The sequence below is a fragment of the Povalibacter sp. genome (assembly GCF_036735925.1).
Lineage (GTDB): Bacteria > Pseudomonadota > Gammaproteobacteria > Steroidobacterales > Steroidobacteraceae > Steroidobacter.
The window spans coordinates 1-44,498 of sequence record NZ_DAINNK010000026.1; the positions used below are offsets into that span (position 1 = coordinate 1).

General features: G+C 64.5%; 35 protein-coding genes and 1 riboswitch. Of the genes, 10 read left to right on the forward strand and 25 right to left on the reverse strand.

The annotated features are described in order from the left end of the window. Nucleotides 1-76: 76 nt before the first annotated feature. Together V7D81_RS10055 and V7D81_RS10060 are read right to left on the reverse strand one after the other, a co-directional pair. Nucleotides 77-3,319: an efflux RND transporter permease subunit gene (locus tag V7D81_RS10055; protein WP_324316234.1), complete on the reverse strand. Its 3,243-nt coding sequence runs from the start codon at nt 3,317-3,319 to the stop codon at nt 77-79. Between the two features lie 97 nt (nt 3,320-3,416). Continuing rightward, nucleotides 3,417-4,742 carry an efflux RND transporter periplasmic adaptor subunit gene (locus tag V7D81_RS10060; RefSeq protein ID WP_324316237.1) on the reverse strand — a complete coding sequence of 442 codons (1,326 nt, stop codon included), beginning with the start codon at nt 4,740-4,742 and terminating at the stop codon, nt 3,417-3,419. A gap of 337 nt (nt 4,743-5,079) precedes the next feature. Continuing rightward, a riboswitch (yybP-ykoY riboswitch) is annotated at nt 5,080-5,208 on the forward strand. A 90-nt stretch (nt 5,209-5,298) separates the two neighbouring features. Here V7D81_RS10060 and V7D81_RS10065 point away from each other — a divergent pair. Further along, entirely contained in the window at nt 5,299-5,865 is a 567-nt protein-coding gene (locus tag V7D81_RS10065) for a TMEM165/GDT1 family protein (RefSeq protein ID WP_324316239.1), read from the forward strand. A 124-nt stretch (nt 5,866-5,989) separates the two neighbouring features. Here the strand turns inward: V7D81_RS10065 and V7D81_RS10070 are convergent, their stop codons facing one another. Next, entirely contained in the window at nt 5,990-7,570 is a 1,581-nt protein-coding gene (locus V7D81_RS10070; protein ID WP_324316241.1) for a DUF2235 domain-containing protein, read from the reverse strand. A 77-nt stretch (nt 7,571-7,647) separates the two neighbouring features. Next, a complete protein-coding gene (locus V7D81_RS10075; RefSeq protein ID WP_324316242.1) occupies nt 7,648-7,986 on the reverse strand; it encodes a lipid-A-disaccharide synthase N-terminal domain-containing protein in 339 nt (112 codons plus the stop codon). Between the two features lie 107 nt (nt 7,987-8,093). Here V7D81_RS10075 and V7D81_RS10080 point away from each other — a divergent pair, with 107 nt between their 5' ends. Next, nucleotides 8,094-9,512, forward strand: a complete 1,419-nt coding sequence (locus V7D81_RS10080) for an amino acid permease (RefSeq protein ID WP_324316243.1) — start codon at nt 8,094-8,096, stop codon at nt 9,510-9,512. Between the two features lie 82 nt (nt 9,513-9,594). On the opposite strand, the gene V7D81_RS10085 is transcribed toward V7D81_RS10080, so the two are convergent. Both V7D81_RS10085 and V7D81_RS10090 read right to left on the reverse strand, forming a co-directional pair. Then, complete coding sequence (locus tag V7D81_RS10085) at nt 9,595-9,990, reverse strand: hypothetical protein (protein ID WP_324316244.1); 396 nt, start codon at nt 9,988-9,990, stop codon at nt 9,595-9,597. 37 nt (nt 9,991-10,027) lie between these two features. Continuing rightward, on the reverse strand, nt 10,028-11,314 hold the full coding sequence (locus V7D81_RS10090) for an MFS transporter (protein WP_324316245.1): 1,287 nt from the start codon (nt 11,312-11,314) through the stop codon (nt 10,028-10,030). A gap of 229 nt (nt 11,315-11,543) precedes the next feature. Here V7D81_RS10090 and V7D81_RS10095 point away from each other — a divergent pair, with 229 nt between their 5' ends. From V7D81_RS10095 to V7D81_RS10110, 4 genes are all read left to right on the forward strand, one after another. After that, nucleotides 11,544-12,599 carry a LacI family DNA-binding transcriptional regulator gene (locus V7D81_RS10095; protein ID WP_324316246.1) on the forward strand — a complete coding sequence of 352 codons (1,056 nt, stop codon included), beginning with the start codon at nt 11,544-11,546 and terminating at the stop codon, nt 12,597-12,599. 136 nt (nt 12,600-12,735) lie between these two features. Beyond that, a complete protein-coding gene (locus V7D81_RS10100; RefSeq protein WP_324316247.1) occupies nt 12,736-12,966 on the forward strand; it encodes a PspC domain-containing protein in 231 nt (76 codons plus the stop codon). A gap of 145 nt (nt 12,967-13,111) precedes the next feature. Next, nucleotides 13,112-13,816 carry a YceI family protein gene (locus V7D81_RS10105; protein ID WP_324316249.1) on the forward strand — a complete coding sequence of 235 codons (705 nt, stop codon included), beginning with the start codon at nt 13,112-13,114 and terminating at the stop codon, nt 13,814-13,816. Between the two features lie 26 nt (nt 13,817-13,842). Continuing rightward, nucleotides 13,843-14,571 carry a glutathione S-transferase family protein gene (locus tag V7D81_RS10110; RefSeq protein ID WP_324316250.1) on the forward strand — a complete coding sequence of 243 codons (729 nt, stop codon included), beginning with the start codon at nt 13,843-13,845 and terminating at the stop codon, nt 14,569-14,571. Between the two features lie 195 nt (nt 14,572-14,766). Here the strand turns inward: V7D81_RS10110 and V7D81_RS10115 are convergent, their stop codons facing one another. The 5 genes from V7D81_RS10115 to V7D81_RS10135 all read right to left on the reverse strand — a co-directional run bounded on the left by V7D81_RS10115 (nt 14,767) and on the right by V7D81_RS10135 (nt 21,505). Then, nucleotides 14,767-15,201 carry a GFA family protein gene (locus V7D81_RS10115; protein WP_324316253.1) on the reverse strand — a complete coding sequence of 145 codons (435 nt, stop codon included), beginning with the start codon at nt 15,199-15,201 and terminating at the stop codon, nt 14,767-14,769. Nucleotides 15,202-15,282: 81 nt separating this feature from the next. Next, nucleotides 15,283-15,690, reverse strand: a complete 408-nt coding sequence (locus tag V7D81_RS10120; RefSeq protein WP_324316255.1) for a GFA family protein — start codon at nt 15,688-15,690, stop codon at nt 15,283-15,285. 171 nt (nt 15,691-15,861) lie between these two features. Beyond that, nucleotides 15,862-18,927, reverse strand: a complete 3,066-nt coding sequence (locus V7D81_RS10125) for an efflux RND transporter permease subunit (protein WP_324316257.1) — start codon at nt 18,925-18,927, stop codon at nt 15,862-15,864. Nucleotides 18,928-18,942: 15 nt separating this feature from the next. Then, a complete protein-coding gene (locus V7D81_RS10130) occupies nt 18,943-20,073 on the reverse strand; it encodes an efflux RND transporter periplasmic adaptor subunit (protein WP_324316258.1) in 1,131 nt (376 codons plus the stop codon). Nucleotides 20,074-20,287: 214 nt separating this feature from the next. Then, nucleotides 20,288-21,505 carry an HD-GYP domain-containing protein gene (locus tag V7D81_RS10135; RefSeq protein ID WP_324316260.1) on the reverse strand — a complete coding sequence of 406 codons (1,218 nt, stop codon included), beginning with the start codon at nt 21,503-21,505 and terminating at the stop codon, nt 20,288-20,290. 427 nt (nt 21,506-21,932) lie between these two features. On the opposite strand from V7D81_RS10135, the gene V7D81_RS10140 reads away from it, so the two are divergent. Further along, nucleotides 21,933-22,316 (forward strand): hypothetical protein, encoded by a 384-nt coding sequence (locus V7D81_RS10140; RefSeq protein ID WP_324316261.1) that lies wholly within the window; start codon nt 21,933-21,935, stop codon nt 22,314-22,316. A 389-nt stretch (nt 22,317-22,705) separates the two neighbouring features. Continuing rightward, nucleotides 22,706-23,992, forward strand: coding sequence for a serine/threonine-protein kinase (locus V7D81_RS10145; RefSeq protein WP_324316263.1), 1,287 nt, complete (start codon nt 22,706-22,708; stop codon nt 23,990-23,992). Between the two features lie 216 nt (nt 23,993-24,208). Here V7D81_RS10145 and V7D81_RS10150 read toward each other — a convergent pair whose 3' ends face one another. The 12 genes from V7D81_RS10150 to V7D81_RS10200 form a co-directional block, all read right to left on the reverse strand. Continuing rightward, nucleotides 24,209-26,494, reverse strand: coding sequence for a TonB-dependent receptor (locus V7D81_RS10150; RefSeq protein WP_324316265.1), 2,286 nt, complete (start codon nt 26,492-26,494; stop codon nt 24,209-24,211). An 83-nt stretch (nt 26,495-26,577) separates the two neighbouring features. Beyond that, a complete protein-coding gene (locus V7D81_RS10155) occupies nt 26,578-27,009 on the reverse strand; it encodes a hypothetical protein (RefSeq protein ID WP_324316267.1) in 432 nt (143 codons plus the stop codon). Between the two features lie 111 nt (nt 27,010-27,120). Then, the gene (locus V7D81_RS10160; protein ID WP_324316269.1) at nt 27,121-27,813 is read right to left on the reverse strand and encodes a response regulator transcription factor; all 693 of its coding nucleotides are present in this window, start codon (nt 27,811-27,813) and stop codon (nt 27,121-27,123) included. A 40-nt stretch (nt 27,814-27,853) separates the two neighbouring features. After that, nucleotides 27,854-30,523 (reverse strand): sensor histidine kinase KdpD, encoded by a 2,670-nt coding sequence (locus V7D81_RS10165; RefSeq protein WP_324316270.1) that lies wholly within the window; start codon nt 30,521-30,523, stop codon nt 27,854-27,856. 16 nt (nt 30,524-30,539) lie between these two features. After that, nucleotides 30,540-31,127, reverse strand: a complete 588-nt coding sequence (gene kdpC / locus V7D81_RS10170; RefSeq protein ID WP_324316272.1) for a potassium-transporting ATPase subunit KdpC — start codon at nt 31,125-31,127, stop codon at nt 30,540-30,542. 28 nt (nt 31,128-31,155) lie between these two features. Further along, nucleotides 31,156-33,213 (reverse strand): potassium-transporting ATPase subunit KdpB, encoded by a 2,058-nt coding sequence (gene kdpB, locus V7D81_RS10175; RefSeq protein WP_324316274.1) that lies wholly within the window; start codon nt 33,211-33,213, stop codon nt 31,156-31,158. Nucleotides 33,214-33,229: 16 nt separating this feature from the next. Next, nucleotides 33,230-34,963, reverse strand: a complete 1,734-nt coding sequence (gene kdpA / locus V7D81_RS10180; protein WP_349257644.1) for a potassium-transporting ATPase subunit KdpA — start codon at nt 34,961-34,963, stop codon at nt 33,230-33,232. 19 nt (nt 34,964-34,982) lie between these two features. Further along, the gene (locus tag V7D81_RS23240; protein WP_442958344.1) at nt 34,983-35,069 is read right to left on the reverse strand and encodes a potassium-transporting ATPase subunit F; all 87 of its coding nucleotides are present in this window, start codon (nt 35,067-35,069) and stop codon (nt 34,983-34,985) included. Nucleotides 35,070-35,301: 232 nt separating this feature from the next. Next, nucleotides 35,302-35,628 (reverse strand): type II toxin-antitoxin system RelE/ParE family toxin, encoded by a 327-nt coding sequence (locus V7D81_RS10185; RefSeq protein WP_324316277.1) that lies wholly within the window; start codon nt 35,626-35,628, stop codon nt 35,302-35,304. Further along, nucleotides 35,616-35,873, reverse strand: a complete 258-nt coding sequence (locus V7D81_RS10190) for a type II toxin-antitoxin system Phd/YefM family antitoxin (protein ID WP_324316278.1) — start codon at nt 35,871-35,873, stop codon at nt 35,616-35,618. Before V7D81_RS10190 ends, V7D81_RS10185 begins: the two co-directional genes overlap by 13 nt. 39 nt (nt 35,874-35,912) lie before the next feature. Then, on the reverse strand, nt 35,913-37,178 hold the full coding sequence (locus V7D81_RS10195) for a dicarboxylate/amino acid:cation symporter (RefSeq protein WP_324316279.1): 1,266 nt from the start codon (nt 37,176-37,178) through the stop codon (nt 35,913-35,915). A gap of 34 nt (nt 37,179-37,212) precedes the next feature. After that, complete coding sequence (locus V7D81_RS10200) at nt 37,213-37,995, reverse strand: undecaprenyl-diphosphate phosphatase (RefSeq protein ID WP_324316281.1); 783 nt, start codon at nt 37,993-37,995, stop codon at nt 37,213-37,215. Nucleotides 37,996-38,123: 128 nt separating this feature from the next. On the opposite strand from V7D81_RS10200, the gene V7D81_RS10205 reads away from it, so the two are divergent. After that, nucleotides 38,124-39,947 carry a DUF885 domain-containing protein gene (locus V7D81_RS10205; RefSeq protein ID WP_324316283.1) on the forward strand — a complete coding sequence of 608 codons (1,824 nt, stop codon included), beginning with the start codon at nt 38,124-38,126 and terminating at the stop codon, nt 39,945-39,947. A gap of 49 nt (nt 39,948-39,996) precedes the next feature. Here V7D81_RS10205 and V7D81_RS10210 read toward each other — a convergent pair whose 3' ends face one another. Further along, complete coding sequence (locus tag V7D81_RS10210) at nt 39,997-41,964, reverse strand: hypothetical protein (RefSeq protein WP_324316285.1); 1,968 nt, start codon at nt 41,962-41,964, stop codon at nt 39,997-39,999. A gap of 390 nt (nt 41,965-42,354) precedes the next feature. Here V7D81_RS10210 and V7D81_RS10215 point away from each other — a divergent pair, with 390 nt between their 5' ends. Beyond that, nucleotides 42,355-43,770, forward strand: coding sequence for a C13 family peptidase (locus V7D81_RS10215; protein ID WP_324316286.1), 1,416 nt, complete (start codon nt 42,355-42,357; stop codon nt 43,768-43,770). A gap of 311 nt (nt 43,771-44,081) precedes the next feature. On the opposite strand, the gene V7D81_RS10220 is transcribed toward V7D81_RS10215, so the two are convergent. Next, the coding region (locus V7D81_RS10220) for a hypothetical protein (protein WP_324316287.1) at nt 44,082-44,498 on the reverse strand (417 nt) is incomplete at its 5' end.

Consider the following 44,498-nt stretch of genomic DNA (forward strand, 5'->3'; position numbering starts at 1 on the left):
CCTGTGGGGCCGGCTTCAGCCGGCCTTTGAGGAGTCAGGCTGAAGCCTGACCTACAGTCAGAGGCTGAGCCTGCTCTTAGTCGCGTACCGGTACGACCGGCGGGTGATCCGTACCGAACTCCGGCTGCGGTGCTTCCGCAGCCTGCGGCGCTTCGCCGTGGAACCACTTCGTCGCGCGACGCGTGAAGCCGTAGATATAGGAATACAGCACCGGCACGATCAGCAGCGTCAGCAGCGATGAAGTGATCACGCCGCCGATCACGGCGCGGCCCATCGGCGCGAGGATCTCGCCGCCCTCGCCCACGCCGACAGCCATCGGCAGCATGCCGAAGATCATCGCCGCCGTGGTCATGAGGATCGGACGCAGGCGCACCTGGCCGGCTTCGAAGATCGCCTCGCGCAGCGGCTTGCCTTCGCGCAGCGCCTGGTTGGTGAAGTCCACCAGCAGGATGGCGTTCTTGGTGACCAGGCCCATCAGCATGATGAAACCGATGATGGAGAAGATGTTCAGCGTCGTACCCGTCAGCAGCAGCGCCAGCAGCACGCCGATCAGCGACAGCGGCAGCGACATCATGATCGCGACCGGCTGCAGGAAGCTGCCGAACTGCGAGGCCAGCACGAAGTAGATGAACAGCACGGCGAGCGCGAGCGCGGCGCCAGCGGCCGCGAGCATTTCGTTCATTTCCTGCTGATTGCCGCCGATGTCGAAACGATAGCCCTGCGGCAGCCGGGTCTCGGCCACGATCTTTTCCGCATCCCGGCCCACGTCGCCGGAGGCGCGGCCTTCCGCGTTCGCATACACCGAGATGCGACGCTGCAGGTTCAGACGTTTGATCTGCTGCGGGCTGCCGGTCTCGACGAACTCGGCCACCTGGCGCAGCGGCACCAGGATCGGCGTGCCGTTCGCATCGACGCGCGTGCTGCTGACATACAGATCGCCGAGATCGGACTTGATCTCGCGGCGCTCCTTGGGCAGCTGCACGATGACGTCGTAGTCCTGGCCGTCGGGCCCGAGCCAGGTGCTGATCTGGTCGCCCGCGATCAGCGGGCGCAGCGCATTGCCGATGCGTGCGGTGGTCATCCCCAGATCGCTGGCGAGTTCGTTGTTGATGCGCACGGCGATGGTCGGATTGGTGCCCTTCTCGCTGCTTTCGAGATCGGCGATGCCCGGAATCTTCGCCAGCTTCGCCATCAGTTCCTCGGACAGCTGCGTGAGCTTGCCGGTGTCCGGTCCGAGGATGGAAATGAAAACGGGCTGGTTGTTGCCCTGGATCTTGGTCTCCAGACCCGCCATGTGCGACAGGCGTTCGCGCACGATCCTTTCGATGTCCTTCTGCGACGGGCGCGGGCCGTCCTTCAGATCGGTGAGGCGCAGCATGATGCGCGCGTAGTTCTTGCCTTCGTCGGTGCCGACCTGCGTCACCACGTGTCTGACGCCCTCGATCTTCAACAGCACGTCTTCGACGTCGCGGATCTTCGCATCCGTGTACTGCAGGCTCGATCCGAGCGGCGTGTTCACGCGCATCGACACCATGCCGTTGTCGGTCTCCGGCATCATCTCGCTGCCCACCCTCGGCAGGATCAGGAAACTGCCGAAGAACGTGACGGCGGCCAGCAGCAGCATCAGCGCGCGCGGGCTGACGCTGGCCCAGCGCGGCAACTTCTCGTCCGCGCCACGCGACCGGCGCGCAAGCTGCGCGAGACCGGGAATGCCGTAGCGACGAGCGCCCAGCGCCCAACGCAGCATGCGGTCGTAGATGTGATGGGCGCGATCGACGCCGACCTCGATGCGATCCATGAACCGCGCCAGCCACGGCATGCGGCGGAAACGGCCCTCCTTCGGGTCCGGCCAGTACGCCGACAGCATCGGATCGAGCGTGAAGCTGACGAACAGCGACACCAGCACCGCGACCGCGACCGTCAGTCCGAACTGCAGGAAGAAGCGGCCCATGAGGCCGCTCATGAACGCCACAGGGATGAACACCGCCAGGATCGCGAACGTCGTCGCCATCACCGCGAGCCCGATTTCGCTGGTCGCCTCGAACGCGGCCTTGCGGTGATCCTTGCCCATGTCGGCATGACGCACGATGTTCTCGCGCACCACGATGGCGTCGTCGATCAAGAGGCCGATGCACAGCGACAGCGCCATCAGGGTCAGGAAGTTGAGCGTGAAGCCCAGCGCATGCATCGCGATGAAGGTCGCGATGACGGAGATCGGCAGCGTCAGACCGGTGATGATGGTCGAACGCCAGGAGTGCAGGAACAGGAACACGATCAGCACCGTCAGGAAGGCGCCTTCCAGGATCGTGCTCTTGACGCGATCCAGCGAGCCCTTGATGAATTCGGCGTTGGACCACAGCGTTTCGACCTTCACGTCTTCGGGCAGCCGGCTGCGCAGGTCGGCAATGGCTTCGTTGAGCCCTTCGCCCGCCTCGACGATGTTGGCCTGCTGCACCTTGTAGATGTACAGCGAGACGGCGCGCTTGCCGTCGACGCGCGAGATGGACATTTCCTCGGCTTCGCCGTCGACGACGTTCGCCACCTGGTGCAGGTACACCGGCGCGCCGCCCTGGTTGGCGACGATGATGCGCTCGAAGCCGGCCGGATCCTTGATCTTGCCTTCGACGCGCACGAGCTGTTCCTGCTGGCCGTTCGCGATGGCGCCGGCCGGCAGATCCTGATTCGCCGCCTGGATGGCGGTGATGACCTGGTCGACGCCGACGCGATAGCTCTGCAGCTGCTCCGGCTTCAGGAACACCTGCACCTGGCGCTCCACCGAACCGCCGACGCCGATGTTGCCGACGCCGTAGGAATTCTGCAGACGCTTGACCACCTGCTGTTCGACGAGCGTCGACACCTCGCGCAGGCTGCGCGTCGTCGAATAGACGACGATGCTGGCAATCGGCTGGACGGAGCTGTCGTTGGTGGCGCGACCGATCGTGGGGTCGCGCACTTCACGCGGCATGCCGGCGCGGACCTGCGCCACCTTGTCGCGCACTTCCTGCGTCGACTCGGCGATGTCGATGTCGAGCCGGAAGTCGACCTGCAGCAACGCCATGCCTTCACGCGCCGTGGCGTAGATGTTCTTCACGCCATTGATCGAATTGACGACGTTCTCGATCGGCTTGATGACGTCATTCTCGATCGCTTCCGGCGAGGCGCCGGGGTAGGAAACCGTGATGTAGACCTGCGGAATCGAGACATCCGGCATCTGCTCCACCGGCAGCAGCCGGTAGGAGAACAGGCCCAGCACCACGATCGCGAGCATGACCATGGTCGCGAAGACGGGCTGTGTGATGCTGACGCGTGTGATCCACATGATTGAAACTGCTCAAGAGTCCTTCGTCCTCGACGGATTCAGGACGAACGGAGAGAACTGACGAACGAGGACCGACGGAACGGAACGGGAAGCCCGATCAGCCGGCTTCCGCGGTGATCTTTTCCGCATCACCGCGCACGACCGCGTGCGAACCCGGCTTGGCCTCGCCGATGTCGGCCACGATCACGCGCTCGCCGGCGGTGAGTCCTTCGCGCACCTCGACGAAATCCTGACCCTTCACGCGCTGACCGAGGGTGACCGGCTTGCGCACGATCTTGCCGTCTTCGAGCGTATACACGAACGACGCGCCGGCTTCGTCGCGCGCCGCCATCTGCGGAATCGACAGCACGGGCTGCGTCGCGTCGATCGCCAGCTGTCCCTGCGCGAACATGCCGCCCTTCAACGAACGATCGGCATTCGGCACCGCGATGTAGATGGTGATGGCGCGCGAGCCTTCCACCGTCGTCGGATTGATGCGCTGCACTTCGCCCGTGAACTCGCGCTCGCCGAAACCGCCGACCTTGAAGCGCGCAGTCTGGCCAGCGTGCACCGAGGGAATTTCCGCAGCCGGCACCGCGGCTTCGAGCAGCATCTGGCGCAGATCCACCACGGTGACGATCGAGGAATCCTGCGAGACCTTCTCGCCCGGCTGCACCAGCCGCTTCGCGATGGTGCCGGTGAAGGGCGCGCGAATGACGGAATCTTCGAGACTGATCTTGACCATGCGCGCCTGCGCCTCGGCCAGCCGCAGGCTGGCAACGTTCGCCGCATAGGCGCTCTCGGTCTGCTCGTACGTGTTCTGGGAAATGTATTTCTGTTCGAGCAGCGTGCGGTTCTTGTCGCGATTGAGCGTGGCGAGATCGAGATCGGCACGCGCCTTGTCGACGGCGGCCAGTTCGCGGTCGTACTGGGCCTGCAGATTGCGCGTATCGATGCGGGCGATGATGTCGCCTTCGCGCACGTCCTGACCTTCGCGCACGGTAACCTGTTCGACTTCGCCGCTGACCTTCGATTTCACCGTCGCCTGCACGACGGGCGACATGGAACCCGACAGCGGCAGGAAACGCGCCAGCACCCGCTCCCGGACTGCCGATACGTCGACCTGGGCGAGTTCGAGCGGCGTCGCATTTGCGACTGCGGCAGGATCGGCTGCCGGTGCCGCAGGAGCGCGCGTGAGCATCCATGTCGCGACTGCCGCCGCGAGTGCGAGGGCCGCGATCACCCATACGCGCATCGACTTCCTGCCTGTGTCCCGCACGCCGCCATCGTAGCCGACGTCGGCGGTCACGGATTCATCCAGCGGCTGCACGGGAGCGAGCCGGGAGACCGTGGCCAGGTGGCTCGATTCGTTGTGTACATTTGCCGAATTATCGGTTTCGGACACGCTGTCCACCGCGGATTGCTGCCGTGCATGACTTTTCACTGCGATTCCTCTCTGCGATCCGGCATCGCGGCCATCGGCGCGCCGCATCGGATTCTTGGCTCAGTCCACGAGGCGCCTGACGCTGTCGCAGGCTCCTTCCCAATGCACCCTTTGACGCTCGGCTTCGTCGAAAGGTTACAGCGGTGGTCAGCGATTTCCCGATGATCGCCGCCGTCCCGGTGCCACAACACCGGCACCGTGCCGATAGTTACAGCCGATTCGTGACGGGGTTTTGCCGGCCACCGGATCAGACAATATCGCCGCTGAAGGTTCCGGCGACGTTGCGCCAGTTCATGGTGTGGCTGATTGACCGACGCGCGGGCGCTGCCTAAGCTGCGCGCCCTTCGTTGGGGAGTAGCTGCCGCGACCGGCTTTGTCAGGTTCGCGGAGAGCGCGTCAACACACTTGGCTGCCATGCGGCCATGGCGCGTTCGGCTCGACCGCAAGGTCCGGGCAGGGCGAGACCGATGATGCAGTGTCCCGTCAACCAGCAAGCCTGGGGTCGAGCGGGGAGGCTGCGTCATGGGCTCAATCGCCGCTCGACCCGGTACACGACATGCTCGAAGCCCTCCTCGTCCCCACCGGCGTCGTCGCGCTGGCGGAAATCGGCGACAAGACCCAGTTGCTCGCATTGGTGCTCGCGGCCCGCTATCGCAAGCCGCTGCCGATCATTGCCGGCATTTTCATTGCAACCTTGCTGAACCATGCGCTCGCCGGTGCGGTGGGCGCACTGGCGGCCGCGGCGCTCGGCCCGGACATCCTGCGCTGGGTGCTCGGCCTGTCGTTCATCGTCATGGGCATCTGGACCCTGATTCCCGACAAGATCGACGACGCGCAGGAAACGGCGCCGCCGCGCTTCGGCGTGTTCGCTGCCACGGTGATTGCCTTCTTCCTGCTGGAAATGGGCGACAAGACCCAGATCGCGACCGTCGCACTCGCTGCGCGGTACGACGCGCTGGCACTGGTCGTGATCGGCACCACGCTCGGCATGATGCTCGCCAACGTGCCGGTCGTCCTGCTGGGACAGCTCGCCGGAAAATCGCTGCCGCTGCGGCCGATTCACATCACGACGGCGGCCATCTTCGTGGTGATGGGGGTCGTGGTGTTGATGCGGGGAGTGTGATCGCTCCCCTATCTTCTTCCTCTTCCTGTGGGGCCGGCTTCAGCCGGCCTCTTTTTCTATAAGGAGTCAGGCTGAAGCCTGACCTACAGACAGAGGGCGGACGCCAGCGCACGACGCGATCGCGTCACTGCTTCGCTTCGGCGCTGCGCGCCCGCGCCTTCTTCAACGCATCGCGCAGTTTCTGCTGGTGAACGAACCAGAAGCCCGCGAACGCGCGGCTCATGCCGCGCGTGGACCACGACGACAGCAGCCACGCAATCGTGAGCCCCGCGACGAGGACGCCCGCCAGCAGCAGCGACTTCGATCCATGCCAGAACAGCACGCGCAGCGTGTCGAACGGACTGGTAACCAGTTCGAACAGCAGGAGCCCGAGGCTCGTCACGAAGGCGCGGACCGAGGTCGTCGCCTGCGGCGTGGCGGAAGCGGCGAGCAGCAGCACCGCGACGATCGTCAGGACGAAGATCCGGTACGACAGCCGGCCGACATTGAGCCGCGTCGCGACCGTCGCGAGCAGCGATGATGCCTCCGGATGCCCTTCCCGAAGCACCGTCTCCACGCTCCTGGCGCGCTCGGCCGCCGCCGCATCCTTGACCGGATCGCCCGTCAGCGTGAATACGACCTGGGAGCTGGCCGGCAGGTTGCCGGGACGATAGTCGTCCGTGCCGTGCGCGATCCGTTCCAGCACGCTCAGGTGCAGCTTGGGCGTGACGCCGCTGGCTTCGCACATCGCCGCGACATTGCGCGGCAGCCAGCGGTAGAACATGCCGACACCCGACCGCGGGTCGTAGAGCTTGTCGTCGACGTTGGCGTGCTCGCCGTAGTAGGCACGTTCGTTGGCGACGAACCGCAGTCCCGCCCGTTCGGCGTGCTGCATCATCCAGTCGAGCGCGACCAGCGACATGCCCTGCTTGGGATACCCGCCGCCGACGTTCGAGTGCGCGCCCGAGAACCACACCTGTTCGATCGACTGGCCGGGCTGCAGCGGCGCCGTCTCGTCCCAGATCAGCGGCTGGAAGGACTGACGCTCATCGTCGATGGCGAGCGCGTGCACGGCCCGGTCGACGGCGGTGCTCAACACGAGATCCGGAAACTTGAACTGATAGACGAGCTTGTTCACCAGGTCGGAGACGTGCAGCGGCAGGCCGACGGCATCGACGGTATCCCACACGCCCAGGAAGTAGATGCGCTCGCCGCCATGACAGTGCCGTTCGCGAAACTGCACCGTGACGCTGCGATCCACGGGCCCGATGAGTTTTTTCATGAGCCAGGTGCGATAGCAGCCGCGATAGACCTCGTATGCCTGCCTGACCAGGGCATCGAGATCGTCGGGACCTTCGAGCCGGTTCACATCGATGATCCCGCAGGTGCCGATGAAGCCGCTGAGACTGCGCACCGTGAAGGCGCCGCGACTGAAACCGAACAGGAAGATCCGGTCGCCCGGATCGTAGATGCGGCACAGCTCCTTGTAGAGCTGGCGGACATTGCGGCTCAGTCCATAGCCCGCGGCGCCGCCCAGAACGCGCATGAGCCGCAGACTCTCCGTGCCGACGCCGTCGTCGTAGATCGCGACCTGCGGCGCGCGCTCCGGATGGAAGCGATGCGAATTGAGATCGACGGACTCGAAGATCTTGAAGACGTTGGTGCCGCGCCCCTTGATGGCGGTGTTCCCCGTCCCATCGGAGCAGATGATGATGTTCTTGGCCATGACGCTGCGGCTGCGACTCCTTCACGAGCCGCCAGCAGCGTAGTCCAACGCAGTACGGATGGAATCGGCGAAAAGGGCTAGCGCCCCACTGCATGACCCGGCAGCGAATGGGCGAGGCGGTCCTCGCGTGCGGCGCGCAGATCGAGTGCGAGGTTGTACAGGGCGACGCCCATCGGAAAGAGATTGGAGAGGACGCCGACCGAGTCGTTCTTGCCCCAGATGAAGTAGGCCAGCAGCAGCGCACTGCCCGACACGCTCATGAGCCAGAACGAACGCGGAATGACCGGTCGGCCACGCGCCCGGGTAGCGATGAGCTGGACCACCCAGCGGCCGGCGAACAGGACGATGCCGAGATAGCCGACGAGCTTCCAGGGCGTGACCGCGATGCCGAAAACGGTAAGCAGGGTGTCGTTCATACGCGTGTGACGCTGTATACCTTTGCTTTCAATCGCAAACGTACCCGTCCGGTTCCTTCCCTGTCGTTACAATCCCTTCACTACGACCGCCGCTGGAGAACGACAACGTGGCGTACTGGAACCGGCGCAAGCAGCTCGACACCATCACTGCCGGAATCTCCGGTCATGCCCTGAAACCCACGCTGAGCTGGCCGCACCTGATCGGACTGGGTGTCGGCGGCATCGTGGGAACGGGCATCTACACGCTGACAGGCGTCGGCGCCGGGCTGGCAGGCCCCGGGGTCATCCTGTCGTTCGTGATCGCCGGCATCGTCTGCGCCTGCGCGGCACTGGCGTATGCCGAGATGGCGACGATGATGCCTGTGGCCGGCAGCGCCTATACGTACAGCTATGTAGTCCTGGGCGAACTGCTCGCCTGGGTCGTGGGCTGGACGCTCATCCTCGAATACACGGTCGTGTGCAGTGCGGTCGCCGTCGGCTGGTCCGGCTATGCAGCCGGCGTCATCAAGTCGGCGGGATGGAACGTACCCGAGGCGCTATTGGCCGGCCCGCACGCCGGCGGCGTCCTCAACGTGCCGGCCATTCTGATTTCGCTTGCCGTGGCCGGACTGCTGGCGCTCGGCACGCGCGAGAGCGCGACCGTCAATCTCATCCTCGTGTTCGTGAAGCTGATCGCGCTGGCGCTGTTCATCGCGCTGGCAGTGCCGGCCTTCGATGCCGACCACTTCACGCCCTTCATGCCTTACGGATTCGCCGGTACCGAGGTCGACGGCGTGAAACACGGCGTGATGGCGGCCGCGGCCATCATCTTCTTCGCGTTCTATGGCTTCGACGCCGTATCGACGGCGGCGGAAGAGACGCGTAACCCGGGGCGCGACCTGAAGATCGGCATCGTCGGCTCGATGCTGATCTGTACCTTCATCTATATGGCGGTCGCAGCCGCGGCTCTCGGGGGTGCCACCTACCAGTCGCTGGCCGCAAGTCCCGAGCCGCTGGCGCTGGTGTTGCGCAGCCTGAATCACCCGGTGGCCGCGAACCTGATCGCCGGCGCTGCGGTGCTCGCTCTGCCCACCGTGATCATGGCGTTCATGTATGGGCAGTCGCGCATCTTCTTCGTCATGGCGCGCGATGGACTGCTGCCGCAACGATTGAGTGCCATCAGCGAACGTACTGGTTCGCCGGTGCTGATGATCCTTGTCACCGGCGTGATCGTGTCGATGATCGCCGGCCTGCTGCCTCTGGATAAAATTGCCGCGTTGGCGAACGCCGGAACGTTGTGCGCCTTCATCTCCGTCGCGATCTGCATGCTTATCCTGCGAAAGCGGGCGCCGGATTTTCCCCGGAAGTTCCGTACGCCACTTGCCGGGCTCGTCGGGACACTGGCTGTCGTGGGCTGCCTGTATCTCTTCTGGAATCTGCCGGCGATGACCATCCTGTTTTTCGTCATCTGGAATATCGTCGGGCTCGCCGTCTATCTGCTGTTCGCACGCCACAGGAGCGCGCTGGCGAAGGAAGGCGGCGGATGACCGCCCTCTCTCTTCCCTGTGGGGCCGGCTTCAGCCGGCCTGAGAACTGTCAGGCTACAGCCTGACCCACAGAAGAAGCAGATCAGCGTTTCACCGTCCAGGTGCCGCTCGCGAACGACGTGCTCTCGCCTTTCGCCACCATGTTCCATTCGCCGCTGGCGGAGTCGCCAGCGAAAGTGCCGGTGAGCAGAATGTCCGCCTGCGGATCCGGCGTGTAGGGATAGCGGATGGTGAGACGATCGTCGGCGACCGACACCGACGCGAACGTCGCGGTGTAGTCACCCGTATCCTGCCCGACCGCAACTTCGCCCGCGTCCGCGCCGGCCGCGATCGTCAACACCAGCGAACCGCCTGAACCGCCGCCTTCCCACGTTCCCGTCCATTTGCCGGCGAACCGCGATCCGTCTGCCGCCTGCAGAACGGAGAACGCTCCGGCGACGATCAGCATCAGCGCTGCAAACCAGATCGGCTTCTTCATGGTCATTCCCTCGTTGGTGATGGACCTGCATCGAGAATCATCGAACGCCCTTCAGGGGCAGAATCGCAATCGAACTCATGAACGCAATGGCGCCCGCCGCGATGAACAGCCAGGTGTAGTCGCCATGGCTGAGCGAAAGGATGATCGGGCCGAGCGCGGGCGCCACGGATTGCGGCAGCGCATTGGCGATGTTGAACATGCCGAGATCCTTGGCCGCATCCAGCTTGCGGTTCGGAAGGATCTGCGTGACGAGCGCGAGTTCGACGGCGAAGTACACGCCCTGCCCGACGCCGGTCAGCGCCATACCGATCAGCACTTCCGAATAGTCGCTCGCAGCGGCGATCGTCCACAGGCCGGAACCGTACACCGCGGCGGCGACCAGCACGAAAATCTTGCGGCGTCCCGTGGCATCGGAAATCCGGCCGCCCAGCAGGCTGGAAATGACGATCATGCTGGCCTGCACCAGCATCGACTTGAAGATGAGTCCGGGCACCGCCGTCACGTCGTAACCGAGCTTGTCGATCAGGTAGTACGACTGATACGTCGTGAGAAACGCCGTGCCCGTCACGAGCAGGAAGCGGCTCAGCCACGCCCAGGCGAAATCGGGATGCTGCGCCGGATTCAGCCAGAACGAGCGCAGGAACTCGCGCAGCGTCGAGGCCGTCAGCTGCGCGGGCTGCTGACGTCGATCGGGCAGCAGCAGCACGAGCAACATCACGGTCGCCGAACCCACGAGGGCCGGCACCAGAAACATCATCAGCATCGACGTCGGCAACGCCTGCACCAGGAACGTACCGCTCACCTGCCCGATGGGCATGCAGATCCCCAGCACGCCCGACACGGTACCGCGCTGCGACGCCGGTATCTGATCGGGCAGGATCGCAACGATCGCCGCCAGCACCGCGTTGAACGCGAGCTGCGCCAGACACCAGCCGAGCAGCAGCACGGGAATGCTCGGCGCCAACGCCACGATGACGAGACAGGCGGTGCCGCAGATCATGCCGCCGATCAGCCACGGACGGCGCATTCCGTATCGCGACGTGGTGCGATCGCTCAGCCGTCCGAACACCGGATTGCCGACGAGCGCAAAGAAGGCACCGATGCCCAGCACCATCGCCAGCTGCCCGGCCGCGTTGTCCGGCGCGAGTTGCCGGACACGCAGCGCAATCGTCACGAGCATGGGCGTCAGCAGCGCAAGCCACACACCGGCATACGCCAGCGCATAGACGAACACGAAGAAGTGACTGGCGCGCGGCATCTCATCGCCTGCGCCCGCAGCAACGCCCTCGGATACAGCCAGTCCCGAAGGAACGGACTCGACCATCGACGATCCCCCCTGTACCGGCGCCCGTATCGGCCTCTGCGGACCCACGGACGAATCCCGGTAGATTCACAACAGAGTTTTACAGGGAATGCGGCAGCCAAGAAAGCGCCTGCACCGGACATGGGTGTACCATGCGCGCGCAAGCGGGCCCGCTGCGGCGGCCCTCAACAACATCGACTGTATCGAACCGGGCCCTGCAGCCCGATGCTTGAATGACGGCGCACGCACGATGACCGCTGAGAACGACGATTCCCCGGCCCGCTCCCGCAAGGCCAGTATCGATGATGTTGCCAAGGCGGCGGGCGTCGCCATCAAGACAGTCTCGCGCGTCCTCAACAATGAACCGAACGTACGCGACGAAACGCGCGCCCGCGTCATGGTGGCGGTCAAGCGCCTCAACTATCACCCGAGTCCGTCCGCACGCAGCCTCGCCAGCCGGCGTTCGTACCTGATCGGTCTCGTGTACGACAATCCCAGCGGCAACTACACCATCGAAGTGCAGCGCGGCGCGCTCGCCCGCTGTCGCGAAGGCAAGTTCCTGCTGCTGCTGCACGAAGTCACCGGCAGCGGCGAAGAACTCACGCAGGACGTGATGGCCTTCGCCAACCAGACGCACATCGACGGGCTGATCCTCGCGCCGCCGCTGAGCGAATCGGTCGAGATCATTCGCGCGCTCGACGAACACGGGCTGCCGTTCGCGCGCATCGCGCCCAACGACATGAAGCATCGTTCGCCCTACTCCGACATGGACGACGAGGGCGCGGCGCGCGAGATGACGGAATACCTGATCGGTCTCGGCCATCGCCGCATCGCGTTCATCATCGGCCGCCACGGTCACTATGCGAGCGGCCAGCGACTGAAAGGCTACAAGGCCGCGCTCAAGGCGCATCGCATTCCGTTCAACCAGGACTACGTACGACAGGGCGACTTCCTGTTCGACTCCGGCCTGCAGGCCGCACGCCAGCTGCTGGCGCTGCCGTCGCGTCCGACCGCCATCTTCGCGGCGAACGACGACATGGCGGCGGGCACGCTGATGGCCGCGCATGAAATGGGCATCGCGGTGCCGGGACAACTGTCGGTCGCGGGCTTCGATGACGCTGCCATTTCCCGCACCGTGTGGCCGCCGCTGACGACGATCAGCCAGCCCACGTACGAACTCTCCTACTCCGCCGCCGATCTGCTGCTCAAGTCGCTGCTCTCGGGCAATGCGCCGAAGTCCACGCGCCTGCCGCACAAGCTCATCAGCCGCGCATCGACCGGCGTGCTGCGCAATCCGGGCGACTGATCGCCGACACCTGCGAGTCGTTGCCGGCGACGAGCCGCTGTTCGCCGGTCGGGTCTGTAGAGCAATCGCAACCGCGCGCATCCTCGCGCCGCTCGTCGATGTGCGACGGGACCATTAGAGGAGAGGCTTCAAGTTCATGAGCCAGTTCAATGCTCCGCTGCGACGTTCGCGTTCCAACCGCATGATCGGCGGTGTCGTGTCCGGGCTGGCGTGCTACTTCGGCATGGACGTGACGCTGGCGCGCGTGCTGTATGTCGTCATTTCGGTGTGCTCGGCGGCGTTCCCCGGCATCCTGGTCTACGTGCTGTTCTGGATCCTGACGCCGGAGGAGCAGATCGAGGATCCGCGGGTGGTGTCGACGCAGTAGCTCTTGTCTGCCTGTGGGGCCGGCTTCAGCCGGCCAGAAGTCAGGCTGAAGCCTGACCTACAAGGAGAACTCATGTCATCCTGTCGGCTCCGCCGCGGCTCATCCGTCCTTGGCGCAGAGCTCGAACGACACGACAGGACCGACAATGAAAGCGAAGCTTCTTTATCCGCTCGTCTGTGCACTCGCCGCCCTCGGCGCCTGCGCGAAGCAGGAACCGGCCGGCGAAACGCCCGCACCCGCGGCTGACACGCCGATCGACGTTCCTGCCGGCAGCTATACCCTCGACAAGGCTCACGCCAGCCTGCTCTTTCGCGTCGATCACCTGGGGTTCTCGAACTACACCGCGCGCTTCAGACAGTTCGATGCGATTCTGACCTTCGATCCCGCCAACCTCGCTGCGTCGGCCGTGACCGTGACGGTCGACCCGCGTTCGCTCGAAACCGATTTCCCCGATCCCGCGACGCTGGATTTCAACGCGCAACTGCAGGGCGAGCAGTGGCTGAACGCGGCGCAGTTTCGGCAGATGACGTGGCAGTCGAAGACCGTCGAAGTCACCGGTCCGCGCCAGATGAAGATCCATGGCGATCTCACGCTGCGCGGCGTGACGAAGCCCGTCACGCTCGATGCCACCTTCAACGGCGGCTATGCCGGGCATCCCTTCGATCCACATGCACGCATCGGCTTCTCCGCGCACGGCACGCTGCAGCGCTCGGACTTCGGCATGAGCTACGGCATTCCCGAACCGGGAACGAAGATGGGCGTCAGCGACGCGGTCGACGTGATCGTCGAAGCCGAGTTCAGCGGCCCGCCGCTGGCCGGCGCGGCGGCGCCGGAAGGTTCGGGCTCCTGAGCCGCGCAGAACAAGGAATTCATGACATGTCACTCGTCCTGCACATGCACCCGCTGTCGGGGTTCTGTCACAAGGTACTGATCGCGCTCTACGAAAGCGGAACGCCATTCGAAGCGCGCACGATCGATCTGTTCGATACCGCGCAGCACGCACGGCACTACGAAATGTGGCCCATGGGCAAAATCCCGGTGCTGCGCGACGAGAAGCGCAACTGCACGGTGCCGGAAACCAGCATCATCATCGAGTACCTGGAGCAGTTCTATCCGGGACCGCAGCCGCTGCTGCCGCACGACGCGACTGCCCTGCTGGATGCGCGTCTGTGGGACCGCGTCTTCGACCTGTACGTCGCCATCCCCATGCAGAAGATCGTGGGTGATCGTCTGCGCGCCGACGGCGAGAAAGATCCGCGAGGTGTCACCGAGGCGCGCACGGTTCTGGGAATGGCCTACGGCATGATCGATCGCCAGCTCGCGACCCGACGCTGGGCCATCGGCGATACGTTCACGCTCCCCGACTGCGCCGCCGCACCGGCGCTGTTCTATGCCGGCATCGTCGAACCGTTCCCCGCGTCCTGCCCGCACCTCGCGGCGTATTTCGAACGCCTCCTGGAACGCCCCAGCGTTCGGCGCACGCTCGGGGAGGCGCGCCCCTGGTTCCAGTACTTCCCGTATCGGGAAGCGATGCCGGCCCGGTTTCTTCAAGAAGACGGAGTAACCGTGACCGGAAGGGAATCCCACGGGACAAAGAACGCATAGAACGCATAGAACGCATAGAACGCATAGAACGAAAAAAAATAGCCGCAAAAGGCGCAAAGCAGAAGGATGTTGTCTTCTTCTGCTTTTGCGCCTTTTGCGCTTTTTGCGGCTATGGCTTCCTTCCGGCCTTTGCGTTCTATGCGTTCTTTGTCCCGTGGGATTCCCTTCCGGTCACGGTTACTCTTTGTCTCACTCTCACTCCGGCAGCGTAACCCCCGACCCGCCCATCTCCGCCGGCATGTCCTTCATCTTCGGTTTGCCGTCGGGGATGCGCAGCACGGTTTCCTGATAGTGCACGTGCAGGGCCGGTTCGAACTTCAACTCCGGCAGCATCGCGGCATAGACATCCACCAGGCCCATCGTTGGATGATCGGTGAACAGGTGACCGCCGCATTTCGTGCACCACTTGCGGTAGCTGATGGGCGTCTTGTTGTACGTGCCGATGCTGCTCGATCCCTTCGTCACGCGCAGCGACTGCGATTGCCACAGGCTGAACGCATTGACCGGGCCGGCCGACCACTGGCGGCAGGAACCGCAATGGCAATAGCCCATCGCCGCCGGCTGCCCGGACACTTCGAACTGCACTTCGCCACAGAAACAGCTTCCCCTGTAGGGACCTGTGCTCGTCATGATTGCCTCCCGGCCTGTTGATGGAACTGTGGCGCACTGTACGCCCCTGCGTTGCCGACTCAACTGACCGGACGCCGGTAGTCAGGCATGACTTTCCTCAGGGTCCTGCTCGCGCTGCGGGTCGACCGCTTCCCAGGCAATGCGGTGCGACAGCCAGATTTCGCGCGTCGGCGGAAAGACTTCCGGATCGTCCAGGGTGGCCGTCGTCAGCTCGATCAGCGCCGGGGCATCGTCATTGCGATAGACGATCTGACTGCCGCAGCGTCCGCAGAACTGCCGGATCACAGGGGCCGACGACGCGAATGTCGTCAGGTCGCCGCGCAACAGTTCGAAGTGATCGAGACGCACGACGAACCAGGCGACCGCGGGCGCCCCGCTGGCACGCCGACAGGTCGGGCAATGACAGATACTGCTCGACAGCAGCGGTCCGCAGACCCGGTAACGTACCGCGCCGCAAAGGCAGCCACCTTCGACCTTCGCATCGTTCACGTGAGTGTTCTCCGCCGATCCCCTTCCCAGACTACGTCTGATCCCCTCCTACGCGTAGCGGGGGAAGGGTTAGGGTGGGGGTTCTTACTGTGGGGCCGGCTTTAGCCGGCCTCTTTTTCGGAAGTCAGGCTGAAGCCTGACCTACAGAAACCCCTGTCCCGCTGGGGGATCTCACGCCACCGAAGGTTCAACCGCCACATCGTCGAGCGGCACCTGCGAGCGATGATCCGCAGCGATCAGGCTGTAGAACACCGGCACCACGAACAGCGTGAAGATCGTGCCGACGATCATGCCGGTGACCAGCACGATGCCGATGCTGTTGCGCGCTTCGGCACCGGGACCCGACACCAGCACCAGCGGAAAGTGGCCGAACACCGTCGCGGCGGACGTCATCAGCACAGGCCGCAGACGCGTCAGCGCGGCTTCGCGCAACGCGGCAAGTTTCTCGATGCCGCGTTCCTGCAACGTGTTGGCGAATTCCACGATCAGGATGCCGTTCTTGGCGATGAGTCCGACCAGCGTGATCAGGCCAACCTGCGAATAGATGTTGATCGTGGTCAGATCCAGGAACGTGAACACCAGCGCGCCGGAGATCGCCAGCGGCACGGAGCCGAGCAGCACGATCAGAGGATCGCGGAAGCTCTGGAACTGCGCCGCGAGCACCAGGTAGATCAGCACGACGGCGAACGCGAGCGTGGCCGTAAGCGCCGCACCTTCCTGGCGGATCTGGCGCGACTCGCCCGCGTAGTCGATCAGCGAACCCGTGCGACCGGCCGTCGCCGCCGCCTCCAGCACCCGCAGGCCTTCGTCCTTGGTCACACCCGGCTGCACGCCGCCGAACACACGCGCCGAGTTGCGCTGCTGGAAGCGATTCAGCGTGCGCGGACCGGTGGTCGACTCGATGCGCATGAAAGTCGACACGGGTACGAGCGTGCCATCCGGCGTCTTGATCTTGAGATCCAGCAGCGGATCGAGCGTGGCGCGATCCTCATCGCCGATCTGCGGAATGACCTTGTAGCTGCGATCGAAGTAGTTGAAGCGGTTGACGTACGCGCCACCAAGCAGCGTGCCGAGTTCCCGTCCGACCGTGGCGAGATCGAGCCCGAGATCGGCGAGACGTTCGCGATCCAGCACCACGCGTGCCTGCGGCAGATCGAACTTCAGATCTGTGTCGACGTACAGGAACTTGCCGCTCTTCATGCCCGCATCCTGCACCGCCTGCACGGTCGCCATGAGTTCTTCGAGCGACGACTCGTTCTGCACGATCAGCTCGACGTCGTACTGACCCGGCGTCGGCAGCGGCGGATCGAGGCGCGTGTAGACGCGCAGCCCCGGCACCTGCGACACCGCGTTGTAGACATCGCCGAACATCTGTTCCGTGGATCGTCCGCGCTCGTGCCAGTCCTTCGCCACGAGTCCGCCGAAGCCGCCCCAGTCGGCCGTCAGCGACCACGTGAAATCGGTTTCCGGGAATGCCGTGATCGCCTGGATCAGCTTCTGCGAATCGTGATCCGTCGCCTTCAAGGTCGAATCCGGAGAGGCTTCGAAGAACAGGCTGATATGGCTCTGGTCTTCGACCGGCGCCAGTTCCTGGCGCGAGTATTGATAGAGCGGCCATGCCGCCAGCGTCACCAGCAGCGCCAACACGACGACGACCGCACGCATCCCGAGCGCACGATCCAGCCCGCGCGCATAGGCGCGGCTGACGACGTCGAAAGCGCGATTGACGATGATCGTCAGCTTCCCCTGCTTGCCGTGCGCGTGCAGGAAATGCGAACTCATGACGGGCGACAACGTCAGCGCGACGATGCCGGAGACGACCACAGCCGCCGCCAGCGTGATCGCGAATTCGAGGAACAGCGAGCCGGTCAATCCACCCTGGAATGCGATCGGCGTGTAGACCGTCGCCAGCGTGATCGTCATCGCAACGATCGGACCCGCCAGCTCGCGCGCACCCAGCAATGCCGCCTCGATGCGCGACTTGCCTTCGCGCACGTGCCGCTCGATGTTCTCCACCACCACGATGGCATCGTCCACCACCAGGCCGACCGACAGCACGATGGCGAGGATGGTCAGCAGGTTCAGACTGAAGCCGCAGGCCAGCATGACGATGGCGGCACCGACCAGCGACACCGGCATCGCCACCAGCGGCACCAGCGCCGTGCGGATCGAGCCCAAGAACAGGAACACCACGATCGCGACGATCAGCACCGTCTCGCCGAGCGTCTTGGTGATCTCCTTCAGCGCGCTGCGCATGAACATGGTGCCGTCCCACACCAGCCGCATCTCGATGTCGTCAGGCAGGTTGGGCTCGATCCGCTGCATTTCCTCGCGCAGATGCTGCGCGACTTCGATCTCGTTCGTTCCCGGCAGCGGCCACACGCCCAGGTACACGCTCTGCTGCGAGTTGTACTTGGCGACCATCGTCGCCTCTTCGGCGCCGAGTTCCACGCGCGCCACATCGCTCAGCCGCACGATCGCGCCATCGCGATCCGCCACGATCAGGTTCTCGAACTCCGACACCGCGCGCAGATCCGTATCCGCGAGCAGGTTCACCTGCACGAGATTGCCCTTGGTCTGGCCGACCGCGGCGAGATAGTTGTTCCGCTGCAGCGCCGCCTGCACGTCGCCCGGCGACAGGTTGCGTGCCGCGAGGCGATCGGGATCGATCCAGACGCGCATGGCCAGCGGCCGCGCGCCTTCGAAGCTGACGCGCTGCACGCCTTCGAGCGTCGCGAGCTGCGGCTGCAAGGTGCGCGACAGCCAGTCGGTCAGCGCCGGCACGTCGCGCTGCGTCGACGTGAAGCCGAGATAGAACGTCGCATAGGGACGGTCCGCGCGCTGCACTTCCAACGTCGGCGGTTCGGCTTCCGCCGGCAGCTCGGATCGCACCTGCTGCAGACGGGCCGTGACCTGCGCCAGCGCGTCGGTGCTGTCGTGATCGAGCTTCAGCCGGATCGTGACGGTACTGAGTCCGGCGCGACTGGTGGACTCGATGTAGTCGACGCCGCTGATGGCGGACACCGCGCGCTCGATCGGCGTGGTCAGAAAGCCGCGGATCGTCTCGGCGCTCGCACCGGTGTACACCGTGGTGATGATGACCGATGAACTTTCGACGCTCGGAAACTGCTGCACCGGCAGCGTCAGGAGCGCACGCGTACCGACCAGCACCAGCACGAGGTTGACGACGACGGCGAGAACCGGATGACGAATGAAGATGTCGGTGAATGAGCGCATGGGAGGGTTCCGCCGTCAGAGATTGACGTTGGCGGGCTTCACCGCATTCGCTGCGACGGCTTCGGCAGGTGTCTCGGCGACCACCAGCGCAGCCTCGCGCAACTTGAAGGACCCGGACGTTGCAACCCGCTCGCCGACCGACAGGCCGTCCGTAACCACGATCTCATCGCCGGACAGCGCATCGACCTTCACCAGACGCGTTCTGGCGCGCGTGTCGCCATGCTCGTCCTGTTCCAGCACGAATACGTGATCGCCGGACGGTCCCTTGCGCAGCGCGCTGGCCGGAATCGCTACCGCGAGCGTCGGCACACCGAGCGGCACCTGCACGCGTACGGACGCACCCGGCGCCGGTGCACGCGTCACATCGTGCAATCTGGCGCGAACCGTTGCATTGCGCGTGACCGGATCGACGCGTGCATCGATTGCGAGGATTTCGGCGGCGGTCGCGTGCTCGGCACCGGAGGCAAGGACCTGTACGTTCGTTCCCGCCCGCAACGCCGCCGCCACCTGCTGCGCCACGGTGAAATCGACGTACGCGGATTCGTCCACGCCCTGCAACGTCGTCAGCAACGTGCCTTCGTTCAGATACTGCCCGGGATGAACGTCGGCAATGCCCACCCGCGCCCGGAACGGTGCACGAATGGTCTTGCGCGCGATGATCGCGCGGGTTTTCTCGATCTGCGCGAGCGATACGTCGCGCTCCGCCCTCGCCGTGTCCACTTCCATTTCGGAAGCGGCGCGCTGCTCGCTCATGCGCTGCATGCGCGCGAACTGCGTTCTCGCCAGCTCGGCCTGCGCTTCCAATGCCCGCAGCTCCGCCTCTTCCACCGAAACGTCCAGCGCCACCAGCACCGTACCCGCTTCCACGATCCGCCCGGGCACCAGCGCCACCTGTTTCACGGTGCCCGGCAGCTCATTGCGCACGGTGATCGATCGCAGCGCGACGACGGTGCCGATCGACGTCGTCGTGCGGCTGTGCTGCCGTTCCTGCGCAATCGCCACCGCGACCGCCTCCGCCGCTTCCGGCTGACTCGCCGCAGCGATGTCCGCCTCGACCAGGCTCGCATGCTTCCATGCCGCCAGCGCGGATCCCGCGACGACGACAACTCCGATCAGCGCGACCGGCGCGATCCATCTGCGTTTCATTCGATGCCCCTTCGATTCGACAACTGCGCGCTACGTTATCGGCGATGCAGTCGACGAGAAATGCGCATCACTGAAACTCAGAAATGCCGCGCGCGCAGGAATCGACGGGAGGTGACCCTGTTGTAACGACAACGAAACGGGAAATGGAGATGGAGTGAGACGATCGGACGATCAGGCCGGCTGAAGCCGGCCCCACAGGAAGACCTTCCGAACGTCAGGGAACGTGGCTTGCCCAGAGATCCTGCAGATAACTGAAGTTCCAGTTCTCGGGCGGTTCGCGCGCGATGATTTTTTCCTGCACGTGCGACTCGGCGAGGTCGATGAGCTTCGGTTCGAGCGGCAAGCCGGACTTGGTCGAGAAGAACACCTTCACCTTGGGCGCCGTGAGCTTCTTCGGATTCTGTTCGACCACCACTGCCAGCTTGCCGGAAGCCAGACGCACCAGCGAACCGACCGGATAGATGCCGATCGTCTTGACGAACGTCTGCAGCACGATCGGATCGAAGTGACCCTGCCACGACGCCATCTTCGCGATGGACTCGGCCGGATCCCAGCCAGCCTTGTAGGGACGGTTCGACGTGATCGCATCGTAGACGTCGCAGACCGCGCTCATGCGCGCGATCAACGAGATGTTGTCGGCCGACAGCTTGTCGGGATAGCCCTTGCCGTCGATGCGCTCGTGATGATGGCGCGCGACATCGAGCACGCGATCGTTGTCGACGCCGGCGTCGAGCAGCATCTCGTGGCCGCGCACGGGATGCGACTTGATGATCGTGAATTCCTCGTCCGTGAGCTTGTCGGGCTTGTTGAGAATGTCCTGCGGCATCGCGGCCTTGCCCAGATCGTGCAGCAGCCCCGCCATGCCCGCGTCGCGACACATGTCATCGTCGAGTCCGAGCTGGCGGCCCAGCGACACCATCAGCGCGCACACCGAGACCGAGTGCATATAAGTGTATTCGTCCGCCAGCTTCAGCCGGCACAGGCTGATGAGCGCATCGGCATTGCTGTCCACGGAATTGACGATGTCGTCGACCAGCGGCTTGCACTCGCCGGTGTTGACTGCATTGCCCATGCGCGCTTCGGCGAACAGCGAGTTGACCGCTGCCTTGGAGCGCTTCAGCACGTTCGCGGCATTCTGCAGTTCATCCGCCATCGACTTGCGCTGCGACGACACGGGCGCATTGGCCGGCGCCGTCTGCTCCGCCGGCGATCGCGGCACGACCTGCACCAGCGGCGCCTCGGACGCCACGTCGACTCCCTGCGATACGTCGATCCAGCATTCCTTCGCGCCGCAGTTGCGCACGCGCGCCAGCGTCTCGTCATCGTTGATGACGAACTTGCTCTTCCAGATGGAATGATTCATCCAGGAGCCTTCGACGGAGCTGAGGAACATTCCCGTCCGGACCTGCGATATGGCGATCTTCTTCAGCATCGATCCTGAACACCGGTAGCCGTAGGCACCGCGGACGCGGCTTCACCCAGTTTGCATCGGCAGACAGGCGGCGAAGATGAAGGGCTGACGGCGCAGGAATTGTGTGATCTGGATCTCACTGGCGCCGGGCGAATGCCGACGCGCTCCGTGCCTTTCCGCCTGCGATTGCTCGCGTACCGCGCGGAATTCGAAAACCGGTCCGCCATTGCGGCCGGCGGCGGAATCCGTCAGTCGCTGCCGATCGACCCCCCGGCACTGGACCAATTCGGTGCGCGACAGTCTGTCTTGCACCACCCCGATTGCGTTTGCATCGCGCCCAGGTCATCGCCCGGAAAAAAGTTCTGTCGAAGTCTTCGCGAGGCCTTGGAAGGTGCATTCCCTACTCGCTATGATCGGCGCGTCGCTCCCACGCTCCCCAAGTGATCGGATGACGCTCATCGAACTGCCTCGCGCACTCGAAGACTATTTCGCTTTCGCTGAAACCGAGCCGACCCGCAGAGGTCGCCGTTTCTCGATCTCGCTGCCGTACTTCCAGGGATCGCGACTCGACCGGCTGCAATGGTGGTATCACGTGACGCCGGCGCAGGAACAGATGTTCGAAGGCACCGGCCTCATCGTCTTCCGCGCCCGCGCCATCGAACGCTTCCGTCGCCACATCGAACAGTGGCTCGCCAACACCCACCAGCAACTGCACGGCGACGATCCCATTCCCCGCCTCGCTCCTCGCCCCCGGCCCGCCGCCGAAACCGAAACACGCCCGCTCGCCGAAGTCATTCCCCTGCCCGTCGATCGCGTCGCTGCGAACGGGTAGGAAGATCCGGGTTTCACACGGAGATCACGGAGGACACGGAGATAAGATCAAGAAGAATTTCCACGGGGAACACGGGGGACACGGGGTCTCGGAACAGAAATTTTCTTTCCCCGTGCTCCCCGTGTTCCCATTCTTCCCCGTGGAAATCCTCTTCTCCCTTCCGACCTCCGTGTGCTCCGTGATCTCCGTGTGAAACTCCTCTCCGCGACATAACACCAGCCGCGAACCACACCGTGGCACCGGCATGTAAGAAATTGCATGCAACGCGTCGCAGCGGCGAACGAAATGAGCCGGCGGTCACATCCCGGCGTCGATATCCGTGAATATTCTTCAGCCACGCATCGCTGGATCCCCGGGTTTCGCGACCCGGCCTCACAAGGAAAACGACTATGGCGCGGCATATCGACCGGATCATCGACGATCTGTGTAACGGTTCGCTGACCCTGGAAGCGGCCTGCAAGGCGTTGCTGCAATCCAGCCAGGCCGATCCGGCCGGCACGCGATTCTGGAATCTCTCCATCGAGGCGGCGCTGAAACAGAAGCGCATCGCGCATGCCGCAGGACGCGCGCTGCTCGATGCACTCGAGGGCTATCCGAGCGATCGCACGGTGTGGATCGACTCCGGCATGCTCGATGCGGCGGTGAGCGCCGCCCCTGCCGCGCGCATCAAGGACACCGAGCGCCGCGTCGCTGCGTTGTTGCAGGCCGTCGCGGGCAGCGACATTCCCGCCGCTGCCGCCCGTTCCGAACCGCCGCTCACCGGCCCGATCGAGTGGTACGACTCGCGCGCCTTCACCGAACCGCAGGCCGACGCGCCGGAATCGATCGGTCCCGGCTCGGTGCTGAAAGGCCGCTATCGCCTGGCCAGTCATCTCGGCGCCGGCGGCATCGGACAGGTATTCGAAGCCGTCGACCTCGCCTCCGCCGGTGCGGAACGCCGCGTAACGGTCAAGATCGTCGCGGTCAATCTGCGCCACCAGCCCGACGCGCTGACCACCCTCGAAACCGCCGTGCGGCGCACGCAGCATCTTTCGCATCCGAACATCGCGGCGATCCACGACATCGGCCGTCACGGCGACAGCGTCTTCATCGTCATGGAGCCGTTGCGCGGACGCTGGCTGAGCGGACTGATCCGCGAAGTCCGCGGACAGGGCATGCCGTACGCCGCCGCCTGGCCGATCATCTCCGGCATTGCTAGCGGCCTGGCGCACGCACACCGTCACGGCGTCGTGCATGCGGACCTGAGCCCGCACGCGATCTTCCTGTGCGACGACGGCACGGCCAAGGTGATGTGCTTCGGCCTGATCAATGCACTGCCGAACAGCAACGAATCCCTCGATGTGCTCGACACGCAGACGCTGCGCGCCTACACCGAGGCCTATGCCGCCGATCCCTGGGCACAGCTTTCGCGTCCGCATCCCGCCGACGACCTGTATCCGCTGGGCGTGATCGCCTACGAAATGCTCACCGGCACGCATCCCTACCAGCGTCACAGCATGATCGTGGCGCGCCAGAAGAACCTGACGTTCGCGCCGATCGCCGGCCTCAACAGCCGCGCGAAAAAACTGCTGGAACGCTGCCTGTCCTTCGAACGCGCCGACCGGCCACAGAACGCCGAGCGCTTCCTGCGCAAGATGCAGCCCGGGTTGCTCGACCGCATGCTGACGGCGGGATGAGATCCGGGAATTCGGATTTCACACGGAGATCACGGAGTTCACGGAGAAGGAGATCAAGAGAGAAGAATTTCCACGGGGGAAGAAGGGGGACACGGGGAACACGGGGAAAGAAAATTTCTGTTCCGAGACCCCGTGCTCCCCGTGTCCCCCGTGGAAAATTTTCTTCTTCCGACCTCCGTGTCCTCCGTGATCTCCGTGTGAACCTTCCGGCTCTTCTCAGAAATCCACGCTGACCTCCGCCGCGAACGTGCGCTGCGGGTAGTGGTGGAAATTCCAGTAATCGTCGCCGTTCAGATTGTCCGCGCTCAACGAGACGGTGATCTGCTCGCTGACTGCGCAGCGCACCCGCGCATCGATCGTGAAGAACTCGCTGACGCCGGTGTAGGCGAAGCCGTTCGGATCCGCATTGTCCAGCGTGTTGTACTGCCTGCCGCTGTAGCGCGCGCCCAGTGTCGTCGTCCAGCGTTCGCCGATGCGATACGTCGCGAGCAGATTGGCGCGCCAGTCGGGAACCCGCGGCTGCCACTTGCCCTCGCTGGCCGGAAAGTTGTCGTTCTCCACGATGCGCGAGTGCGCGTAGGTCACGCTGGCCGCGAGATCGAAGCCTGTCACCAGCACGTCCGCCAGATTGCCCGAGAATTCCAGGCCCGTGGTGCGGAGATGGTCGACGTTCTGGATGCTGGTGACGTTCGGCGTCACGGTCACGTTGGTCTGCGAATACAACGCATCGCGCGTGTCCTCGTGAAACACGGTGGCCCGCAGGCCGCCGCGCTGCAGATCGCGTTGCAAGGTCACCTCCGATGTCCACGACTTCTCGGGCCGCAGGTTCGGATCGTTGTTGACGATCACGCTGGTGGAGATCAATCCCTGGTACAGCTCGGCCACCGTCGGCATGCGCACGGCGCGGCCCAGCGACGCCTTCACCGACCACTGCGGCGCGAATTGCCAGGCGACGGCGGCCTTGGGCGACCAGTGGGTTTCGTCGCGCTCCGCGAAGGTGAGTGTGGTCGTCGCATTCGACAGCGCACCGTTCGAGGCCTGCCAGTTTTCGCCGCGCAGACCGAGCGTCGCGCGCCAGTCCTGCGCGAACTGCCACGTGTCCTGCAGATACAGACTCTGCAGCAGCGTGTCGCCGCGAAATGCCGAGAAGCGCGATTCGGGCGATCCGTCGAGCCAGTTCGAGGTGTTGGAGACGAGCGTGCGCAGCCGATAGTCGTCGCGCTGATAGCCGAAGTCGACGACATGCTCCGCCTGCGACTCGGGCCGCCAGGTGCCGCGCAATGCCAGCGTGTTCCAGCCGGTGCCGGACTGGTCCGTGATGCGACCGGCGCCGCCGTTCTCCGCGGCCGGCAGGGCGACGGTCGGTGAACGCACCTCGTCGCGATCGTAGTCGTAGAGACTCGCGGCGATTTCCCAGTCGAACGCGCCGCCGCTGCCCTGCTTGAGCGACAGCCCGTGGATGAAATGCTGCAGATCGCCGCGGCTGGGGGCGAAGTCCGTCGCCGCCACGGTGTATGACCGTCCATCGACATTGACCGTGCCGCTGTACACGGGATTGCCATCGGCATCGTGCAGCCAGGTTTCCGAAGCGCGTTCGGCTTCGTTGCGCCACCAGCCCAGCGTGTAGCTCGCACGCAGATCGTCGGTGAAGTCATAGGCGAGCTTCAGCTTGGCCTGATCCTGCACGGTGTGCGCCTGGTTGGTCGTGCCGAGCAGCAGCCAGTCCTGGTTGCGCGGATTCTTTCCCGCGATGGCGCCCGTTACCGGTATGCCTGCATTGCCGGGCATGCCGCTGCTGACGAGCTTGTTCGCATACACCAACGGCTGGCTCTCGCTGTCGAGTCGGTTGTAGCTCAGCCACCCCGACCATTTACCGAAGCGGTCGCCGATCGACGCACTGGCCTGGTAGCCGTCGTAGGTCGCATCGGTGCTGTACACATCGAACTTCTGGCCGAACGTGGTGGCGCGCACGTGGGCTTCGAAGCGATCCGGCATGCGCGTGACGTAATCGACGACGGCGCCGACGGAATTGCCCGGATAGGCGGCGGAAAACGGCCCATACAGCACGTCGACTCGTTCGATCTCCGCGGGCGTGACCATCCCCCAGCGCGGCGTGTAGGTCGCGCCGTTGCCCAGCAGGTTCGACAGCAGGATGCCGTCGGCATACACGAGCGAACGCGCGCTGTTGCCGGTGCCCGAAGCGCGACTCGCCAGCACGGCGTGGTCGTAGTCGCCGATGTAGCGCTTGCGTACCAGCAGGCTCGGAAAGTACTTCAGCGCGTCCTCGGCATCGGTGGCGTTGATGGCGTCGGCGATGTCGTCGCCCGTGATGCCTTCGATGGTGGTGGGAATCTGGGTCGGCAATGAGGTCGGGCGCGTGCCCAGGACGGTCACGGTGCCGAGGGTTCTGCTGGGTCCGGTCTCCTCGGCGGCGACTGGCTGCAGCAACGCGCAGGCAACGACACAAGCAGTCGTTGCCGGCACGCGAATCCGGGTATGCATTTGTTTCTCCAGCGCCGGCACGCGCCGACGCGAAAAGCGTGAGGACCGCCACCGCGAACGGCGACGGATCGTTCAACGAGCTTTCAGGAGAACCGGGGTGGACCGCGAATGCGGTCGAGATGCTGAAGTGCGGTACCGGCAGCCGGCACCGAAGTGAACTCGATACTTTCATCGACCGGACGGATCGACGTCGGTGCGACGTAAGGAATGTCGAGCAGTGCTGCAGTCGCGACGAGCGAGAACGGACAGGCCGAGTTCTCATGCGACGTATCGCCGGCAGGCGCGCTGCCGTGATGCCCGGCGTGCTGCGACATGTCGTGGCCCGCATGGGCCGAATGGTCCATGTGCCCGGCGTGCGAGGGCCCCGCCATCGCCGGCGCCTGCACGACCGACGGACAGAACATGAGCTGCAAGCCGTCCGCCGTCGACAGCATGTAGCCGGCCGGGATCATGGCGCGCGCAATCAGCAGCGGCACGATCCAGAGCGACAGCAGTTTGAGGAGGCGGCGGTTCATGGGGTTCTGACCGAGGACGGCAGTATACGGAGCTGTCCGACCGGGCAGTCACGCATTTTTGCAGGTTCGCTTGCCCAACTTTGGCGAGGGCCCAACTTTGGCAAGGAATCGTCAGGGGGTGTCCATGACCAGCCGGTAACCGATTCCCGGTTCGTTCATGAGGTACTTCGGCACCCCGCTCGCCTCGCCGAGCTTCTCGCGCAGTTGCGCGACGTAGACCCGCAGATACTGCACGTCGTCGCGGTGCGTCGGACCCCACACCTGTTCCAGCAACTGTCGATGGGTGCACACGCGCCCGGCCGCGCGAGCCAGCACCAGCAGCAGATCGAATTCCTTCGGTGACAGTTTGATGAGATTCCCGTGCAGCCGGACCTCATGCGCCGGCACGTCGATGCGCAGCGCGCCGACCTCGATGACCGCAGCGGTCGTCTCGCCCGAATAGGCGCGCAGCGAGGCACGGATGCGCGCCAGCAATTCGGCCGTGCTGAAGGGTTTCAGAACGTAGTCGTTGGCACCCGCATCGAGCGCAGCGACTTTGTCCGACTCTTCGGACCGGACCGACAGCACGATGATGGGCAGTTGCGTCCACACACGCACGGCGCGAATGACATCCAGCCCAGAGACATCCGGCAGGCCCAGGTCCAGCAGCATCAGGTCCGGTTTTCTGCCCGTGGCAACTTCGATGGCGGCGCGACCCGTTGCAGCCTCGACCGGTTCGTAGCCGGCGGCATTCAGCGTGATGCGCAGAAACAGACGGATCTGCTCCTCGTCATCGACGATGAGAATGCGCGGGCGGGGATTCATGACAGCGAGAATGACACATCAGCGCGCATACGCACCGCGCTCACCGACCGGCGGGCAGGATGAACTCGATGCGCGTGCCCCTGCCCTGCGCACCTTCGTGCGCCACGATCGTGCCGCCCATCGCTTCGACGAAGCCCTTGCAGATCGACAAGCCGAGGCCGGCGCCCGCAGCAACGCTGTCGCGTTGCTGTGCACGATGAAACAGGTCGAAGACCTTGTCGCGTTCCGCGGCGGAAATCCCCGGTCCCTGGTCGATGACCGCAATCTGCACGCCTTCCTTCACGGACTGCGCCTCGATCGCGAGCGTGCTGCCGGGCGGCGCGAACTTCACGGCGTTCTCAAGCAGGTTGACCAGCACCTGTCCGAGCAGCGTCGCATCCGCCTGCACGGCTGGAAGCTCCGCCGGCAGGTTCACGGCCACCTCGTATGCGTCGAGCAGACTGCCGAGTCGGGAAATTGCTTCACTCACGACATCGCGCACCTCGAGCGGCGCCAGGCGCAACGTCAGCGCGCCGTACGACAGGCGTGTCATGTCGAGCAGGTTCTGGATGAGCCGGTTGAGACGCTCGGCTTCGGCGATGGCGCCGGCCAGCAGACGCGCCTTGTCGGTTTCCGGAATGTTGTGCGACAGATCGCGCAGCGCCGTCAGGCCGCCAGTGATGGCGACCAGCGGCGTGCGCAGGTCATGCGATACCGAGGCCAGCAGTGCGGAGCGCAGCGATTCCGCGGTCTGACGCAATCGCGCATCCTGCGCAAGCTGACGCAGCCGCAATCGTTCCCACGCCGAACTCAGCTGCGCCTGCAGCGTGAACAGCAGCCGGCTCTGTTCTGCGCTGACGGCATCGACACTGCCGGGGAAATGGATGCCGATGACACCCAGCGCCTGGTTGGACTGCACGACCGGCAGGAAATGCCAGCTTGCCGCCGGCAACGTGCCGGTGCCATGGCCAGCGACTTCGCGATGACTCAGGGCCCAGTCGGCGGCCGCCTGGTCGGTATCGTTGAACTCGCGCGCACGCACCCACTCGTCTGGCGGTGTGGCGCGTCGCTCCGTCGTCGACGCCAGAATGACGCAGCGTTGTCCCAGCAGTTCGCTCATGCCGCCCGCTGCGGCGCCCAGGAGATCACGCTCGTCGACGGCGGTCGCAAGGCGGCGGGAAAAATCGAACAGCGTCTCCACCCGTCGCGTGCTGCGCCAGGCATCGCTTGCCTGTCGCCGCATCCGGGCCGCGAGTTGGCCGACCACGAATGACACCGCCAGGAATACCAGCAACGTCGCAACATCGCTCGGCTGATCCACGGTCAGCGAGTAACGCGGCTCCGTGAACAGGTAGTTGTACGCCATGAATCCCGCCACGCTGGTGAGCAGCGAGGCAGCCAGGCCGCCCATCGCGCCGGCGAAGGTCACAGCCAGCAGGAAGATCAGCGCCAGATTGCTGCTGCCGATGAACGGTTCCAGCGGATAGCTGATGCCCGTCGCGCCCGCGGCGAACGCCATGGCCAGCACCGCTTCGCGGGTGGTGAGCAATGGACCCCACGCACGTGGACGGCGCTGCCGCGACGAGGCGGCCTCGGCAGTTGCGTCGCCGACCACCGTGATCTCGAACTCCGTACCGTGTTCCAGCAGCCACTGCGCGAGACGCCTCCGCGGCCACAGCCGATGCCGCAGGTCGCGCACGCGGCCGACCACGATCTGCGCCGCATTGTGCGTGCGTGAATAGTCGACGATGGCCTCGCCAACGCGATCGGCGGTCAGGATGGCCGTGTCGGCGCCGAGCTGCGAAGCCAGCGCCAGGTTTGCATCGAGCTGCTCGCGATGCGACGTGATGAGACCGGTGCCGAGCGTCTGCACGTACACCGCAGTCCAGGGTACGTGACGCTGATCGGCGAGACGCTTGGCGGTGCGGATGACGTGGTCGCTCGCCGGTGTCGCGTCTATGCAGACGACCAGCCGGCCGCGCGCCGGCCACGGCCCGGCGATGGCGTGAGCACGCATGAATGTCGACATGTCGTCGTCGACTCGTTCGGCCGCGGCACGTAGCGCCAGTTCGCGCAGCGCGAGCAGATTGCCGCGCGAGAAATAATTATCGAGCGCGCGCGGGGCCGCCCCCGGAACATACCCCTTGCCCTGCCGCAGCCGCTCGATCAGATCGTCGGGCGGCAGATCGATCAGTTCGACATCGCGCGCCTGTTCGAGGACGGCATCCGGAACCGTCTCGCGGATTTCCACGCCGGTGATGCGTTCTACGATGTCGTTGAAGCTTTCGAGGTGCTGGACGTTGAGGGTCGTGTAGACATCGATGCCGGCATCGAGCAGCTCCTGCACGTCCTGGTAGCGTTTCGCGTGACGCGAACCCGGCACGTTCGTGTGCGCGAGTTCGTCCACCAGTGCAAGCTGCGGCCGGCGCACGAGCAACGCATCCAGATCGAGTTCTTCGAGTGCGCGATCGCGGTACGGCACGTGCCGCCGCGCCATCTGCGGCAGACCTGCCAGCAAGGCCTCCGTTTCCTGGCGTCCATGCGTCTCGACGATGCCGACGACGACATCGATGCCCTCCGCCTGCTTGCGGCGGGCGACACTTAGCATCTCGTACGTCTTGCCGACGCCGGGCGCCGCGCCGAGAAAGATCTTGAGCCGGCCGCGTTCGTGGCGCTGCGCTTCGGCCAGCAACGCCTCGGGCGAAGGACGCACGGATTCGGAAGCGGACATGTGCCGGATTATGCGCTCACTCGCCGACCTGCACGGCGACGTGCTCGAGCGCGAGGTTCAACTCCAGTACGTTGACGGTCGGCTCGCCGAACAGTCCCAGCCAGCGATCGTCGCGATGCTGCGCGACCAGTTCGCCAACGCGATCGACCGGCAGCCCGCGTGCGCGTGCGACGCGCGCCACCTGGTAGTCGGCCGCCGCGACACTGATGTGTGGATCGAGTCCGCTGGCAGAGGCCGTGACCAGGTCCACCGGCACCGGCGCGTTGTTGCCTGGATCGGCGGCACGCAACGAATCGATGCGCGTCTTGATGGCTTCGGCGAGCGCGGGATTGAGCGGTCCCTGGTTCGTGCCGCCGGAAGCCAGCGGGTTATACGGCGAGGTGCCGGTCGCCGACGGGCGGCCCCAGAAATACCGCGGCTCCGTGAAATTCTGCCCGATCAGGCGCGAGCCGATGACCTTGTCGTCCTTCACGATCAGGCTGCCGCCCGCCTCGTCTGCAAAGGCGGCGCGTGCAATGCCCGTGACGACGAACGGATAGATGATGCCCGTGGTGATCGCCAGGAACGAAAAGATGACCAGGACGGGACGGATCTGCGAAACCATGGTTCTTCACCTCGAAGATGCGTAAGTCTCAGGCCACGCCGAACAGCACCAGTGCACTGTCGATCAGCTTGATCCCGGCGAACGGCACCAGGATGCCGCCGAGTCCGTAGACCAGCAGGTTCCGCCGCAACAGCGCCGCGGCGCCGAGCGCCCGGTACTTCACGCCCTTCAGCGCGAGCGGCACCAGGAACACGATGATCAGTGCATTGAAGATCACGGCCGAGAGGATTGCGGACGTCGGATTCGCAAGCTGCATCACGTTCAGCGCATTCAGTTGCGGATAGGTCGTGGCGAACGCCGCCGGGATGATGGCGAAATACTTCGCCACGTCGTTCGCGATGCTGAATGTCGTCAGCGAACCGCGCGTCATCAGCATCTGCTTGCCGGTCTCGACGACTTCGATGAGCTTGGTGGGATTGGAATCCAGGTCGACCATGTTGCCGGCCTCCTTGGCCGCCTGCGTACCGGAGTTCATGGCCACGGCCACGTCGGCCTGCGCGAGCGCCGGCGCGTCGTTGGTACCGTCGCCGGTCATGGCCACCAGCCGGCCCTGCGACTGATGCTCGCGAATGAGCTTGAGTTTCATCTCCGGCGTCGCCTCGGCGAGGAAGTCATCGACCCCGGCTTCCGCCGCGATGGCGGCAGCCGTCAGCGCGTTGTCGCCGGTGATCATCACGGTCTTGATGCCCATGCGACGCAGCTCGGCGAATCTTTCCTTGATGCCGCCCTTGACGATGTCCTTGAGTTCGATGACGCCCAGCACGGTGACGTCGTCGGCGACCACCAGCGGCGTACTGCCGCGGCGTGCGATCGTTTCGATCAGTTCCGTGACCTCCGGCGGGAGCCGCTGCCCGAGCGCTTCCACATGCTTGCGGATGGCATCCGGTGCGCCCTTGCGGATCTGCCGGCCACCGGTATCGACGCCGCTCATGCGGGTATGCGCGGAGAACGGAATGAATGTCACGTCCTGCGAGGATCGCTCGCGAATGTTGAAACGCTTCGCCAGCACGACGATGCTCCGGCCTTCCGGCGTCTCGTCGGCCAGCGACGCAAGCTGCGCGGCATCCGCAAGCTGCTGCTCGGTCACGCCATGGGCCGGCAGGAACGCCGCCGCCTGGCGGTTGCCCAGCGTGATCGTGCCGGTCTTGTCGAGCAGCAGCACATCGACATCGCCCGCCGCTTCCACCGCGCGACCGGAGGTGGCAATCACATTCGCCTGCATCATGCGGCTCATGCCCGCGATGCCGATGGCCGAGAGCAATCCGCCGATGGTCGTCGGGATCAGGCAGACCAGCAGCGCGATCAGCGCTGTGATGGTGACCGGCTGGCCGATCTTCGTGACTTCGACGCCGTAGACCGAGAACGGGAACAGCGTGACCGTCGCCAGCAGGAACACCAGCGTCAGCGCGACCAGCAGGATCGTCAGCGCGATTTCGTTGGGCGTCTTCTGGCGCCGCGCGCCCTCGACCATCGCGATCATCCGGTCGATGAAAGCCTGGCCCGGATTGACGGTGATCTTCACGACGATCCAGTCCGACAGCACTTTCGTGCCGCCGGTGACCGACGAGAAATCGCCGCCCGATTCGCGGATCACCGGCGCCGACTCGCCCGTGATGGCACTTTCATCCACGGAGGCGGCGCCATCGATGACGACGCCGTCGGCGGGAATGAGATCACCGGCTTCGACCACGACCACGTCGTCGATGCGCAACTCCGAGGCCGGCACCTTCTTGTGGACGTGGCGATGCTTCGGATGCGTCAGGAACTTCGCCTGCACCGTCTGCTTCAGGCCCTTCAGCGATGCGGCCTGCGCCTTGCTGCGTCCCTCTGCGAGCGCCTCGGCAAAATTCGCGAACAGCACGGTGATCCACAACCACACCGACACACCGAGGATGAAACCCGACGGCGCATCGCCGCTGCCATCGAGCGACTGAATCCATAGCAGCGTCGTGAGAATGGCGCCGACGTACACGACGAACATCACCGGATTGCGCCCCTGCGCCCGCGGGTCGAGCTTGCGCAGGGAATCGAACAGCGCCGGGCCGACGAGCTGGCGATCGAACAGGGAGATAACGGGACGGCTCATCGCAATTCTCCAACTATCAGGGCAATTCTCCGACCATCATGACCTGCTCGACGATCGGCCCGAGCGCCAGCGCCGGCACATAGGTCAGCGCACCGATCAGCAGCACCGAGCCGATCAGCAGTACGACGAACAGCGGACCGTGCGTCGGCAGGGTTCCGGCAGTGACCGGCGTGCGCTTCTTCGCCGCCAGCGAACCGGCGATAGCGAGCACCGGCACGAGCACCCAGAAGCGGCCGAGCCACATCGCGATGCCGAGCGCCGTGTTGTAGAACGGCGTATTGGCCGAGAGGCCCGCGAAGGCGCTGCCGTTGTTGTTTCCGGCAGAACTGAAGGCATAGAGAAGCTCCGAAAAGCCGTGTGCGCCGGGGTTGGCGACACCGACCTTGCCCGACGCTGCCGACACCGCCACCGCCGTGCCGATCAGCACGACAGCCGGCGTCGCCAGGATCGCGATCGACGTCATCTTCATGTCGAACGCTTCGATCTTCTTGCCCAGGTATTCCGGCGTGCGGCCGATCATCAGCCCGGCGATGAACACGCCGAGCAGCGCATAGATGAGCATGCCGTAGAGACCCGAACCGACGCCGCCGAAAGCCACTTCGCCGAGCTGCATCAGGAACATCGGCACGAAACCGCCGAGCGGCGTCATCGAGTCATGCATCGAATTGACAGCACCCGTCGACGTCGCCGTGGTGATGGCTGCGAACAGCGCGGAGGCGCCGATACCGAAGCGCGCTTCCTTGCCTTCCATGTTGCCGCCCGGCTGGGCGTCGGTGCGTGACGTATCGGCGCCGAGCTGCGCCATGACGGGATTGCCCTGCTGCTCGAAATGCGCAGCGACCAGCCACAGCGAAACGAACAGCACGGCCATGCCCGCGAGCACCGCCCATCCCTGCCGCGCATCCCCCACCATGCGGCCGAACGTGAACGTCAGCGCGATCGGGATCAGCAGAATCGCGAACATCTCGATGAAATTCGTCAGCGTGTTCGGATTCTCGTATGGATGCGCGGAGTTGGCGTTGAAGAAGCCGCCGCCATTCGTGCCCAGCTCCTTGATGGCCTCCTGCGAGGCCACCGGCCCCATGGCCAGCGTCTGGACATGACTGCCGTCTGCCTGCGGCGCGATGGCGGTGACTTCCCGGTACGCATCGAAGTTCTGGATGACGCCCTGCGACACCAGCAGCAGCGCCATCACACCGGCGAGCGGCAGCAGGACATAGAGCGTGGTGCGGGTCAGGTCGACCCAGAAATTTCCGATCGTCTTCGACGTGTGCCGGGCGAATCCGCGAATCAGTGCGACCGCCACCGAAATGCCGGTCGCTGCCGAAACGAAGTTCTGGACGGCAAGCCCGAGCATCTGCGTCAGGTAGCTCATCGTCGACTCGCCGGCGTAACCCTGCCAGTTGGTATTGGTGACGAAGCTGATCGCCGTGTTGAACGACGAATCGGCCGTCACATTGGCGAACGATTGAGGATTGAGCGGCAACCAGACCTGCAGGCGCTGCAGCACATAGACGAACAGCGCACCGACGACGCTGAACAGTAATACGCCGATCGCGTACTGCTTCCAGCCGCTCTCGCGCTCCGGGTCGATGCCCGCGACGCGATACACCACGCGCTCCAGCCGCAGGCGAAAGCGGCTGCGCGATGCAGCCTTGCCTTCGAGTACATCTGCAATGTAGTGCCCCAGAGGCCGGCCGCAGAGGACGGCCAGGGCCAGCACCGCCAGCCCGGGCAGGATCGCTGCCATCGTCATTGCATTCTCCGCGTCAGAATTTCTCGGCCCTGAGCAGGGCGTAGATGAGGTAGGCCGCCACGGCACCAACGACCCACAGGGCAAACTGGACGAACGTCATTCGATTCTCCCGAGGCGCGACAACGCCACGACCAGCGTGTGCGTGACCGCGTACAGAGCGACGATGAGTCCGATGAAGATCAGGTCCTGCATGGCTCGTTCTCCTTCGATATCGGCATCGTAGGAGCGGAGCGCATCAAGGCGCGGCGGGGAGAAGGCGGCTGCCGCGTAAAAAATGCATAAGGACGGACGATCGCAAGAGACGGACTACGTTCGTCCGCGGGGAGAGACGACTAGTCGCGCGGCGGATCGACGTCGCCCCGCGTCGTCAGGTGGGAAAGTCGAAACAACCTCTCGGCACGCATCACGTAGAGGACATACACGCGTTCGCCGTCCGTGCGATAGAACACGCGGCACGGAGGCTCGACGATCTGTCGATAGCGAGATCGCTTCAGCTCGGGAGGTCGACTACCGCTCTCGGGATGAGAACTCAATTGCCCGACGTGCTCGAAAACCCGCTTCACTACGGCCGCGGCAGCGGCCGGGTTGTCCAGAGCGATGTAATCGGCGATGGCGTCGAGGTCGGAAAGGGCCGGTTCGGTCCAGATTATTTCAGCCATCGGCTCATGCGCTTCCTTGCTTCGGCGTGTGGAACGACCCTGTTCTCCGCCACGGCCATCTCGCCCCTCGCGATGCCCTCGAGCACCGCCATGCGCTGCTGCAACGCCTCGAAGGTTTCCACATCGACGAGGTAGGCGCTCGGCAATCCATGCTGCGTGATCAGGATCGGCTGCCGGTCGCGCTCGAGTTCCGCGAGCAGCTCCGTGGCCTGACGTTTGAGGGTGGTGACGAGTTCGGTCCGCATTGAGTGATACTAAAGTATCACTCAATGCCGTCGCAAGCCTCAGCCCGCCTGCCTCACGACGGGCGCCTCTGTCTCGATCACTTCCGGTCCCAGCTCCCCTTCCCATTTCGACACCACCGCGGTCGCGATGCTGTTGCCGATGACATTGGTGGCCGAGCGGCCCATGTCGAGGAAGTGGTCGATGCCGAGCAGCAGCACCAAGCCGGCTTCGGGGATACCGAACTGCGCCAGCGTCGCGGCAATGACGACCAGCGAGGCGCGCGGCACGCCGGCAATGCCCTTCGAAGTGAGCATCAGCACCGCGACCATCGCGATCTGCTGGCTGATGGGAATCTCGATGCCATACACCTGCGCGATGAACATGACGGCGAACGTGCAATACATCATCGAGCCGTCGAGATTGAAGGAATAGCCGACCGGCAGGACGAAGCTGGCGATGCGGTTGCTGCAGCCGAACTTCTCGAGTTCCTCGAGCGTGCGCGGATAGGCCGCTTCGGAGCTGGCGGTCGAGAACGCGAGAATCACCGGGCTACGCACGCGCTTGATCAGACGCACGACGCGCGGACCGATCACGACGCCACCGAGCAGCGTCAGGATCACCCACAGCAGCAGCAGGCCCATGTAGAACTCGCCCATGAAAATGCCGTACACCTTGAGGATGTCGAGTCCCTGCTTTGCCACCGTGGTCGCCAGTGCGCCGAACACCGCGAGCGGCGCGAACAGCATCACGTAGCCCGTCACCTTGAGCATGGTGTGCGCGAGCACGTCGACGACTTCGATCACCGGCTTGCTGCGTTCGCCGAGCGCGGCCATCGCGGTGCCGAAGAACAGAGAGAACACCACGATCTGCAGGATCTCGTTGCGCGCCATGGCATCGAGGATGCTGGTGGGGATGGTGTGAGCGATGAAGGTCTGCAGCGACAGCGCGCCGGCTTCGATGCCCGAGGTCGCGTGCGATTCCGGAATCGGCAGCTGCATGGCCTTGCCGGGTTCCAGCGTCTCGACCAGGATCAGACCGAGCGTCAGCGAAATCAGCGAGGCGAAGATGAACCAGCCGAGCGCCTTGCCGCCGATGCGCCCCACCGTCGCGATGTCGCCCATCTTGGCGATGCCGACCACCAGCGTCGAAAACACCAGCGGCGCGATGATCATCTTGATCAGTCGCAGGAACATCGTCGGCAGCAGGCCGGCCATCTCGGCGAATTCCGCCGACGATTCCGGAAACCAGGTGTAGGAGACGTAGCCGCTCGCCAGGCCAAGGATGAGCCCGATGATGATGAACGTCGTCAGACGGCTGGATGGCATGGCGTGATCCTGTTCGAGTTGGACGGGCCCCGACTCAGACGAATGCCAGCAGCAAGGCACCGAAGACGATGCGATACCAGGCAAACGGCGTGAAGCGATGCGTCTGGATGTATTGCAGCAGCCATTTCACTGCGATGAAGGCGACGATGGCCGACACGACGAACCCGACGGCGAGATCGCCCCAGTTCTCATCGTGCATCGCGCCCGACTGATGGAGATCGAGCAGTTCATATGCCGTCGCGGCAAACATGGTGGGAATGCCGACCAGGAACGCGAACTCCGCGGCTGCGGGCCGCGAGGTCATGCCGGCCAGCATCGCCGCAAAAATCGTCGCTGCGGAACGCGAGGTCCCGGGAAACACGGCCGCGACGATCTGGCCGATGCCCACCCAGAAGGCCACACTCCACGTCAGCGTCTCGCGGACAGGCTGTTTCGCCGCATACGCCTCGACCGCAAAGATGACCAGGCCACCGACGATGAGCGCAATCGCCACGGGTGCGATGGTTTCAGGCAGTTCCAGTCCGAGCTTCTTGGCAATGAAGCCACCGACGACGGTGATACCGAAGGCGGTCGACAGCTTGTAGAGATAGTCGCGATTCGCCGGGTCCGAAAGATTGAGGGTCATGTCCCACAGGCGTCGCCAGTAGATGACCACGACGGCAAGGATCGCACCCGCCTGGATGGCGACATTGAACAGATCGGAACGGCGGCCGAGCCAGTGCTCGGCGATCAGCAGATGCCCGGTACTGGAGATGGGAAGAAACTCGGTAATGCCCTCGATGATTCCCAGCAGAATGACCTGGATCAGATTTTCCACGCACGGCCCGTTGTTGGATGGCAGGTGCCGGGCATGATACTGGCTGAGGACGACGCGTCGACAGGTTTGTGCACGAGGACCCGCGTTATCATCCCGGCCCAGGTGGGTCACTCTCCGGAGATCATTCGATGACCACGAACCGCCGCGATTTCATCGTGGGTACCGGAGCCGCCATCGCCGCTGCGAACCTGCCGACCGTGGCTGTCGGCGCGGATGCCGACGCCGACGTGCAGAAACTGCTGGCGGCCTTCGCCGAAGAACTGCTCGCCGACTATCCCGAAAGCGCCACCGCGCTGGGAATCGACAACGGACGACGTGCCGCATTGAAAGCGAAACTGTCGGACCGCTCGGCGGCGGGCCAGCAGTCGATTGCACGACGCGTTGCTGCGCGACTGCAGCGTCTCGAAGCCATCGACACCGGGTCGCTGACGGCGGCGACGCAGATCGACGTCGATGTCATGCGTACCGCGCACGAGTTCGCTGCGGAAGGCTTCGCGTTTCCCTATGGCGATACGGCGCTGCTCAACACAAGCTGGTCGTGGCGCAACGCACCGTATGTCGTCGCCCAGAACACCGGCGCATTCCTCGAAATCCCCGGCATGCTGGACGAGCAGCACACGATCGTCACGCGCGAGGATGCGGACGCGTATCTCGCCAGACTCGAAAGCTATGCAGCGCAGCTGAAGGGCGAAACCGGACGCTTGCACAGCGCCGCCGCGCAGGGCGTGATCGCGCCGGACTTCGTGCTCGACAAGACGTTGCGGCAGCTCAAGATCGCGCGCGGCGGCAGGGTGACCGACTGGGCACTCGTCAGTTCGCTGGCGAAGCGCACGAAATCGCTGTCCGGCGACTACGCGACCAAAGCCGAGAAGATCGCAACGGCGAGCATCGCGCCCGCACTCGATCGCCAGATCGCCGAACTCGAAACCCATCGCCGCAAGGCGAGGCCGGATGCCGGCGTGTGGAAGTTGCCGCAGGGCGAGGCGTACTACGCATGGACGCTCGCGGCCGCCACGACGACGCGCATGACGCCCGACCAGATCCACGCACGCGGACAGGAAGAACTAAGTGCCCTGCAGTCGGAAATGGATGCGATCCTGAAGCGCGAAGGCCTCACGCAGGGAACGGTGGGCGAACGCATGACGGCGCTCGGCAGGGATGCGCGTTTCCGCTTCGAAGACAGCGATGCCGGTCGTGCCCGTCTCATGCAATTCCTCGAGCAGCGCGTGAGCGACATGCGCGCACGATTGCCGCGCGCCTTCGCAACCCTCGTGCCCGGCCATCTCGAGATCAAGCGCATGCCGCCGGAAGTCGAGCCCGGCGCGCCCGGCGCCTATGGCGGCGCCGGCACCATCGACGGCAAGGTGCCCGGCAAGTTCTGGATCAATCTGCATGAAATGAATGTGTGGACCACCTACAACCTGCCGACGCTCACTTATCACGAATCCATTCCCGGGCACGTGTGGCAGGGCGAGTACACGTTCAGGCTGCCGCTGTTCCGCTCGCTGCTCGCCTTCAATGCGTACTCGGAAGGCTGGGCACTGTATGCCGAACAGCTCGCCAACGAACTCGGCGTGTACGACGACGATCCGTATGGCCGGCTCGGCTATCTGCAATCCATCGCCTTCCGCGCCTGCCGGCTCGTCATCGACACCGGCCTGCATGCGAAGCGCTGGACGCGCGAGCAGGCGATCCAGTGGTTCGCGAGCACCAATGGTTCGAGCGTCGAGGAAGTCACCAGCGAAGTGGACCGCTACTGCGCCTGGCCCGGGCAGGCCTGCGGCTACAAGGTCGGACACAGCGAGATCAACCGCCTGCGCAGGCAGGCGCAGCAGGCGCTCGGCAGCAGGTTCGATCTGCGTCAGTTCAATGACGCGCTGGTGAAAGGCGGCGGCGTACCGATGGTGACGCTGGCGCGGATGATCGATTCCTTCGTCGCACAGGTTCGCTAGCGGGCGACCATTTCTCGCCACATCATCTCATTGCCCCAATGCATCCCGCTTAGTGGCACGAGACCTGGATGTCGGTCACGTTGCTCGTGCCGACGATGCCCGAGGCGCCGCTGTCGATCACGCAGGAATAGCCATTGGTGGAGTCGATGCTCACCGTGTATGACGTTCCCGCAGCAAAGGGCGCATTGCTGTTGCCGTCGTCGATCGCGAAATTTCCGGCAACCCAGACCGGCTTCCAGAACTGCGGCGACGACGCACCGTTGGTGGTGATGGCCAGCAGGAGCGGCGCCATGCCGCCCTGCGCCTGAGTCGGCAGGCCGGTGACCGTGCCGCCGACCGTGTAGCCGGTCCAGCAATCGACGACGATACTGGTGACGTCCTGTGTCGCCGTGCCGCTCGTGTTGGACGCCTTGCAGTACTGGCCACCGGGCTGCTGGGTCACATAGACGTCGTAAGCATCCCCCGGATTGACCGCAGCCGGGAAACTGAACACGGCAGCATTGGCGGCTGGCGAGAGCGTCTGCGAGCTCATGGCTTCGATGAGCTGCAAGCCACTGGCGGTGAGGCCGTTGATTGATCCACCGACGCTGTAAGTGACGGGCCCGCAGACCAGCTGCAGGTGGGTCACGTTCGTGGCACCCACCGTGCCGCTCGCACTTCCCGAGAATGCGCAGGTGTAACCCGCAGGCAGGCCGGTGGGCTGTGTCGCGACGGACAACGCATACGCAGTACCGTAGGGCAGCGCATCCGGCAGCTCGAAGCTGCTGGCGCCCGCGGGTACGCTGAGAACGACCTGGCCATTGTCCGCGATCTGCAGACCCGTGGCGCTGCCCATGCCGCTGATGCTGCCGCCGACCGTGTAAGTGTTCACGCTGCAGGTGACTGCAACATTCGCAATGTCGTGCGCCGGTACCGTACCGCTGCCGTTGCTGACCGCGCAGGTGCGGCCCGCGGGCTGTGTGTCCACGCTCACGCTCCAGGGCGAACCGAACGTCACGCCCTGGGCGAACGTGAACGTCGCAGCGTTCGCCGCAATGCTGAGCTGCTGGCTGCCGCTGCCGAGCACCAGGCCCGTGGCGTTGCCGAGACCCGTGATGGTGCCGCCGAGATTGAACGGCTTCGCCGCGCAGGCGATCGTGCCGATGTTCAACACGTCATTTGCCGACGTCGCCGGGAACACTCCTGTCGCATCGGCGAAGGTGCAGGAAAGGCCTGCGGGCATGCTGCTTACCGTCACGCTGTACTGCGAACCCACGGGCACTGCATCGGTCAGCGTGTAGCTGCCGACGCCAGCAGGGACATCGTAGCGGGCATCACCGTTACTGAGCTGGAGTCCGGCGTTGCCGCCGAGGCCGGTGATGCTGACGGACAGATGGCCGGTTTCGGTTGCGCAATTGACCACCACGTTGGCGATATCGGCGGTTGCCATCGTGCCGCTGCCGGCAGCGACCGAACAGATCTGGTACTGAGGCTGCTGCGCGACGCTTACTGCGTAGGCAGCACCTTGCGCCACCGGCGTCGGAAACGTGAACAGCGCGGCACCGCCGCCGGGCTGGATCGCGAGTTGCTCGGCACCCTGCACGAGAATCAGGCCCTGGCCGACCAGCCCGTTGACGGTGCCGCCGATCGAATGTGCCGACACGGTGGTCGTACACGTGACGGTGGCGCTGCGCTCCACGGCGGGATGATCCTTGTCGACGAAATCATCGCCGCTGAAGTCCCCGGACAGCGAGCAGGTCTGACCGGCTGGCTGGCGCGTGATTTCCAGTGCCCAGACGTAGCGGCCGCAGCACGCGCTGCCGTCGCTGTCCCGCACCTTGACGTCGGCGCTCGTATCGTTCGCCGCGATGTCGAGCTGCGATCCTGTCGCCGTCTCGGTGATCTGCAGGCCGGTCGCTGTCAGGCCAGTCACCGTGAGCTTGACCGTGAAGGAGTCGGGTGCGCCGGTGCAGGCGGCCAGCGCCGTCATCGCAAGCACGGCCACAACCGCACCGAGTCGCGTCGATACACTTCTCATGGAGAAAAAAACCTACTTGTTCGAGGGCCGTCGGCCCGATGGCGAGCGAGACTCTGCGACCGGAGCCGCAGTGTCATTCGCCAATTGATGCACACTATTTCGCGACCGGGGTGCCCGCTGTCGCGAAGTGTGATGCGCGCAGAATTCGTGCAGCGATTGCCGCCGTGATCGTTTAGGCCACGCGCCTACTGGTTCGTGTGATCGTAGTCGAATGGATGAGTGGTTCGATCCGCAGCCGCGCAGCAGCCAGCCCCACCATCGCCCCACTGCCCGTTTCCTGATATTCAGACAACCGCATCCATTCTCCAGGCGCAGAATCTGCCGACCGATGAACTCCCTGAAACTCATTCCCTCGCTGACAATCGCCGACTCGCCTGGTTGGAGACCCGCATGACATTGCCTGCGGATTCGCCCACGGTCGATGCGGCGCAAACGACACTGCCGGTCACGTCTTTCTGGCAAACCATTGCACGCTCCCTGACGCTCCGGACGACCGCCCGCCCCGCCCTCGCACCGGGCGATCGGACATTGCTGGCGATGGGACTGATTCTTCTGTCGTTGTGGCTGGCGGTCGACTACCTCGCCGCGCCGCCGGATTCGACGTTCTATGTGTACGGACTGCTGGGCGTCGGCTGGTTCGCGAGCGTGATCGTTCTCGTGGCCGCGATCTGGGGGCGCCTGTCACAACCCGTCGTTTCCCTGCGCAGCACCTTCGCGCTGGCACTCGCCTTTGCGCCCGTCGCCACAGCGCTCACGCTGGCGATCCTGCGCTACCTGCCCGAGAGCGCAGCGCTCGGCGCCCTGGTGCTGGTGGCGCTCTACGCCACCGGTTTTGCGCACGCGGCACTGCGTTCGCTCACGGGGCATCCGCAACCGCGCGCGCTCGTCGCGGGACTCGCGGCACTGTCGTTCGCTGCATGGTTTGCACAAAGCCAGTACGTGACGCCGCAGTTCTGGTACCCGGCGGAAGACGAAGCGTTCGACTCGGGCGAGTCCGGCGACTTCATGACGCAGCGACGGCTGATGGAGTCGTTGCAGTTCGTACAGGCCGAACAGATCGATTCGACCGTGGCGGCGATGGACCGGCCCGCGACCCTGGATGCAGCGTCCTTCTTCGTCGGCTTCGCGGGCATGGGTGAACAGCGGGTGTTCGCGAGTGAAATCGCGCTGGCGGCGCGGACGATTGCAGCCGGGTACGACACTGCACAGCGCTCGCTGCTGCTCGTCAACGATCGCCGCGATCTCACTTCGCATCCTCTCGCCAGCGCACCGGCGTTGCGACGCGCATTGAACGACGTCGCAAGGCGCATGAATGTCGATCGGGATGTCCTGTTCCTGGCGCTTTCCTCGCACGGTGCCGAAGACGGCGCGCTCGCGGTCAGCAATCTCGACGTGCCGCTCGCCGATCTGTCGCCCCAGGAAGTGGCGGACGCGCTGGACGAGGCCGGCATCCGCTGGCGGGTCGTGATCGTGTCGGCCTGCTATTCGGGTCAGTTCATCGAACCGCTGCGCAATGACAACACCATCGTCATCACCGCCTCGGCCGCGGATCGCACGTCGTTCGGTTGCGCCGACGATCGCGACCTCACCTACTTCGGCGAGGCCTTCTATCGAGACGCGCTTTCATCGACGCACGATCTGCGCACCGCGTTCCAGCGCGCCAAAGCCGAGATCGCGCAGCGCGAGGAACACGAAGGGATCGAGCCGTCGAATCCGCAGGCGCATTTCGGCCGGGCCATGGAACGCCATCTGCGGCTCCTCTCGCGTTTCCTACCCTCCGGCGATCAGCCCCAACCTGGATCCTGAATCGCCCCAAGGACCAAATGGCTTGCGTCGGCGCGCGGAGCACACTCATCGCGATCCGTCGACCTACGAGGTCGTCATGAGTCCCGTATCTGCATCATTCCGGGCGCAGGGTACATTCCACTGGAATCTCCACTGCTCCGTTGGCAAGGGTGGTCATAGCAATCTGATTCCGGGACGTTCTCTTCATTCAGTGGTATTACACGCTTGCAGGGCAGCATCCGAACACGCCGCAAGAGCGCGCAAGGACATGTATGCCAAGGTGAAGGTCACCGGTATCTGCAAGGGCTTAGCTGTCATCGACGCATGCGGGTTCACTGCTGGAGCGATGCCGGGCGCCATGTACGCGGCAGGTGAATGGTTCGTTGCGGATTCGAGAGTTCAGCTTCCAGGCCGAGCGAGGTATCGAACCCTCGCCATGCGATAGGCTCCTCGTAAGGAGCCTCTCCACCAATCATGCCAGTGTTTGCGCTACGAAGATGTTCTGTCAGCAACGTACTCACATGCGCCCATCGATCGGCTCGCGGATGGCTCGAAGTCCTAAATGGGAATGGGTTCGCCTGTCGGTCAGTTCCAATATCCATCGTGACGAAGTGATTTCGTCCGTATTCGATCCAGCGGCGCAGATCATTGGACTGGTCTCTCACATTCTTGGGCTCCGCTGGAAACAGCAGATCCATACCGTCAACCACGACTGCTGATGCGTCATGAGTTTCATTCAGCACATCGTT

Coding starts and splice junctions, on each gene's coding strand:
- V7D81_RS10055 (WP_324316234.1), bottom strand. CDS start 3,319: ATGTGGATCACACGCGTCAGCATCACACAGCCCGTCTTCGCGACCATG.
- V7D81_RS10065 (WP_324316239.1), top strand. CDS start 5,299: ATGCTCGAAGCCCTCCTCGTCCCCACCGGCGTCGTCGCGCTGGCGGAA.
- V7D81_RS10070 (WP_324316241.1), bottom strand. CDS start 7,570: ATGGCCAAGAACATCATCATCTGCTCCGATGGGACGGGGAACACCGCC.
- V7D81_RS10075 (WP_324316242.1), bottom strand. CDS start 7,986: ATGAACGACACCCTGCTTACCGTTTTCGGCATCGCGGTCACGCCCTGG.
- V7D81_RS10085 (WP_324316244.1), bottom strand. CDS start 9,990: ATGAAGAAGCCGATCTGGTTTGCAGCGCTGATGCTGATCGTCGCCGGA.
- V7D81_RS10090 (WP_324316245.1), bottom strand. CDS start 11,314: ATGGTCGAGTCCGTTCCTTCGGGACTGGCTGTATCCGAGGGCGTTGCT.
- V7D81_RS10095 (WP_324316246.1), top strand. CDS start 11,544: ATGACCGCTGAGAACGACGATTCCCCGGCCCGCTCCCGCAAGGCCAGT.
- V7D81_RS10100 (WP_324316247.1), top strand. CDS start 12,736: ATGAGCCAGTTCAATGCTCCGCTGCGACGTTCGCGTTCCAACCGCATG.
- V7D81_RS10105 (WP_324316249.1), top strand. CDS start 13,112: ATGAAAGCGAAGCTTCTTTATCCGCTCGTCTGTGCACTCGCCGCCCTC.
- V7D81_RS10110 (WP_324316250.1), top strand. CDS start 13,843: ATGTCACTCGTCCTGCACATGCACCCGCTGTCGGGGTTCTGTCACAAG.
- V7D81_RS10115 (WP_324316253.1), bottom strand. CDS start 15,201: ATGACGAGCACAGGTCCCTACAGGGGAAGCTGTTTCTGTGGCGAAGTG.
- V7D81_RS10125 (WP_324316257.1), bottom strand. CDS start 18,927: ATGCGCTCATTCACCGACATCTTCATTCGTCATCCGGTTCTCGCCGTC.
- V7D81_RS10130 (WP_324316258.1), bottom strand. CDS start 20,073: ATGAAACGCAGATGGATCGCGCCGGTCGCGCTGATCGGAGTTGTCGTC.
- V7D81_RS10135 (WP_324316260.1), bottom strand. CDS start 21,505: ATGCTGAAGAAGATCGCCATATCGCAGGTCCGGACGGGAATGTTCCTC.
- V7D81_RS10140 (WP_324316261.1), top strand. CDS start 21,933: ATGACGCTCATCGAACTGCCTCGCGCACTCGAAGACTATTTCGCTTTC.
- V7D81_RS10145 (WP_324316263.1), top strand. CDS start 22,706: ATGGCGCGGCATATCGACCGGATCATCGACGATCTGTGTAACGGTTCG.
- V7D81_RS10150 (WP_324316265.1), bottom strand. CDS start 26,494: ATGCATACCCGGATTCGCGTGCCGGCAACGACTGCTTGTGTCGTTGCC.
- V7D81_RS10155 (WP_324316267.1), bottom strand. CDS start 27,009: ATGAACCGCCGCCTCCTCAAACTGCTGTCGCTCTGGATCGTGCCGCTG.
- V7D81_RS10160 (WP_324316269.1), bottom strand. CDS start 27,813: ATGAATCCCCGCCCGCGCATTCTCATCGTCGATGACGAGGAGCAGATC.
- V7D81_RS10165 (WP_324316270.1), bottom strand. CDS start 30,523: ATGTCCGCTTCCGAATCCGTGCGTCCTTCGCCCGAGGCGTTGCTGGCC.
- kdpC (WP_324316272.1), bottom strand. CDS start 31,127: ATGGTTTCGCAGATCCGTCCCGTCCTGGTCATCTTTTCGTTCCTGGCG.
- kdpB (WP_324316274.1), bottom strand. CDS start 33,213: ATGAGCCGTCCCGTTATCTCCCTGTTCGATCGCCAGCTCGTCGGCCCG.
- kdpA (WP_349257644.1), bottom strand. CDS start 34,963: ATGGCAGCGATCCTGCCCGGGCTGGCGGTGCTGGCCCTGGCCGTCCTC.
- V7D81_RS23240 (WP_442958344.1), bottom strand. CDS start 35,069: ATGACGTTCGTCCAGTTTGCCCTGTGGGTCGTTGGTGCCGTGGCGGCC.
- V7D81_RS10185 (WP_324316277.1), bottom strand. CDS start 35,628: ATGGCTGAAATAATCTGGACCGAACCGGCCCTTTCCGACCTCGACGCC.
- V7D81_RS10190 (WP_324316278.1), bottom strand. CDS start 35,873: ATGCGGACCGAACTCGTCACCACCCTCAAACGTCAGGCCACGGAGCTG.
- V7D81_RS10195 (WP_324316279.1), bottom strand. CDS start 37,178: ATGCCATCCAGCCGTCTGACGACGTTCATCATCATCGGGCTCATCCTT.
- V7D81_RS10205 (WP_324316283.1), top strand. CDS start 38,124: ATGACCACGAACCGCCGCGATTTCATCGTGGGTACCGGAGCCGCCATC.
- V7D81_RS10210 (WP_324316285.1), bottom strand. CDS start 41,964: ATGAGAAGTGTATCGACGCGACTCGGTGCGGTTGTGGCCGTGCTTGCG.
- V7D81_RS10215 (WP_324316286.1), top strand. CDS start 42,355: ATGACATTGCCTGCGGATTCGCCCACGGTCGATGCGGCGCAAACGACA.